The organism is Marinobacter sp. (assembly GCF_041690455.1).
GTDB lineage: Bacteria > Pseudomonadota > Gammaproteobacteria > Pseudomonadales > Oleiphilaceae > Marinobacter.
Window position 1 is genome coordinate 1 of sequence record NZ_JAWLHI010000031.1, and the last position, 48,217, is coordinate 48,217.

Sequence of the window (48,217 nt, forward strand, 5' to 3'; positions counted from 1 at the left end):
CGACTTTGTCGCTTTTTTGGTTTGTCCAATGGCTACTGGTTGCGAGCTCAGGCAGCCTACGACACTGAGATTGCGGAAGATGCCCTTGAGGATCAGTTGAAGAATATTCGTCCGTGGAGTGCTGTATCTGAAATCGGGCCCAGGGCATAACCAACGGCTGCACAGCGACCGCTTTTCCGCCGCTTCGCGGCTCCAAATCGGCGCATGTGCCGGGCGTTAAATGCCAGTGATAGCAAGGTCCAGAGCTCCAACAATCTGGTCTCTAAAATGCGAGAGGGAGCCAACAGGGCTTTTGAGATGCTTTTCCGCCACGGACGAAATTTGAGGAGTCAACAGCAGAAGTTCCTGGTCGGCAAAGCTGATTTCCGGCGTGAGCCCTTGCATGGCTTCGCCACCAAAGGCGGAGCGCTTTCCCAACGGGATGACGATACGAGTTGCCAGTTCGCTCAGCAGGCTGCTCTGAATATCGACAAGGTAAGGGTAGTGTGCTTTGCTAGTTTTGCTTGGGTTGGGGTACACATCGAACTGTGCCATCAATACTCCCTGAATTCGTCGCCGAAGCATCCATGTTGTTCGACAAAATCGTTGTAACTTTTTATCGCAGTTCGATTTTTATCAGCCCATTGATCTGCTTCGCGTTTGGAGAGCTCTTCTCTCAGGGCTCGCTCCAGGGTAGCAGACAGGTTGATGTTCAGTTCACGGGTCTTACGAAGCAGATCGCTATTGATTGAAAGGTTCGCCGCTTTTTTGGGTGCGCCTTCGTCGTAAAGTTCGGCCATTGGAGCCTCCAAGTGGCTGTTTAATGCATGGCCTTAGTTTATGCGCACGGGTATGCGCATTCAAGCATTTAACCAATGGCTGTTGTCGGACACGCCTGCGCTGGCGCTCCGTCACGCCGCAAAGCCAAGGCGTTGATATGACTCCCCCTAGAGTCAAGCAACACCATTTGAAACCGAAGCGGTTTGAGACTGTAATGATCCGAGACAGAAGAAAGGGCAGGTTGCATAGCGAAGTTCCAGAACAGCGCTCACGGTCAGGTGCCTGGATTCAATCTGCCCGACTCATCTGTGCCATGTTCCTGTGTTGCGCCGTCCTTATATCTACCTCTGCTGCTGCCCAGCAGCAGCTAGACAGCAGCCAGAATACACCGGTGTCGGCGAACGCGCCTGACGGCGATACCGATGCTCCGGACAGGGTCGAAATCAACCCCACCGCCACGGATGACGAGATCAGGCAGCGACTCACGGAGATCTTGCAAACGACAAGCTGGTTCGGCGAGCCCGAGGTCACAGTCCAGAAAGGGATCGTTAGACTCAACGGAACGACGGAAAACGATGAGTCCAGGCGATGGGCTGGAGATTTAGCGAAGAATACGGAAGGCGTGGTTGCCGTCGTCAATCAAATCGAGGTAGTACCCACCAAGGTTTGGGATTTCGATCCGGCCTACCAGGAACTGAATCGGCTGGTGCGCGGATTCGTGCAATTGCTGCCCCTGATTGTGGTGGCAGTGATCGTGGTTGTTCTTTCATGGCTCCTCGCCAAGTTGACAACCTACGCACTGCGTCGATGGCTCCTGGCTCGATTCGACAGCCAGTTGTTGCGCGAAGTATCTGCTCGAGCTGGCGGAATCCTTGTAATGCTTGTTGGTTTTTACCTTGTGCTGCGTATCGCAGGACTTACGCAACTCGCACTCACGTTGCTGGGCGGCACAGGTCTGATTGGTTTGGTGCTGGGCATCGCTTTTCGCGACATCACCGAGAATTTTCTCGCCAGTCTTTTTCTGAGCTTGCAGCAACCGTTTCGAGAGGGTGATCTGGTAGAGGTGGCCAGCGCCACGGGCTACGTTCAGCGGCTGACCTCTCGCACCACGGTTCTGATGACACTTGACGGCAATCAACTGCAAGTCCCCAATTCGACTATTTTCAAAAGCACGATCCGCAACTTCACAAGCAATCCCAATCGACGCGATGATTTCATAGTGGGTATCGGCTACGAGGATTCGATTCCTTTCGCCCAGGAAGTTGCTTTGAAGGTGCTTGCTGACCATCCGGCCGTTTTGGCTGAGCCCGAGCCTTTGGTGCTTGTGGAAAATCTTGGGCCGTCCACGGTAAACCTACGTGTTTATTTCTGGCTCGATGGCGGTAAACACAGCTGGTTGAAGGTGAAATCGTCGGTAATTCGCCTTGTTAAACGCGCCTTCCAGGATTCGGAAATTTCGCTGCCGGACGAAGCCCGCGAAGTTACCTTCCCCAATGGAGTGCCTGTGCACATGGTAGAGCGCGAGGAGGCTGAGGAGCCAGCCCACCTGGCCCTTGCAGAGCCGACGGGAGATACTGAAGCAGTCGCGACCAAGGCAGAAGCTGGCTTGCAAAGCGAAGCCGGGGAAATCCGGGAACAGGCTCGCAGATCCTGGACACCCGGGAAAAATCTATTAACTTCATCGTCGTCTGGGGATACCCGTTGAAAGTACGTGGGAATCTCACCAAATCCACGGTGCTGGTTCCGGCGGCTCCCTTATTGCCAATGAGCACGGCGTTCATTTCTATTTCAGACCGGAGAACACCATGTCTTCCCCCCTTGTGACCACCGACTGGCTGCAGGACAGCCTGGATAACGAACGGTTGGTACTGATCGACACGAGTATGGTCAATGTCGTTGGCAAGGAGCCGATCGTTTATGACCGCCCGGTGTTCATCCCGGGTAGCTATAAGATCGATCTGGAAGGAACGCTCTGCGATACCGGATCTTCCCAAATCCATGCCTTCCCGACGGAAGAGCAGTTCACAGAGGAAGCCCGCAGGCTGGGCATTACGCCCGAAAGCCTGGTGGTGCTGTACGACAACCAGGGCATCTACTCGGCACCCCGGGCCTGGTGGATTCTACGGGCTATGGGTCTCAAACAAGTGTTTGTTCTGGATGGTGGCCTGCCGCAGTGGTTGGCCGAAGGCCGGGATACCGTTTCTGCTCCGGTTGCAGAGGCGGCCACGCCTGGCAGCGTGGTGGGCAAGCTCGACCCGAGCCTGGTTCGGGATTCCGCCTACGTTTCCCAACATCTGGAGGACGAGCACGTACTGGTCATCGATGCGCGATCACAGGCGCGTTTTCTGGCACAGGCGTCAGAACCCCGGCCTGGTGTGCGCGGTGGCCACATCCCCAATTCCCTCAACCTGCCGTTTACCGAGGTGCTGGAGGGTTATCGATTCAAGCCTGCCAACCAACTGGCGGAAAGGTTTGCGAACCTCGGTCCCTCGCTTCAACCCGATAACGGGCACCAACTGGTGTTTTCCTGTGGTTCCGGCATCACCGCCTGCATCATTCTGTTGGCGGCTGAGCTGGCGGGGTATGACCGGCTGTCCCTGTACGACGGCTCCTGGGCCGATTGGGGCAGCAATGAGTCGCTGCCGTTGGCGTAGCGCCCTCGGCCTCAGGTCAAAGCGGTGGGGTGGAGTCATCAGACCCATCGCACTGTAAAAATGCGTTGCGGAAACGCCGGATATCGGAGCTTCAGGGGAAGGGCGGCGTCAGCGGCTCGGTACCTTCGATATGCGCCTCGGGATGATGTTTTCTGACCAACTCCTCGATTTCATGCACCCGGCTATGTTTCACGTCCACTAGCACCAGGACTTCTCCTGCATTGATTTTCTCTTCGAATTTCGCGAGCCGTGAATTTGGAAGGCCCACACCTACGAGGCTTGACATCAAGCTGCCAACACCGGCGCCGGCGGCCGTGATAAACAAAACGGCGCCGCCACCAACGATCACCCCGGTGGCTGGCAGGGCCATTGCCACCAATCCACAAATCAAGCCAGTGGCGGCGCCCAGGGTAAGGCCTTTCTCAATCGCCGGGATAAAATCACTCTTTTGCATCAAGTTGGCCTCTGGAAGTTCTTCCATCGGGGTGCCTTCTTTTGCGACAACGTGGATATGATGCTCTTCCACATGTGTGAGCAACAGTTCTTCCACAAGCCCGTGAGTTGTAGCAATGTCAGGCATCAGAAAATATAAGCGTCGCATGTTTGGCTCCTTCCAATTAGTTTTCTGAAGCAGTACCAAGAGACCGGCTGAAAACAGATCTGGACTTTGCCCGCTCAAGTGTCACTCCCGGCCCATGATTAGAGCATAGGAGGAAGTGCCATGAGCGGCCAACGTTGTACGCCAGAATTCAAGATGAACTTTGAAAAAGTGCCAAACTAAATCCGGGCATGCGAAAGAATGTTGGGGACGAGAACCGCTTTTAAGGACGCATAAGTCCACCTGGTGGGCAGCTCTCTACAATTTTTCCACACTAAACTGCCAGTCAAACTTGCTCCGCTTCCACATTAGCGCTGTTAAAGCGAAGTAAAGAGACATGTATAACGCAAAGTGCCACTCGATAACGTTTTCGGCCTGATCGGCCCAGCTAACGCCCGTAGCCTTGATAACAACGTTGGCGATGCCCAGGCACCAATAGAGCACCATTAAGGCGAACTGCAGGTTCAGGTATCGCCGGATCTGTGTATCCAGTTCACCGGCTTTTTGTTGAAGGCTTCGAATACTGATCATTTGAGCCAGAACGGTGAGGGCAAAATAGAACGTCGTACCGTAGCGGCGAAGGAACCGGTAGAAGTCTCCTTCGGTGCCGAGAAAGTCCACATAGAGGATCAGGAAGACAGCGCCGATAGCCCCGAGGATAAAGGTTGCAGGATGCGGCTTCTGCGTGATTTCTTTTAACCAGACGCTTTGTAAATACCAGAATAAAACCAGTAAAGCGGCCACAGGCATCATCATGCCGCGAAACAGAAAGATTGCATTCCCCTCACGAGCCGCACGGCTGATTGACGTACACCCCTCGAAATAAGGCATGCATTCGTTTGCCACACCTTCCCACAACCCGAATAAGAACGACCCATGAGCTGCGATGACAGGTATTAAGCAAACACTCCAGGCAATGTGGCGGGGGTGCATCGGAGGCTCCTGAACCTATCCGTTTCAGTTATCCGAAATTTTATAATAAACACGGGGTGACAAGGCCAGTCACAGGGTTAGCGGCGTCACCCGAACCTCTCCACGCAGCCGATCGACCGTTTTCTTATCGAACAACTCGGTCCCGGGCTGCATCACCGTCGCCGCACTACAGGCAATTCCTTCACGTAATGCATCCTGGTCCGACGCGCCCTGTGCCAATACTCCTGTCATACCGGCCACCATTGAATCACCCGCTCCGACCGTGGAGATTACAGGAACCTGAGGCGCTTCGCCTTTCAGGACCTTTGACGGCGTCACCAACAACGCACCCTCCGCGCCCAGGGAGACACAGACATAGCTAACGCCCCGCGCCTGCAATTGCCGGGCTTCCCGAACAATTTCCTGCTGATTTTCCAGGGGCCGTCCGACCAGGGTTTCCAGTTCGAAGCGGTTGGGCTTGATCAGGAAAGGTTGGGCCTTGATCGCGTGTCGCAGCAGCTCGTCATGGGAATCGACGACTGCACGGCCCCCAGCCGCTTGCACGCGGCGCACCGCTTCGGCGTAGAGGTCCTGGGGCAAACTCTGTTGTAGCGAGCCGGTGATGACTCCCAGCCCCTTACCGCAATGGGTCACAAATCGGTCGAGCAAATGTTGCCATTCAGTGGTCGGCACGGCGGGACCAACACCGCTGACCTCGAACTGGGCACCGGTGACGCTTTCGAGAATGGTACCATTGATCCGGGTTTCGCCATCCACCTCCAGATAACTGGCCTGGTCCAGCTGCGCATCGAGCTGATGGCGCAGGAAGCGACCGATTTCGCCTGCGACAACACAGAAGGTGCAAGCTTGCACTCCAAGTCGTTTTAGACTGCGACCGACATTGATGCCGTTACCGCCGGGATCGTATCGGGAATCCGAGGCATGGACCTTCTGGTCGGGAATCAGCTGGGGGATTTGATAGGTGATATCAACAGCCGGATTCAGGCTCAGAACGGCCACGGGGAGTTGTGTAAATGCGTCGGCCATCAAACACTCCTGTTCAGCGATCGTTACTGGCGGGCGCAGCCCAAGCAGATCTTGATTATCATGATGGCAGAGCAAGAGTCATAATGCTTTGACGGCCGGTTTTATCGCTAATATTAAATTGTCAGCCATCCCAATCCTGAGGTCGATATGAAAATAGCGGTCACGAGTCAGAATCGCAGAACCATTACTCAGCATGCTGGACGATGCAGAAAGTTTTTTGTATTCACCATTGAGAATGGCCAGATACTCAGCAAAGAACTTCTTGAGCTTCCGAAAGAGCAATCGTTCCGAGAAAGCTCCAGGGACGAGTCTCATCCCCTGGATGACATTGATCTGCTGATTGCCGGAGGCATGGGCGAGGGGCTCAGGAAGCGCCTGGACGAGAAGGGCATCGAGTGCATCGTTACCAGCGAGGAAGATCCCGAGAGGGCTGTCGCTCTCTATCTGAGTGGCTCGCTTCCGAGAGAATGACCCGATATCGCCCAGGTTAACCGAGAATGAAGAAACTCCTCGAAAACAATCCGTTTATATTGATGGAAGCCGCCATCGTAGAGCAGTTGCGGCGTTCCGGAGCGGTGCGTCTCCACGAAACGCTCGTAAATGCGCCGTTGATATATGACCCCGGTGCCCGAAAAATTATGAGCGCCATCTACCTGGAGTACATGAGGCTGGCGCAGAGTGCACACTTGCCAATTCTTGTTTGCACACCTACCTGGCGAGCAAATCAGGCCAGGGTGTACGAGTCAGAGGTCAGCATTGCCGTCAATCTGGACGCGGTTTCCTTCATGCGAGAACTTCGCGACTCAGAAGGCTATGGCGACGCGCTTGTGAAGATTGGTGGAATGATCGGATGCAAGAACGATTGCTATCAGCCAGATGAAGGGCTGTCCGCCCCGGAGGCCGAGCAGTTTCATGCATGGCAAATCCAGCAACTCACCAGCGGAGGCGTAGATTTCCTGATTGCGGAAACGCTGCCGAATGTCCAGGAGGCGCTCGGTATAGCAAGGGCCATGGAGGTGACCGGGGTTCCGTACATTATCAGTTTTGTCATTTCCGGAGACGGCCGTGTGCTGGATGGTTCCAGTCTTGAGGCTGCCATTGATCTCATTGATTCCGGTACGAGTCGGCCACCTCTTGGCTACATGGTTAATTGTGCTCATCCGTCTTTCCTGTGCCCGGAACAGCAACCGGGCAATATTTTCAATCGATTGATCGGCTATCAGGCTAATGCTTCATCACTGGATCACTGCGAGCTGGAAAAGGCGGAGGAATTACAGGCTGACGATGTGGTTGAGTGGGGGCAGCTGATGTTAACTCTCAACAAATCCTATGGGGTGAAGATACTAGGGGGATGTTGTGGAACCGGTGTTGAGCATCTGCAATACCTGATAAAAAATATGAAAAACTGCCCATCCACTTAGTCAATTTTCACGGTTTTGAAGTTCAGGTTCCCGGCCGACGGCGACTTGCCGATCCACTACCTATACTCAACTGGAAACAATGGGTAAAGGAGGTTGCATGACGACTGTTTTCGATCTCGCCGATGATCTGGGGCCGGCGAAAGTCCTTCATGTCCATGTCCCGAAAGTGGGGCTTAAGGGCATCCTTGTCGTGGATAATGTGGCGGCGGGGCCATCCATCGGCGGGGTGCGCATGGCACCGGATGTGTCTCTTTTCGAGTGTGCCCGCCTGGCACGCGCCATGACTCTTAAGAATGCCATGGCCGGTTTGGCACATGGGGGCGGCAAATCCGTGATCTTTGCCGATCCGAAAATGCCGGCACCCGAGAAGGAGGAGCTGATTCGGGCGTTTGCCACTGCCATTGGTTCGGAGACCCAGTACATTGCCGGGCCGGATATGGGCACGAACGAACAATGCATGGCCTGGGTCCACGATGAAATTGGCCGCTCCGTCGGCCTGCCGCGAGAGTTGGGTGGTATTCCGCTGGACCAGTTGGGGGCCACCGGCTGGGGACTGGCCCACGCGGTCAAGGCGGCTCTGCCGTTTTGTGACCTGGACCTGAAGGGGGCACGGGTTGCCGTCCAGGGGTTCGGTTCGGTGGGCTATCATGCCGCCCGGTTCCTGGCCGCTGAAGGCGCGGCGATTGTCGCTGCGTCGGATTCACGGGGAACCATTTACCGGCCGAAGGGCCTGGATCTGGATGCGCTCTCCCGGCTGAAAGCCGAGGGCAAATCCGTGAGTGAATATCCTGATGGCGAGGCCAGCGACCCGGACGAAATCATTGATATCGAGTGCGATATCTGGATTCCCGCCGCACGACCGGATGTGGTGACCGAACAGAATGCCGACCGCTTACAAACCCGCCTGGTCGCCGAGGGTGCGAATATCCCGCTGACCAGTGGTGCCGAGGAGCTTCTCCATCAACGTGGTGTGCTTGTGTTGCCTGATTTCGTCGCCAATGCCGGTGGCGTAATCTGTGCCGCCATGGAATACCACGGTGCCACCCAGACCGCCGCCTTCGACGCTATCGCCGAAAAGCTGACCCATAACACAACGCAGGTGTTGCAGGCCGCCACGGAAGACCGGGTGTTGCCTCGTACCGCCGCGGTGAAAATCGCAAAAGAGCGGGTTCGCAAGGCCATGGCCGCACGCCGCTGGGGCGGTATGGTCTAGATAGAGTTCCTGTCGTAAACCTTCACCGTCAAAGTGATTTTCCGGTAAAGTCGGGAAACTCTACTCACGCACCAAACGGAGATGTCCCCAGATGAGCGACCCAACGTACACGCCTCCCAAAGTATGGAAATGGGATCCTGGTAACGGCGGCCGGTTTGCCAGTATCAACCGCCCGATTGCCGGCCCGACCCATGACAAGGAGTTGCCGGTCGGCGAGCATCCGATCCAGCTGTATTCCCTGGCCACGCCGAACGGTGTGAAAGCCACGGTGATGCTCGAAGAGTTGCTGGAGAAGGGGCACAAGGGAGCCGAGTATGATGCCTGGTTGATTAAGATCACCGAAGGCGATCAGTTCGGTAGCGGGTTCGTAAAAGTGAACCCCAACTCCAAGATCCCGGCCATGATGGATCACAGTGTCGATCCGGCCATCCGGGTATTTGAGTCCGGTTCCATCCTGTTGTACCTGGCGGAGAAGTTTGACGAATTCCTGCCGACGGATCTTGCCAAGCGAACCGAGACACTGAACTGGCTGTTCTGGCAGATGGGCAGCGCGCCGTTCCTCGGTGGGGGCTTTGGCCACTTCTACGCCTACGCACCGGAGAAGTATGAATACCCGATCAACCGCTACACCATGGAAGTAAAGCGGCAGCTGGATGTACTGGATCGCCAGCTGGCGAACAACCAGTTCATCGCCGGTGACGAATACACCATTGCCGACATGGCCATCTGGCCCTGGTACGGTGCACTGGTGAAGAACATGGTGTACGAAGCTGCTGAGTTCCTGGAGGCCCATACTTACAAGAACGTGGTGCGCTGGACCGATGAGGTGGCCCAGCGCCCGGCGGTCAAGCGTGGCCGGATGGTCAACAAGACCTGGGGTGATTTGTCATCCCAGTTGTATGAGCGCCATGATGCCAGTGACTTCGAGCTCAGGACCCAGGACAAGCTGGAGGGTGAGGCAGGGCAATAACCCTCGGATTTGAGTAAGGCGGAAATAACAAGGGCAGCCATTTGGCTGCCCTTGTTGGTTGCAGGAAGTGTTATTCCTCGACGGAGCTTTCATCCTCAAGAATCAGCTCTACTTCCTCGGGATCGAGAAGCTGTGCCTCGTAGGTCAGCCCCTGGGCCTCGATCACGCTCACGAATGCCCTGAGATGGCTCTTGGAGCCGTCCAGCAGGTTGGAGTAGGCGATAATGATCGGGCGCTCATCGGTCTGGTTGATGGCGGCCAGGATATCCCGCATGTCCTTCTCTTCGATCAGGGCGCCGACATAAAGGGCGTTAACGAAGGAGGTCTTGCCCTTGGCAACGAGCTCGTTATAAAGGGCCTGTAGCTCTTGGTTGGTGAATACGCCAATGGTGTCGTTTACCACCGGGTCTTCCACGCCAAACTTGTCCAGCAGGTAGTCAACGGTGCTGGTGTGGGTTTCCTCGGACAGTGCAATCTTCGCGAAGACCTGGGTTTGCTGTCCCCAGGACTGATCCAGGGTCAGATAAACATCCCGGGCCAGTTTCTCTTCTTCCCGCATGTATTTGAGATCATCGGTTTCGATCTCGGTCAGACCGCTATCGTCCACAACGACGGTATCGGTTGAAGAGGTATCGGTTGAAGAAGTTTCTGTTGCTTCGGCCAGCATCATGTCCTGCTTGCCGTAGCCGGGCCCTCCGGCAGCCAGGGCAACACTGCTCGCAAACATGGAACCGATAAGGGTGGCGGTGATAAAGGGTTTCGTATTCATAAACAACCTCTCTTGAACAGGTAATAGGAAAACCCGAATTCACTACTTAAGACGTCACCCGCTTGGAAAAGTTCGCTCAATTTCTTAACATTTTTGCAATAATGTGTAGGTAAAAGTATCTATCGTCGGCGAAAAGTGCGTCAAAGTGTCGCACCTTGATATTTTTGACCTGTGCCAGTCCCTTTCTGTTTTCATTCCGATTCCGGTTTCGTCTCCCTGACCAACCTTTTGCCGTGGTCTATCCTTTCAGTCACTCATGATTCCTTATTTGAAAGTGCGATTCGCCTGAAGGAGTAGTTGATGACCGTACCCGCACCGCTGAACATTGATCAGGTTTACCATCGTTGCCCGCCGGAAAAGCTGGATTTCGAGACCACAGAAACCCTCGAGGACCTGGAGCTGCCCTGCGGCCAGGAGCGGGTACTGCGGGCTCTGGAGTTTGGTGCCAGCATGGAAGGCCGGGGGTTCAACCTCTTTGTGCTTGGGCCCTCGGGTGCCGGGAAGCATGAGCTGGTGGAGCGCTTTCTGGGCAAGCACGCCAGCGAGAAGGAGGTGCCACCGGACTGGTGCCATGTCTATAACTTCAAGAACGCCGACCGACCGAAGGCTTTGCGCTTTCCCGCCGCTCAGGGTCGGGAATTCCGCAAGGACATGAGCGATTTTACGGATGAATTACGTACGGCCATCCCGGCCACGTTCGAGAGCGAGGAATATCAGTCCCGGATCCAGGAGCTCCAGGAAGAGATGGCCAAGCGCCAGCACCAGGGACTGTTCGATATTCAGGAAGAGGCCAACCGAAACAACATTGCCATGATCACCACGCCAGCGGGGTTTACCTTTGCCCCCATGCGGGATGGTGAGGTGATCGATCCCGAGGAGTACAAGAAATTCTCGGATGAGGAGAAACAGCTCGTCGAATCGAAGGTGGAGGAGTTGCAGAAAAAACTCCAGCAGACCATCCAGCAGATTCCCAGGCTGCGCAAGGAGGTTCGCGAGCGCGTGCATGCCCTGAATGAGGAGATGGTGCAGATTACGCTGGGTGGCCCGATGGGCGAACTGCGCGAGAAGTGGTCGCACCTGCCCGATGTGGTGGCCCATCTGGACGCCGTCCGTGAGGACGTGGTGGAACATGCAGAAGCCTTCCAGGACGGTGAGAGCGGGCCACCGGCCGGCCTGTTGGTTCGCTACAAGGTCAACCTGCTGGTGGACAACGCCGAGACGCAAGGCGCTCCTGTGATCTATGAAGATCTGCCCAATCACCAGCACCTCACCGGCCAGATCGAACACCGTGCACGCCAGGGTACGCTGTATACGGATTTTACGCTGATCAAGGGCGGTGCCATGCACCGGGCCAGCGGTGGTTACCTGATTATCGATTCCCGGCGTGTGCTGACTCAGCCCATGGCTTGGGAGAGTCTCAAGCGCATCCTGTTCTCGGGTGAAATCCGCATCGAGTCCCTTGAGCGGCTTTATGGCCTGGTGAGTACCACCAGCCTTCAGCCGGAACCGATTCCGGTATCGGTGAAAGTGGTCCTCCTCGGAGACCGGATGCTGTATTACCTCCTGTCCCACTATGACCCGGACTTTCTGGACCTGTTCAAGGTGGAAGCGGATTTTGAGGATGACCTTGATCGGGAAGATGGCTGTTACGTGCTTTACGCCAGGATGATTGCCTCCATGGCGAGAGGGGTTAAAGCGCGACCGTTGACCCGGGATGGAGTGGCTCGTCTGATCGAGCATGCCAGCCGCCTGGCCAGTGACCAGCGCAAGCTCACGGCCCATGACCGGGTCCTGAGGGACCTGCTCAGTGAGGCCGACCACTGGGCCAGGCAGGATGGCGCCGAGCTCATCACCGATGAGTACATCCAGCAGGCGATCGACGAGCGTGAATACCGGGCCAGCCGGATTCGTGAGCGCAGTATGGAGCAGATCACCCGGGGCATCGTGAAGATCGCCACCGGCGGCGAGGAAGTGGGGCAGGTAAATGGCCTGTCTGTGCTCCGGCTGGGCGCCTCCATGTTCGGTCAGCCCTCCCGGATTACCGCGACCGCCCGGCCAGGGAAGGGCCAGGTAGTGGATATCGAGCGGGAAGCCAAGTTGGGTGGTCCGATCCACAGCAAGGCGGTAATGATCCTGTCCAGGTTCCTGGCCAGCCGCTATGCCGGAGACGGAGAGTTGTCGCTCTCGGCCAGTCTGGCGTTCGAGCAATCCTATGGCGGTGTGGAAGGGGATTCGGCTTCGGTGGCCGAAACCTGTGTCCTGCTCTCTGCGATTGCCGGAGTGCCGCTGAAGCAGGCCCTTGCGGTTACCGGGTCCATGAACCAGCACGGCGAGGTTCAGGCCGTGGGTGGGGTTAACGAGAAGATTGAGGGCTTTTTCAATGTTTGCCGGGATTCCGGCGACCTGGGCAGTCAGGGCGTGTTGTTGCCGGAAAGCAACGTGGAGCACCTGATGCTCAGGAAGGATGTCAGGGATGCCATGGGCGAGGGTAGATTCACCATCTATCCGATCTCGGATATCAATGAAGCGATCGAGTTGCTGACCGGCATGGAAGCCGGCGTTGCCGATGAAAACGGCGACTACCCGGAGGGCAGCTTCAACCGGAAAGTACAGGACCGTCTCGCTGCCTTCGCTAAGGTGGGCAAGAAGCGGGACGAGGACAACGACAACGGTGAGGGAGGCAAGAATGACGATGACTGATCAGCCTGAATCCGTTCCTGTCGAAACCGGTTCCGGCCGTGTATTGGTGCTTCTGGATGGCTCCAGGCTCAGTCTCGCAGCACTGGAGGCGGCGGCCGACATTGCCGCGCTGCGGGGGCATGAAATTCTCGGGGTGTTTGTCGAGGAGGTGAACCTCTTGCGTAGCTCGGGGTTCGATTTTGCCCTGGAAATCGGCGCGAGCTCGGGCGCTGCGCGCCCGATGGATTCTGCCATGCTCGAAATGCGTATGCGTTCGCTTGCCGAACAGGCGCGCCGCTCCCTGCAGCGGGCTGTAGCTAGTCGGGGTCTGCGTCAGGCGCTGAAACTGTGCCGGGGGCGTGTCATTGAAGAGGTTCTCAGTCTGGCGGGTCCGGAAGACCTGGTGGTCATGGGGCGCGTCGGTTGGTCGGCAGCGCCTGGATCCCGGCTGGGATCCACTGCTCGGGGGTTGATGCGCCAGGCACCCGGCGATGTGTTGCTCTGGGCAGAACTCCAGCGCCGTCCCGGTCGCGGTGTGGTTGTGCTCCTTAACGATGAACAGGGGGCCAATCACCGCGCGCTGGCAGTGGGCATCGAGCAGGCACGACGCCATCGCCAGCCGCTGACGGTGCTGGTTCGCAGCCGCGGAGAGGACGGTCAGGAAGTGGTCAAGGCGATTGAAGATCAGCTGATCGCCAGGGGTGCCGGAGCACGTGTCCGACTTATTCCCCGGGCCAGTGCGGCCGAAGTGGCCCGGATACTGCGCCAGGAAGGCCCCGCCGAGCTGGTTGTCAGCCGGCAGTGCAGCGTGTTTGATGAACAGGGTGCCGATCAGCTACTGGTTGAACTCAATCTGCCGGTGACCGTGACGCCCTGATTCAACCATTCCTTTCAGATTGATGGTTCCGGATGTTTCTGGATGTTGTCTATATCGTTGTCCTGACCGCAGCGGCGGGCGCCTGTATCCCCGCAGGTGGACTGCTGGCCAGCTTTGAGCGCATCAGGCCGAACTGGCTTGAGCAGGAGTTTCGGCACTTCCTCATCGCCTTCGGTGGCGGGATCCTGCTTGGGGCTGTCGCCGTGGTGCTAGTGCCGGAGGGTCGTACCAGCATGCAGGGTTCGATGTGGAGCATCCCCATCATCCTGCTGGGCGGGCTGCTGTTTTTCGGAGTCGAGCGGGCGCTGGGCCTGAAGCGGAGAGAGGCTCCCCAGTTGACTGGGTTGATGCTTGATTACATCCCGGAAGCGACGGCTCTCGGCGGACTGATTGTGGTCAACCCCGGCATGGCGGCACTTCTGGCGGCACTGATCGCTCTGCAAAATTTGCCGGAAGGCTTCAATGCCTACCGTGAGCTCTGTAACCAGCCGGATTACACCTCACGGAAGACGCTGGGATTCATGAGCTTACTGGTAGTGACCGGCCCCGTGGCCGGCCTGCTCGGTTACTTCGTGCTGTCCGATCACCAGGCCATACTCGGGGCCATTATGCTCTTTGCCTCCGGCGGGATTCTGTATCTGATCTTTCAGGACATTGCTCCCCAGTCCCGCCTGGAACGGCATTGGGGGCCACCCCTTGGAGCCGTACTCGGGTTCTGTCTTGCGCTGTTCAGCGAGATGCTTGTGACGCACGCCTGAGGGTGAACCTCAGGCGATCTTGCGGGCGTTTTCCTTGCTGAGGATGTCCTCGATTTCATCTGATGAGAGGGTTTCTTTCTTCAGCAAGGCCTTGGCCAGGGCCTCCAGGTGGTTCCGATGCTCGGTCAGGAAATCCACTGTGGCTTTTTCCAGTGCCATAAGCTGGGCCTGGATTTCGCCGTCGATCAGCTCGGCCATCTTTTCACTGAATTCCCGTGGCGCGCCCATCTCCCGGCCCAGGAAGACATGCTCCTCACCGATGCTCAGGCCCAGGGGGCCGAGTTTCTCGCTCATGCCCCATTGACCGATCATCTTGCGCAACAGCTTGGTGGCCTCCTTGAGGTCGTTCTGGGCGCCGGTGCTGACTTCGCCATAGATGAGTTTCTCGGCCGAACGACCGCCGAGCATGACCTTGATGCGATCCTTCAGGTAGCTCTCGGTGAAGGTATAGCGGTCTTCCTTGGGTGTTTGCTCAGTCACACCCATGGCCATGCCGTGAGGAATGATAGTGATCTTGGTGAGCGGGTCCGCCTTGGGCATGAAGTAGGCCATGATGGCATGACCGCTTTCGTGGTACGCCACGGCCTGCTTTTCGTCTGGTGTCAGCTGGGCATCCCGTTCCTCACCCAGGATCAGGCGGTCCCGGGCCTCATCAAAACATTGGGCGTCCACCTTATCCTTGTTCTCACGGACCGCGGTCAGGGCTGCCTCGTTCACCAGGTTCTTCAGGTCGGCACCGGAGAATCCGATGGTGCGTGCAGCGACCTGTGCCAGGTCAACGTCGTCGGCCAGCGGAACCTTGCGGACATGAACACTCAGAATGGCTTCCCGGGCGTCCTTGTGGGGGCGGTCGAGGGTAATGGTGCGGTCGAAGCGGCCGGGGCGGAGCAGGGCGCTGTCGAGCACGTCCGGCCGGTTGGTGGCGGCAAGTACCAGGACATTTTCGTGCTCCTCGAAGCCGTCCATTTCGGTCAGGATCTGGTTCAGGGTCTGTTCCCGTTCATCGTGACCACCACCCAGGCCGGTGCCACGTGAGCGGCCGACCGCGTCCAGTTCGTCGATGAAAATCAGCGCCGGCGCTTCTTTGCGGGCAGTCTGGAACATGTCGCGGACCCGGGCCGCGCCCACACCGACAAACATTTCGATGAACTCCGAGGCGCTGATGCTGAAGAATGGTACATCCGCCTCCCCGGCGATGGCCCGTGCCAGCAGGGTCTTGCCGGTGCCCGGCGGGCCGACCAACAGCACACCCTTGGGCATCACCGCGCCCAGCCTGCGGAACCGTTCCGGGGCTTTCAGGAAGTCGATGATTTCGGTGATCTCTCGCTTGGCGGATTCGATCCCGGCGACATCGTCCAGGCTGGTGTGGGAGGTTTCCGGGCGGGCCCGGCGGGCTTTGGATTTGGCGTAATCGAACAGACCACCGCCCTGGGTCATCCGCCGCTGGGCGGCGCCCCAGAACCAGAACATCAGGGCCAGCAGCAGAATCCACGGCAGGAACGCCTGGATCAGCTGTTGCCACCAGGGCAGCTCGGAACTGGTGGCCCGGATGGTGACGTTATTCTGCTCAAGCAGCGGCAGCAGTTCCGGGTCTTCCATGGGTGGTCGCACGGTGTGGAAACCGGTGGTCGGTTGCCGGGCCTGGGTCTGGCTGCTGAAATCCGTCACGCCCTGGTCATTGAACATGCCCAGGATTTCCTCGGATCTCAGCGTTACCTCCGCAACCTGACGTTCAGCCACCGCGGTCTTGAACTCGGAATAGGCGAGCTCCTGCTGGCGCGGCTGGTCCCCGCCCTGCAACCACAGCACCATCAGGAAGATGGCGGCGCTCAACCAGAGAAAGGCAAACTGGTTGGGAATCGCGGGTTGCTGGTTATTGTCCGGTTTCTGCTGGTCCGGTCCTTGCGGTGCTGTCATCTGGGCCTCCGGTCGCCCTCCATGATTTTGGCGACGAATACGGATTTGCCATAGGTCTCGAACGACCACTTCATGGTATCCGAGAGAACCTTCATGACTTCATCGTATTCGCCAAAGATTTCTGTACTCATACGTCCGGAATACACCTCCAGCCCGGATTCTTCAAGTCTGGCAATCAGATCCCAGATCGGCTGTTTGTAGTCATCCTTGAGCGGATAGCAGCTCAGTTGTACTGAAAGATACATGGTACCTCCTTTCGGATCAGTGACCCGGGTCAATCGGATTCGTTCAATACCCCATGGCCGATGAGGTGCTCCGGCGCGGATCGGCGCCTCCGTACAGCGTACCATCGGCACCGATCAGAATGCTCTGGATGGCACCCATGGCGGATTTGGTCACCACCGTGTGGCCCTTGTCCTCTAGCCGTTGAACGGTATCAGGGCTGATGCCCTGTTCAATGCGGATTTCGTCCGGCAGCCATTGATGGTGGATCCGGGGCACGCTTACCGCTGTCTGTATATTCATATTATGGTCAATCACGTTCATTACCACCTGCAATGTGGTGGTAATGATCCTCGAGCCGCCCGGGCTGCCGGTGACCAGGAAGTTCTTGCCGTCCTTGCGGACAATGGTGGGCGACATGGAGCTGAGCATGCGCTTGCCGGGTTCCACCTTGTTGGCTTCTCCGCCGATTAGGCCGTAGGCATTGGGCACGCCGGGCTTGGCGCTGAAGTCGTCCATTTCGTTGTTGAGCAGGAAACCGGCGCCGGCTACGGTGATGCCCGAGCCATAGCTGAAATTGATGGTGTAGGTGTTGGAGACCGCATTGCCCCAGCGATCGACCACGGAAAAATGGGTGGTCTCGGGGCTTTCGTAGGCCGCGGGCTCTCCGGGGCCGATCTCGCTGGCGGGGCGGGCCTGATCCGGCTTGATGGTCTCACGCAGACCCTCGGCGTAGGCCTTGCTGGTAAGGCCGGCGAGCGGTACGTCGACATAATCGGTATCACCCAGGTATTGCGAGCGGTCCGCGTAGGCCAGTTTCATGGCCTCAGCCATATGGTGGATGGTGCTGGCGGAGTTGTGGCCCCAGTCGGAAATGGGGTAACCCTCCAGGATGTTCAGGATCTGGACGATGTGGGTGCCGCCGGAGGAGGGTGGCGACATGGAATAGATGTCGTGGCCGCGATAGGTGCCATGGACCGGTTCGCGGATGGCCGGTTCGTATTCCCTCAGGTCCTGTTCGGTGATCAGGCCACCATTGCGCTGCATTTCCTCGGCAATGAGGCGGGCGGTTTCGCCCTCGTAGAAGCCCTTGACGCCGTTATCGGCAATCCGCTGGAGGGTGGCGGCCAGTTCCGGCTGACGGAAACGCTCACCCGGCTGCCAGGCCGAGCCGTCTTCCTTGTAGAAGGTCTCGAGGGTTGCGGGCCAGCGCTGCAGCCGCTCCTTTGCCTGTTCCAGGCCCTCGGTGAACCGGTGGGGCACGATAAAGCCGTCCCGGGCGAGTGTGATGGCCGGTGCCAGGGCCTCATTGAGGCTGATGGTGCCATGGCGCTCCAGGGCCAGCGCCAGACCAGCGACCGTGCCCGGTACGCCGGCGGCCAGGTGGGTAAACCGGCTGCGGTTGGTGACCGCATTACCATCCTCATCCTGGAACATGGTTTCGCTGGCGGCCGCGGGCGCTTTCTCCCGGTAATCGATGGCTTCGGGAGCACTGCCGTCGCCCGGTGACACCAGCATGAAACCGCCGCCGCCAATATTGCCGGAACGGGGTTGAGTGACGGCCAGCGCAAAGCCTGCCGTGACCGCGGCATCAACGGCATTACCGCCATTTTTGAGCACTTCCAGCGCCACCTCCGTAGCGAGGGTGTGGCTGGTGGCCACCATGCCATGTTTGCCCTGGACCGGGTGGAAGCGTTCACCCTCAAGAATGGCCTGGGCCCATACCGTGGGCAGGCAAGTCATCAGCAGTAAAAGCACGATTATCCGCATGCGTCCATTCCTCGTTTTAGGCGTTCAGATAGGCTATGATAGCCGGTCATTTTTGATGGTGCGTACCGATTGCCCGCCTTGTGTTTTTCCACCGGGGTCCCCGTCGCACCTGCTTTCCCGGATTCAAGTTAAGGAAAGGCTTTCATGGAGCATACCTATCGTCTTGTGATTTCCTGCCCGGATCGGGTCGGAATCGTTGCCAAGGTGAGTAATTTCCTGTCCACCTACAATGGCTGGATTACCGAGGCGAGCCACCATTCGGATACCCAGACCGGCTGGTTCTTCATGCGTCACGAGATCAAGGCCGAGTCCATCCCGTTCGGACTGGACCAGTTCCGTGCCGCGTTCGAGCCCATTGCCCGCGAGTTCAACATGAACTGGCATATTGCCGACTCCGCGCGGCCCAAGCGGGTCATCCTGATGTGCAGCAAGGAATCCCACTGTCTGGCGGATCTCCTGCACCGCTGGCACAGCAAGGAGCTGAATGCCGAGATCGTCGCGGTCATTTCCAACCACGATGATCTGCGCCGCATGGTGGAATGGCATGAAATCCCGTATCACCACGTGCCGGTGAGCAAGGAAAACAAGGCCGAGGCCTTCGCCCACATCGAGGAACTGTTCGGGAAGTACGAGACCGATGTGGTGGTCCTGGCCCGCTACATGCAGATCCTCCCGGCCGAGCTGTGCGAGAAGTACGCCGGCAAGGTGATCAACATCCACCACAGCTTCCTGCCGTCCTTCGCCGGTGCGCGCCCGTACCATCAGGCGTACAGCCGTGGGGTGAAGCTGATCGGGGCCACCTGCCATTACGTGACCCAGGACCTCGATGAAGGCCCGATCATCGAACAGGACGTCATCCGCATCAACCACAGCGATTCCATCGAAGACATGGTTCGTCTGGGCAAGGATGTGGAGAAAAACGTGCTGGCGCGCGGCCTGCGGGCGCACGTTGAAGACCGGGTGATTACCTACGAAAACAAGACCGTGGTGTTTGGTTAAGGCTCAGCCACAAGTGCCCCGGAAAAGGGCGGACTGTGGTATGCTTGGCGGCTTGTTGAAGAATAAATACGGGGCCCGGAAACGGCTCCCGCACGACTTCCAGATAACGCAAAGGAACCTTTCTCGATGGGTGAGTTAGCCAAAGAGATCCTGCCGGTAAACATTGAAGACGAGTTGAAGCAGTCCTACCTCGATTACGCCATGAGCGTTATCGTCGGCCGGGCACTGCCGGATGTGCGCGACGGCCTCAAGCCGGTGCACCGTCGGGTGCTGTTCGCCATGTCCGAACTGGGCAATGACTGGAACAAGGCCTATAAGAAGTCCGCCCGTGTGGTGGGTGATGTTATCGGTAAATACCACCCCCACGGTGACTCTGCGGTATACGACACCATCGTGCGTATGGCCCAGCCGTTCTCCCTGCGCTATCCACTGGTGGATGGTCAGGGTAACTTCGGTTCCATTGATGGCGATAACGCGGCGGCCATGCGTTACACCGAAATCCGCATGGAGAAGATTGCGCACTCCCTGCTGGCGGATCTGGACAAGGAAACCGTTGATTTCGTCGACAACTACGACGGCACAGAGCGGATTCCTGATGTGCTGCCGACCCGGGTTCCGAACCTGCTGGTAAACGGTTCCTCCGGCATCGCCGTGGGCATGGCCACCAATATCCCGCCCCACAACCTGACTGAAGTGGTCAACGGCTGTCTGGCGCTGATTGATAACGGTGACCTGACCGTGGATGAGCTCATGGAGTACATCCCCGGCCCGGATTTCCCGACCCAGGGCATCATCAACGGCCGTGCCGGCATCGTCGAGGCCTACCGCACCGGTCGTGGCCGCATCTATATCCGCGCCCGCCACGAAATCGAGCAGGACAAGAAAACCGGTCGCGAATCCATCATCATCACCGAGCTTCCTTACCAGCTCAACAAGGCCCGTCTGATCGAGAAGATCGCCGAGCTGGTGAAGGAAAAGCGCGTTGAGGGTATTTCCGAACTGCGGGACGAGTCGAACAAGGAAGGTATCCGCGTTGTGATCGAGCTGCGCCGTGGCGAGAACGCCGACGTGGTGATCAACAACCTGTTCGCCCATACCCAGCTGGAAACCGTGTTCGGTATCAACATGGTTGCCCTGATCAACGGCGAGCCCAAGACCCTCAACCTGAAAGAAATGCTGGATGCGTTCCTGCGCCACCGCCGCGAGGTGGTGACCCGCCGGACCATCTACGAACTGCGCAAGGCCCGTGAGCGTGGCCATATTCTCGAAGGTCTTACCGTTGCACTGGCCAACATCGACGAGATCATCGAGCTGATCAAGCAGTCCCCGACTGCGGCCGAGGCCAAAGAAAAGCTGATGGACAAGGGCTGGGCGCCGGGTGATGTGCTGGCCATGCTCGAGCGTGCGGGCGAAGACGCCTGTCGCCCCGATGACCTGCCGGAGATCTATGGTCTGCGCGAAGGCCTGTACCACCTCTCGCCGGAACAGGCCCAGGCCATTCTGGACCTGCGTCTGCACCGCTTGACCGGTCTGGAAACCGAGAAGCTGCAGAACGAGTACAAGGACATCCTCGAGAAGATCGCCGATCTGCTCGACATCCTGGGCGATCCGGAGCGCCTGCTGCAGGTGATCCGTGAAGAGCTGGAAGCGATCGTGAACGACTACGGCGACGACCGCCGTACCGAGATCACCAGCTCCCGCCGTGACCTGACCATTGCTGACCTGATCGACGAAGAGGATCTGGTGGTCACCATCTCCCACGGTGGTTACGCCAAGACCCAGGCGGTCGAAGATTACCAGGCCCAGCGCCGCGGTGGCCGTGGCAAGGCTGCCACCTCCATGAAGGACGAAGACTTCATCGAGAAACTGCTGGTGGCCAATTCCCACGACACGATTCTGTGTTTCTCCAACCGTGGCAAGGTCTATTGGCTGCGGGTGTTCGAGATTCCACGAGGTAGTCGTGGCTCCCGGGGCCGCCCGATGGTCAACATCCTGCCGCTGGACGAGGGTGAGCGTATCACCACCTTCCTGCCGGTGAGGGATTACCCGGAGGACCAGTTCGTGTTGATGGCTACCTCCAACGGTGTGGTCAAGAAGACTCCGCTGCCGAACTTCTCCCGTCCGCGCAGCAACGGCCTGATTGCCCTGAACCTGGACGAAGGCGATACCCTGGTTGGTGCGGCCATCACCAAGGGTGATGCGGAAATCATGCTGTTCTCCAGCGCCGGCAAGGCCGTGCGATTCACCGAAGACCAGGTGCGGCCCATGAGCCGGACTGCCCGCGGTGTGCGTGGTATCCGGATGCCGGAAGGCCAGCATGTGGTGTCACTGATCATTCCGGAAGAGGGTGGTGTGATCCTGACCGCCAGTGAGCATGGCTACGGTAAACGCACGGCTATCGACGAATTCCCCACTTATAGCCGGGGCAGCCAGGGCGTTATCGCCATGCAGTGCTCCGAGCGTAACGGTGATCTGGTCACCGCGCTCCAGCTGTTTGATGGCGATGAAATGATGCTGATTTCGGACAAGGGTACCCTGGTGCGGACCCGCACCGATGAGGTTTCCATCCTGAGCCGTAATACCCAGGGGGTACGCTTGATCCGCCTGTCCCAGGAAGACGAGCGGCTGGTCGGTGTGGAGCGGATTGCAGAATCCGATGATGAAGAGCTAGAAGGCGAGGAAAGCGAAGAATGAGCAGGGCGTTCAACTTTTGCGCGGGTCCGGCTACTTTGCCGGAGCCTGTGCTGAAACAGGCCCGGGATGAAATGCTGGACTGGCGTGGTACCGGCATGTCGGTCATGGAAATGAGTCACCGCAGCGACGAGTTCGTGGCCATTGCCGAAACAGCCGAAAAAGACCTGCGTGAATTGGCCGGAATTTCAGATGATTACGCCGTACTCTTCATGCAGGGTGGAGCTTCCAGCCAGTTCTCCACTATCCCGCTGAACCTGCTCGGCGACAAGACCTCGGCGGATTACATCAACACCGGTATCTGGTCCAAGAAGGCGATTGCCGAGGCCAGGCGCTACGGTGACGTGAATGTGGTGGCCAGTTCCGAAGACAGCGGTTTTACCATAGTACCGGACCAGGCCACCTGGAACACCAATGCTGATGCCGCCTATCTGCATTACACCCCGAACGAAACCATTGGCGGCCTGGAATTCGATTTCACGCCGGACAGTGGTGATGTGCCCATGGTGGCGGACATGTCCTCCACCATGCTGTCCCGGCCGGTGGATGTGTCCCGCTACGGACTGATCTATGCCGGTGCCCAGAAGAACATCGGCCCGTCGGGCCTGGTGGTGGTCATCATCCGCAAGGATCTGCTGGGTAAGGCCCGCAAGGAAACGCCGACGATGATGAACTACCAGGTCATCGCCGATAACGGCTCCATGTACAACACCCCGGCGACCTATTCCTGGTACCTGGCCGGGCTGGTGTTCAAGTGGCTGAAAGCGCAAGGCGGCGTCAAGGCCATGGGCGAGATCAACTATCGAAAGGCGAAGAAGTTGTACGACTTCATCGACGCCAACGACTTCTACGCCAATCCGATTGAACCGCGCTTCCGTTCCTGGATGAACGTTCCGTTCACTCTGGCCGACGACGCCCTGAATGACGACTTCCTCAAGGGTGCGGACGCCCGTGGCTTGCTGAACCTAAAGGGCCACCGCTCCGTGGGCGGGATGCGCGCCAGCATCTATAACGCCATGCCTGAAGCGGGTGTCGACGCGCTGATCCAGTACATGACGGAATTTGCGAAGGAGCGTGGCTGATCATGACGGACGAGAAGACCCGTCTGGGCGAACTTCGGGACGAAATCGACAGTATTGACCAGCAGATCATGGACCTCATCAGCGCCCGGGCCCGCTGCGCCCAGGAGGTGGCCCATGTGAAGATGGCCGCGAATCCGGACGAGGACGTGTTCTTCTACCGTCCCGAGCGTGAGGCCCAGGTGCTGCGTCGTATCAAGGAGCAGAACCCGGGGCCGCTACCCGCCGAGGAGATGGCGCGGCTGTTCCGTGAAATTATGTCGGCCTGCCTGGCGCTGGAAAAGCCAATGCACATCGCCTTCCTCGGGCCGATCGGCACTTTTACCCAGGCGGCGGCCCTGAAGCATTTCGGCCATTCCGTCATCAGTGTTCCGTTGCCGGCCATCGACGCGGTCTTCCGCGAAGTGGAGTCCGGTGCAGCCCACTACGGCGTGGTGCCGGTGGAGAACTCCACTGAAGGCATGATCAACCACACCCTGGACATGTTCATGTCCTCGCCGCTGAAGATCTGCGGTGAGGTCCAGTTGCGGATTCACCACCACCTGCTGGTGTCTCCGAAGCACAAGGACCAGGAGATTACCCGCATTTATTCCCACCAGCAGTCCTTTGCCCAGTGCCGGCAGTGGCTTGATACCCATCGCTATGGCATTGAGCGCATCACCGTGTCCAGTAATGCCGAGGCCGCCCGCCGGGCCGCCGAGGAGCCGGGCACGGCAGCCATTGCCGGGGATATGGCTGCGGAACTGTATGGCCTGGAGAAACTGGCCAACAGCATCGAGGATCGTCCGGACAACACCACCCGGTTCCTGATTATCGGTCGTGAAGAGGTTCCGGCCAGTGGTCACGACAAGTCCTCCATCCTGGTGTCCATGCGCAACAAGCCCGGCGCCCTGTATCAGCTGCTGGAGCCGTTCCACCGCCACGGCATCAGTCTGACCCGGATCGAAACCCGGCCATCACCCAGCGGTACCTGGGCCTATGTGTTCTATATCGACTTCGAGGGGCACATGGAGGACGAGACCATCCGTAAGGCGCTGGCCGAGGTGGACGAAGAGGCAGTGGAGCTCAAGCGGCTCGGTTCCTACCCAATCGGCGTTTTGTAAAGGAGGCCTCGTATGGCAGTCGATTACCAGAGTCTTGCGGTCAAAGGTGTTCAGGCTTTGTCTCCCTACCAGCCGGGCAAGCCGATCGAGGAGTTGGCCCGGGAGCTGGGCCTGAAGCCCGCCGAGATCATCAAGCTGGCCAGTAACGAGAATCCGTTAGGACCCAGCGAAAAAGCACTGGCTGCCGCCCGGGAAGCATTGTCCGAAATGTGCCTGTATCCGGATGGCAACGGCTTTGATCTCAAGCAGGCGTTGTCGGAGCGCTTCGGCGTGGGCATGGATCAGATCACCCTGGGCAACGGTTCGAATGATGTCCTGGAAGTGATTGCCCGTTGCTTCGCCGACGCGGATTCCGAAGTGGTGTTCTCCCAGTATGCCTTTGCGGTTTACCCGCTGGTGACCCAGGCCATCGGCGCCAAAGGGGTATCGGTGCCAGCGAAGGATTGGGGTCATGATCTCGATGCCATGGCCGATGCCGTGACCGAGCGTACCCGCCTGGTATTCGTGGCCAACCCGAACAACCCGACCGGTACCGTGCACACCGCCGATGCCATCGAGGCCTTCCTGGCGAAGATTCCCGAAGACGTGCTGGTGGTTCTGGATGAAGCCTATTGCGAATACCTGACCGGTACCGAGTACCCCGACGGCATTGAGCTGCTCGAGCGTTTCCCCAACCTGATCGTCTGCCGTACCTTCTCCAAGGCTTGGGGGCTGGCGGCATTGCGGGTGGGTTACAGCATCAGTTCGCCTGCGATTGCAGACATCCTCAATCGCGTGCGTCAGCCGTTCAACGTGGATACCGTTGCGCTCGCTGCGGCAACCGCGGTCCTGGGGGACGAGGATTATCTGAACCGTTCCCGCGAAGTGAATGCCGAAGGGCTGAAGCAGCTGGCGGATGGTTTCGACCGCATGGGGCTACCCTACATACCTTCCGCAGGTAACTTTATCGCAGTGGAAGTCGGGCAGCAGGCGCTGGCGATCTATCATGCGCTGTTGGAACACGGCGTCATCGTGCGGCCGATTGCCGGTTACGGCATGCCGGAGCATCTTCGGGTTTCCGTGGGCCTTGCCAAGGAAAACGAACGATTCCTCGACGCCCTTGCCGAGGCCCTGAGTGCCGCCGGGGAGGGTGGCTGAAGTGGGCGACGGCGAGCCACTTTTCAAGCGCGTTGCCATTATCGGTCTGGGATTGATCGGCGGGTCCCTGGCCAGTGCCATCAGACAGCATCAGCTGGCCGGCCAGGTGGTCGGTTATGACCGGCGGGCCGACGAGCTTGCTCTCGGCGAAGAGCTGGGTGTTATTGATGTGGCGGCCGGGTCTCTGGAACAGGCGGTTCGTGGCAGTGATCTGGTGGTGCTGGCGGTTCCGGTGCGCGCGACCCGTGCGGTGCTGGCGGAGCTTAAGCCGTTTCTCGACAAGGACACAGTGCTGTCCGATGTTGGCAGCACCAAATCCAGTTTTGTCGCTGACGTCGAAGCCGTGTTCGGTGAGCTTTCTCCCCACGTCATTCCCGGGCACCCGATTGCCGGTTCCGAAAAAAGCGGCATCCGGGCCGCCAATCCCGAGTTGTTTGCCAGTCACAAGGTTATCCTGACGCCGGCGGATAACGCCCATCAGCCCGACGTCGAGCGGCTCAGGGCGCTTTGGGAGAGGTGTGGTGCCACCGTGTTGACCATGTCCGTGGCCTACCATGATGAAGTACTGGCCGCCACCAGCCACCTGCCGCATCTCATCGCTTTCTCCCTCGTGGACACCCTGGCCGGGGAAGACGAGAATATGGATATCTTCCGGTATGCCGCTGGCGGCTTCCGGGATTTCACCCGGATCGCGGCCAGCGACCCGGTGATGTGGCACGACATCTTTCTGTCGAACCGGGATGCGGTGCTCCGGGTTATCGACCACTTTACCCATGATCTGGACCAGTTGCGGTCTGCCATTGCCTCCGGCGATGGTGCAATGCTGCTCCGGGTCTTCAGTCGCGCCAAGGCGGCGCGGGAACACTTCACCAAGATGCTTTCAGGACAGGCGTACGTGACTAACAACAGCGAAAAGCAGGTAACCTTCCGAGTCCAGCCCGGTGGCTCCATCCGGGGTGATATCCGGGTTCCGGGTGACAAATCCATGTCCCACCGTTCCATCATGCTGGGTGCCCTGGCGGAGGGAATCACCGAGGTAAAAGGCTTCCTCGAGGGTGAAGACAGTCTGGCGACCCTGCAGGCATTCCGTGACATGGGCGTGACCATCGAAGGCCCGGAAGACGGTTTTGTTCGCATCCACGGTGTCGGGATGCACGGCCTGCAGGCGCCGCGAGGCCCGCTCTATCTGGGGAACTCCGGAACGGCCATGCGGCTGTTTGCGGGCCTGCTGGCCGCTCAGCCGTTTGATTCCGAGCTGACCGGTGACGCCAGCCTGTCCAAGCGCCCCATGGGGCGTGTTGCCGATCCGCTCCGGGCCATGGGTGCGGTGATCGACACCGCCGAGGGTGGTCGTCCGCCGCTGAAAATCCGCGGAGGTCATAAACTGACCGGCATTCATTATGAAATGCCGGTGGCCAGTGCCCAGGTCAAATCCTGCTTGTTGCTGGCGGGCCTCTATGCCGAGGGCGTTACCTCGGTAACCGAGCCTGCGCCGACGCGGGACCATACCGAGCGCATGCTGGAGGGCTTCGGCTATCATGTTCACCGTGACGGCGCGACTGCCAGTGTGACCGGCGGCGGCAAGCTGACCGCCTGCGCCATCGACGTACCCGCGGACATTTCTTCCGCCGCCTTCTTCCTGGTGGCCGGGAGCATTGCCCCGGATTCCGAACTGGTGCTGCGCCATGTCGGCATGAACCCGACCCGGGTTGGTGTCATCAATATCCTGCTCCAGATGGGCGCCGATATCGAAGTGCTTGAGGAGCGGGAGATCGGTGGTGAGCCGGTGGCCGACCTTCGTGTGCGCTCTGCCGAGCTCAAGGGTATCGATATTCCGGAAGAGCAGGTGCCCCTGGCCATCGACGAGTTCCCCGTGCTGTTCATCGCCGCCACCTGCGCAAAGGGCCGCACCGTGCTCCGCGGCGCCGAGGAACTGCGGGTGAAGGAAAGCGACCGGATCCAGGTAATGGCAGATGGTCTGGCAGCCCTGGGCGTGGAAACGACCGTTACCCCGGATGGCATCATCATCGATGGTGGCCAGGAAATCGGCGGTGGAACCGTGAACAGTCATGGGGATCACCGGATCGCCATGTCGTTCGCCGTGGCATGCCTGAGGGCAACCGGCCCGATCGAGATCACGGACTGCGCCAACGTTGCCACCTCCTTCCCGAGTTTTGTGGAACTGGCGCAGCAGACCGGTATCCAGATCCGTATAGAAGGTGGTGAGTAATGGCAGACAGCAAGGCACCGGTCATCGCGGTGGATGGCCCCGGCGGTTCGGGAAAGGGCACCATCACCCAGATGTTGGCGCAGAAGCTCGGCTGGCACCTGCTGGACAGCGGCGCCCTGTACCGTCTGACTGCACTGGCGGCCACGCGCCAGGGTGTTTCCTTTGATGATGAAGAGGGGCTGGTCAGGGTGGCGTCTTCTCTGGACGTGACTTTCGAGCCAACCCCCGCGGGTCAGCCCGCGAAGGTATTGCTGGCAGGCGAGGATGTCACCTCCGAGATCCGTACCGAATCCTGCGGTGATAACGCTTCCCGGGTGGCGGTCATGCAACCGGTCCGGGATGCTCTGTTGCAGCGACAGCGGGACTTCCGCCAGGCGCCCGGTCTGGTCGCCGATGGACGCGACATGGGCACGGTGGTGTTCCCGGATGCGCCGGTGAAAATCTTCCTGACGGCCAGCGCCGAGGAACGGGCCCGGCGACGTTTTAACCAGTTGAAGGAAGCAGGTGTCGATGTTAACATTGATGCCCTTTTAGAGGAGATACGGGTTCGTGACGAACGGGATATGAACCGTTCCGCAGCCCCTCTCAGGCCCGCGGATGATGCGCAAGTCATTGATTCTACGGGGTTGAGTATAGAAGAGGTGTTGGACAGGTGTATGGCCGCAGCAGGTCAGGCCTGACTACACCTTTTTGTCGTTGAAATGCCGGAAACAGCGTTATTTGCCAGCCGCTGGCTGATTCCGGAAATCGCTAACAGACCGTGTTGCTGGCGGCACGGAGTACACTTGCGTTGATCACATAGGACACATAATGAGCGAGAGCTTTGCGGATCTTTTTGAAGAAAGCCTGAAAGAAATTGACATGCAACCGGGTTCCATCGTCCAGGGAACCGTAGTTGACGTCGACAACGACTGGGTCACCGTTAACGCCGGACTGAAGTCCGAGGGCGTTATCCCCGCCTCCCAGTTCCTCAACGAAAAAGGCGAGTTGGAAGTAGCTGTCGGCGATGTTGTCGATGTGGCTCTCGATGCTGTTGAAGATGGCTTTGGTGAAACCCGTCTTTCCCGCGAGAAGGCCAAGCGTGCCGAAGCGTGGAAGGTACTGGAGAAGTCCTTCGAGGCTGAAGAAGTTGTTAAAGGCGTGATCAATGGCAAGGTCAAGGGCGGTTTCACCGTCGACCTGTCTGGCATTCGTGCCTTCCTGCCGGGTTCCCTGGTAGACGTTCGTCCGGTTCGCGACACTGCGCACCTGGAGAACAAGGAACTGGAATTCAAGGTTATCAAGCTGGACCAGAAGCGTAACAACGTGGTTGTTTCCCGCCGCGCCGTTCTGGAAGCTGAAAACAGCGAGCAGCGTGAAGCTCTGCTCGAGACCCTGACCGAGGGTATGGAAATCAAGGGTATCGTCAAGAACCTGACCGACTACGGCGCGTTCGTGGATCTGGGTGGCGTTGACGGCCTGCTGCACATCACCGACATGGCCTGGAAGCGCATCAAGCATCCGAGCGAAATCGTGAACGTTGGTGACGAGATCAACGTCAAGGTTCTGAAGTTCGATCGTGAGCGCAACCGTGTTTCCCTGGGTCTGAAGCAGCTGGGCGAAGATCCCTGGGTGGATATCAAGGGCCGTTACCCGGAAGGCTCCAAGGTTACTGCACGCGTAACCAACCTGACCGACTACGGCTGCTTTGCCGAGCTGGAAGAGGGTGTTGAAGGTCTGGTACACGTGTCCGAAATGGACTGGACCAACAAGAACATCCATCCGTCCAAGGTTGTTCAGGTCGGTGACGAAGTAGAAGTCATGATCCTGGATATCGACGAAGAGCGTCGTCGTATCTCCCTGGGTATCAAGCAGTGTGTATCCAACCCGTGGGAAGACTTCTCCAGCAAGTTCAACAAGGGCGACCGCATCTCCGGTAAGATCAAGTCCATCACTGACTTTGGTATCTTCATCGGTCTGGAAGGCGGCATCGACGGACTGGTTCACCTGTCCGACATCAGCTGGAACGAGACTGGCGAAGAAGCCGTTCGCGAGTACAAGAAGGGCGACGAAGTCGAGACCGTTATCCTGTCTGTTGATCCGGAGCGTGAGCGTATCTCCCTGGGCATCAAGCAGCTGGAAAGCGATCCGTTCGCCGAGTTTGTACAGCTGAACGACAAGGGCTCCATCGTCAGGGGTACTGTATCTGCTGTTGACGCCAAAGGCGCAACCGTTGCCCTGAACGACGAGGTTGAAGCGGTACTGAAGGCCTCCGAAATCAGCCGTGACCGTGTGGAAGACGCACGCAACGCGCTGAAGGAAGGCGAAGAAGTCGAAGCGAAGATCATCAGCATCGACCGCAAGAACCGCGTCATTAACCTGTCCATCAAGTCCAAGGACGTTGAAGACGACAAGCAGGCGCTGGAAAGCGTCCGCAGCAAGACCGCTGAAACTTCTGGTGCGACCACCATCGGTGATCTCATCAAGGAGCAGATGCAGCAGCAGAACGCCAACAAGGAATAAATTTCTTTCTGGTATGAAAAAAAACGGGCTCTAAGAGCCCGTTTTTTTTGTGTTTTTTTCTGGTTTGACTAAACTAGGACAAAGAATCGCGGTAATAGACTACCGAATAATAAAGAAGAGGGAAGCGCCTCATGACGAAGTCCGAACTGGTCGAACTGATTGCTTCCAAGCAGACCCAGCTGTCTGTGAAGGATGTCGAACTTGCAGTAAAAACTATCATCGAGCACATGTCCCAGTCGCTCGCGGATGGTCAGAGAATCGAAATTCGGGGGTTTGGCAGCTTTTCCCTCCATCATCGGGCCGCGCGGGTCGGGCGTAACCCGAAAACCGGTGAGGCAGTGAACCTGCCGGCAAAGTATGTACCTCATTTCAAACCCGGGAAGGAGCTCCGGGAGCAGGTCAACGACAGCCTGAAAAAAGGTTTCTAGGGTCTCGGCAGAGAATATGAAGACTTGGGCCTGTTGAGCCCTACGGAGTGCTTACGTTATGGCAGGATTGCAGAAAATCCTCATTATTCTGTTGGTACTGGTCCTGATTTTATTGGCACTCGTGTTTTCGCTGAATAACCAGATGGCGGTCTCCCTCAATTTCCTGCTTTTCGAGACCCAGCCCCACGGTGTGGCAGTCTGGATTATCATGGCGTTTGTCATCGGGGCGCTGTTTGGTGTGCTGATGACGATGTTGGCGACCGTCCGGACATCCGTATCCCGGCGAACCCTCAAGAAACGACTTGATCGTGCCGAGCAGGCATTGGAGAAATCCAGGGCTCAGAACGACCGGACTCTTTAATGGATATCGTGCTTCAATGGCTGCTGCTTACTGTGGCGGTCGCGGCCGGCTGGATGGCTGGTCGGCTTGGCAGCAACAATCGCAGCTCCAAAACCGCCATCTCTGACGAAGACTCTGTCCGCGATCGTCTCCAATTCCTGTTTACCAACTACTCCGATCAGGCGGTCGAAAATTTCGTGCAGTCCCTGGCCGTCAACAAGGACACCGTCAGCCTGCATCTCTCCATCGGCAGTCACTTCCGCAACAAGGGCGAGACAGATCGCGCCATCCTGATTCACCAGAACCTGCTCGCCCGTCCGGAGTTGCCCGGACGTTTTTCGCCACAGGTCACGATGGAGCTTGCCCTGGACTACCTTAATGCTGGCCTGCTTGATCGCGCCGAGGCGCTCCTGCATCAGATCCTGGGGGACCGGGAATACGGCCGCGATGCCGCCCTCCAGCTGATCGAGCTGTACCAGCAGGAACGGGAGTGGGGCAAGGCCGCCGACGTCGCCCGAACACTTGCCAAGGGTGACTCCGATTTGGTGCTGTTCAAGGCCCTTGCCTACATTACCTGCGAACTCGCCGAGCAGGCTCTGAAACATGATGATCGTTGGACAGCCCAGAAACTGGCGAAAGAGGCCCTGGAATACGACCATTCCTGTGTTCGAGCCACGCTGATTCTCATGAGCCTGCAGGTCCGCCAAGGCAGCTTCCGGGAAGCAAGCAAGGAAAGCCTGAAGGTGTTCGACCAGAATCCGGAGTTCGGGCCGGAAGCCATCGACCGCCTGATGAAACTCGAACGCGAGCATGGAGACGTCGGCCGCCTGGTAAAGAAGCTCCGCAAGCTCTATGAAAAATATCCGAGCACGAGTCTGCTGCTGGCTCTGGTAGAATCCGTCGAACGCTCATCCGGGCGACCGGCGGCGATTGATTTGTTGCGGCAGGAACTGGAAAGCCGTCCGTCGGTGCGCGGATTGCTCCGGTTGGTTGAAATGGCCGGTTACGAGAAAGGCATGACCACGGACGAAGGCCGGCTGGTGAGCCGGATTGGTCATCTCCTCCTGTCCAACCGCCCGGTCTATCGCTGCGTAAACTGCGGCTTCTCCGGTCAGCAGTTACACTGGCTCTGCCCGAGTTGTAAGCAGTGGGAAACCATCCGCCCCATCCAGGGCGTGGAAGCCGAATAAACCCGTTACGATCTACCCCAGGAACCGAACCGTGCAAAACCCCTCCGACCCCAAAATCATCGTCGCTCTCGACTTCCCCTCCCAGGACCCGGCACTGGCCCTGGTCGATCAGCTGGATCCGGCCAAATGCCGCCTGAAAGTCGGCAAGGAGCTGTTCACCCGCTCCGGTCCGCAGCTGGTGCAGTCGCTGCAGGGCAGGGGCTTTGATGTGTTCCTGGACCTGAAATTCCATGACATCCCGAATACCACTTCGGCCGCCGTTGCCGCTGCGGCGGATCTGGGCGTCTGGATGGTGAACGTCCACGCCTCGGGCGGCGAAAAAATGATGGTCGCCTGCCGCGAACGCCTGGAATCCTTCGGCGTCGACAAGCCCCTGCTGATCGCTGTCACGGTTCTAACCAGCATGGGAGCCGAAGATCTCGCCGGCATCGGCATCACCGACTCCCCGGAAGCCCAGGTTTCACGCCTGGCAACCCTGACCCGCAACTGCGGCCTCGACGGCGTCGTCTGCTCCGCGCAGGAAGCTCCAAAGCTCAAAGCCGAGCAGGGCGCCGGCTTCAAACTGATCACCCCGGGTATCCGGCCGCTGGCCGCCGACAAAGGCGACCAGCAACGCATCATGACTCCCACGGATGCCCTCAAGGCCGGTTCCGACTACCTCGTTATTGGTCGCCCGATAACTCAGGCTGCGGATCCATTGGCTGCTCTGGAGGCTATTCATTCTGAGGTGATTGGCCTCTAAGATTTTCCTGGTTTCTAATCCTGCCCTAGCCTGCGGTCTTGGCGGGCTGGTGGTGTGGGGCCGCCCTCCCAAAAACCGCTACGAGCACGTCCATGTGCGCTTGTTTCAGGCCATCCTTGGCCTTCAACATTTTTGGGAGGGCGGCCCCACACCACCAGTCTACACATCAAGGATATCGCTACTAATTTCAGAGAGTGAATGTTTGGGAGGGGTGGCTGGCGATTTATTCCGTGTTCTAGCGAAGCCGTATATCTCCTGGGTTCAGGGGGGGCGATGGGTACCTGCTCCCAAAAATGTGCGGAGCCATGGATGGCGGAGCCAAGCGCACATGGACGTGCTCGTAGCGGTTTTTGGGAGCAGGTACCCATTGCCCCTAGCACCAGAACTTGAAGGCTAGGGCAGGACTAAATCCCAAAACCCAAAACTTAATCAGAGCTTCCAGAAAAAAAACGAACAAACACAAAAAAGCCCGCTAACTCAGAGAATTAGCGGGCTTTCGAAATATTGGCTCCCCGAGCTGGGCTCGAACCAGCGACAAACGGATTAACAGTCCGTTGCTCTACCAACTGAGCTATCGGGGAACGTCGTCATGTGACGAGGCGCGTATATTAAGGTGGCTATACCGCCTCGTCAACCCCTGACAAAAACTTTTTAGCCAAGCGCCTTCTGCAAACGCTCAACCGCCTTCTGCAGGTTCTCCATGCTGGTCGCGAAGCTCAGGCGCATGTGGCCCGGGGCACCAAATGCGGAACCCGGAACGATCGCCACGCCGGCCTCGGTCAGCAGCTTCTCGGCGAACTCCACGTCCGAGCTGACGCTGTCATCGGCGTCAATGGCGCCCTGGAAGCTCGGGAACACGTAGAAGGTGCCGTCACCGGTCAGGCACTCAACGCCCGGCAGCTTGTTCAGGGCCTCTACCAGCCAGTCGTGGCGTTCCTTGAATGCCTTGACCATCTCGCCCACACATGCCTGATCCCCGTCCAGGGCTGCGGTCGCGGCGGCCTGGGAGATGGAGCAGGGGTTGGAGGTACTCTGGGACTGGATCTTCTTCATGGCGCCGATGATTTTGGCCGGGCCTGCGGCATAGCCGATACGCCAGCCGGTCATGGAATAGGCTTTGGAGACACCGTTGAGGACGAAGGTGCGCTCGTACAGTTCCGGGCAGGCGTTCACGATGTTGCAGAACGGCTGGCCGGTCCACAGGATCGGCTCGTACATGTCGTCGGTGGCGATCATGATGTTCGGGTGCTTCTTCAGCACTTCACCGATCGCCTTCAGCTCTTCCATGGAGTAGGCCATGCCACTCGGGTTGGACGGACTGTTGATCACGAACAGGCGGGTACGCTCGGTGATGGCGTTTTCCAGCTGCTCCGGGGTGATTTTGAAGCGGGTGTCGGCGCTGGTCTCGATGATGACCGGCTTGCCCTCGGCGACCAGCACCATGTCCGGGTAGGAGACCCAGTAGGGGGCCGGGATGATGGCTTCGTCACCCTTGTTCAGTGTGGCAAGTGCCAGGTTGAAAAAGCTCTGTTTGCCACCACTGCTTACCAGTATCTGGTTGGCTTCGTATTCCAGGCCGTTGTCCCGTTTGAACTTCGCAATAATCGCTTTCTTCAGGGCCGGCGTACCATCCACGGCGGTGTATTTGGTCTGGCCGTTGTGGATGGCTTCAATGGCTGCCTGTTTGATGTGCTCGGGGGTGTCGAAGTCCGGCTCGCCTGCACCCAGGCCAATGATGTCCTGGCCGGCTGCGCGGAGTTCCGCGGCCTTGTTGGTGACTGCGAGGGTGGGAGAGGGCTTGATAGCCTGTACTCGGCTGGAAAGTTGAAGGTCCAAACTTGAGCTCCTTAAAGCTGCGTCCTATTGGGCTGCGATCGGCCGGGGGAGCCATTGCTGGCTGATTTTCGCCCAGCCGTCGATCGCACTGATGGTATCATGAAGCCAGCGTAACGCTAAATTTCTCGATGGTATAAGTCCGCCCACGGCGGGCACCGCGCAAATCCGGAGGTTATCCGCCAGTTATGGCAAAGCAAGAAACCAGTACCGCACAGAGCGGGGTGTTCCGAGTCGATTCCCCCTACCAGCCGGCCGGTGATCAGCCCAAGGCGATCGAGGGCCTGGTGGATGGCATCCAGTCCGGCCTGGCGCACCAGACGCTGCTCGGGGTGACCGGCTCGGGGAAAACCTTCACCGTCGCCAATGTGATCGAGCAGGTGCAGCGGCCCACCATCATCATGGCCCACAACAAGACCCTGGCGGCGCAGCTGTATGGCGAGTTCCGCGAGTTCTTTCCGGACAACGCGGTGGAGTACTTCGTCTCCTACTACGACTATTACCAGCCAGAAGCCTATGTGCCGTCGTCGGATACCTTCATCGAGAAAGACGCCTCCATCAACGAGCACATCGAACAGATGCGGCTGTCCGCCACCAAGGCGCTGCTGGAGCGGCCGGATGCCATCATCGTGGCCACGGTATCGTCTATCTACGGTCTGGGTGACCCCCAGTCCTACCTGAAGATGATGCTGCACCTGGACCGGGGCGACCAGATTGACCAGCGTTTCATCCTGCGTCGGCTGGCCGAGCTTCAGTACACCCGCAATGACGTGGAATTCCACCGGGCCAATTACCGGGTCCGGGGCGATGTCATCGACGTGTTCCCGGCGGAATCGGAGAAGGAAGCCATCCGGATCGAGCTGTTCGATGATGAGGTGGAGAATCTCAGTTATTTCGATCCGCTGACCGGCGAGGTGTTGCGCCGGGTGCCCCGGGTCACCATCTATCCGAAGTCCCACTATGTCACCCCGCGCCAGACGGTTCTGGATGCGGTGGAGCACATCAAGGTGGAGCTGGATGAACGCCTGCAGCAGTTGCGGGACAACAACCGGCTGGTGGAAGCCCAGCGCCTGGAAGAGCGCACCCGGTATGACATCGAGATGATGCTGGAGCTCGGCTACTGCAACGGCATCGAGAACTACTCCCGCTACCTGTCCGGGCGCCGGCCGGGGGAGGCGCCACCGACCCTGTTTGACTACCTGCCACCCAACGCCTTGCTGGTGGTGGACGAATCCCACGTGACCATTCCCCAGATCGGCGCCATGTACAAGGGCGACCGGTCCCGCAAGGAGACCCTGGTGGAATACGGGTTCCGGTTGCCGTCGGCGCTGGATAACCGGCCGATGCGGTTCGAGGAATGGGAGCGCATTGCGCCGCAGATGATTTTTGTCTCGGCGACCCCGGGCAACTACGAAGCTGAGCACGCCGGCCAGGTGGTGGAGCAGGTGGTCCGTCCCACCGGCCTGCTCGATCCGGAAATTGAGGTGCGGCCGGCCTCCACCCAGGTGGATGACCTGCTGTCCGAGATTCACGCCCGGGTGAAGGTGCAGGAGCGGGTTCTGGTGACCACGCTGACCAAGCGCATGGCCGAGGACCTGACCGACTTCCTGATGGAACATGACATCAAGGTCCGGTACCTGCACTCGGATATCGACACCGTGGAGCGGGTAGAGATTATCCGGGACCTGCGCCGGGGCGAGTTCGATGTGCTGGTGGGGATCAACCTGCTGCGGGAAGGCCTGGACATGCCGGAGGTCTCGCTGGTAGCGATTCTGGATGCGGACAAGGAAGGCTTTCTGCGCAGTGAACGTTCTCTCATTCAGACCATCGGCCGGGCCGCCCGTAACGTGCACGGCAAGGCGATCCTCTACGGCGATAAGATCACCGGCTCCATGCAGCGGGCCATCGATGAGACCCAGCGCCGCCGGGAGAAACAGACCGCCTTCAACGAAGAGCATTGCATCACGCCCACCGGTCTGAACAAGAAGATCGCTGACATCATGGAAGGTGCGGCGGGTGGCGGCGGCCGGGGTCGCCGCAGGGCAGAGCGCCCCGGTCAGAAAGCGGCCGAGGAAGCCGAACAATATCGGGCGAAGGCCGGCAACCGGTCGCCGGAGGAGGTGCTCAAGGAGGTGGCTCGCCTGGAGGACGAGATGTACAAGGCGGCTTCGGACCTGGATTTCGAAACCGCGGCGCGTCTGCGGGACGAGATTTCCGAACTCAAGGAGGCGGCGCTGCGAACCGGCTGATTACCCGTTTTTCTTCGGCCCCACGATCACCGCCGCCTGCAAGGGCTGGTTGCGGCCGTAGCTGGACATGCGGGTGAAGACCCGTTTGTCCACCGGCAGATACTGTTTGTCCGCCACGGTTTCACCGGCTTGTACGTCGATTTCCGGGTCATGCAGGTAGACGAATTCCTCGTCGATGGCACAGACGGTGACCCAGTGCGGCACGCGGCTCCGGTTCAGTTGCCAGGTGCTGATCAGGATGACCGGGATGCGCCCCTCGTGCAGGGCATTTTCCATGCCCTCGAGGGTCAGCGGATCATGGTGAAGCTGGATGCCGGTGCGGCCGATGTCGTGCAGGAAGCCCTCGTGCACCAGTTCCAGCACCCGCTTTTTGTCTTCATTCCGTACCGTGTCCTTGAACAGCGCACCTTCCTGGCTGATCCAGGCGCTGGCTTCGAAGCCCCGGTTCCAGCTGGCCAGGGCCAGGCCGTGGGGGCCACAGCCGCCGTGGCCGGCGAGCATGAAAATGGTGGTGGCCTCGCGCCAGATCTTCAGCTCTTCCAGGGTGGTGACCGTCTGGTTCTCGTCCAGCGCTGCCATGGCCATGATCAGGGCTGATGGGCCGCAGGTGAACTCGGTGGTTTGCGGGTAATAGGGAACCGGCAGAAACTCACGGCTTGGTTCGTAGTAAAGGATTCGGCGCTCGAATCTGAGCGCGTTGCCGTGGTCCTCATAATAATCGCGGTAGGTGCCAAACTGCCGGTAGCCCAGGCGCTTGTAGAGATTGATGGCACCGGGATTATCCTCGCGCACTTCCAGTCGCATGATGATGCGGTCGGCCTCGGCCGCTTCTTTCTCCGCCTCCCGGATAAGTTGTTCACCAATGCCCCGGCCCCGGGCCTCGGGAGCGACCGCAATGGAGTAGATCCGCGCCAGACGGGTGGCGGCATTCATCAGCACCAGGCAATAACCGACCAGTTCGCCGTCCTGCTCGGCCACGATCAGGCGATCCCGGGGTACTTCCAGGAATCGGCGGAAACTCCGCCGGGAAAGCCGGTCGTCGCTGAAACAGCGGTGCTCCAGCTGTACCAGGTTGTCCAGGTCCGTATTGACGGCGTGGCGAAGCGTTACATCAGACATGGTTTTACTGGTCCTGGTCGGTGGGAAGCGCTTGCTCGCGGGCTTCCCTATCGCGGCTATTATGGTAGAGAGTGGCCGGTACGCAAGCCCCGCCGGCATGCGTAAAAGCACGCACGCCGAGGTGATTGTGCAACTTCGGGGCTGGGCGTATTGTTGCGAACAGCCAGGCGGCTGAACCTTCAGGGAGGAATGCCATAGATGTCCCGTTTGCTCATTGTTGTCGATCGCGCCAAAGACTGGGCACCGTATTACCCCAGTGACGATGTGCTGACCTTTGACCAGTATCTGCAGTATTCCTCGCCTTCAACCGGGCGGGTACGGGTTATTAATCTCTGCCAGAGTGCGAAATACCAGAGCCAGGGCTACTACTGCTCACTGCTGGCGGAAGCCCGTGGGCACCACGTGGTGCCTTCGGTGATGACTCTGAATGACCTGAGCCGCAAGGGCCTGTTCTCGCTGGAGCTGGAAGAGCTGGACCCCAGCGTACTTAAATGGCTGGACGCGGCAGGCTCGAAAATTGAGCCCGCTAGCCACGAGAAGGACGCAACCCATGAGGTCAGGATCCGCACCTACTTTGGCCAGGCCGAGCACCCGGACCTGAAGCCGGTTGCCAGGGCGCTGTTCGAGAGTTTTCCGTGCCCCATCCTGGAAATCGTCTTCAAGCGCCGTAAGAAATGGCAGATTGCGTCCATGCGGCCCGCGGCGCCGGCGGACCTGTCCGAGCGGGAGCAGGATCTGTTTGCGGCCGCTCTGGACCGTTTCAGCACCATGGTCTGGCGCAAGCCCCGGACCCGCCGTCGCTACCGCTTTGACCTGGCCATGCTGGTGAACCCGGAAGAGCCGATGCCGCCGAGTGATGAGGATGCGCTCAAGCGTTTCGAGAAAGCAGGCCGGAAACTAGGCATCAATGTCGAGCGGATCACCCGTCGGGACTACATGCGTCTGCCGGAGTACGATGGTCTGTTCATCCGTGAAACCACAGCCATTGACCATCACACCTATCGCTTTGCCCGAAAAGCGGAGGCCGAGGGGATGGTGGTCATCGATGACCCCGTTTCCATCCTTCGCTGCACCAACAAAGTGTTCCTGGCGGATCTGCTCAGGAACAACAAGGTGCCGACACCCAAGACCCTGATTCTGTCCCGGGACCAGAAAGATGCAGTTGAGCAGGTAGTCAATGCCCTGGGCTTTCCGGTAGTCATCAAGATTCCGGATGGAGCTTTCTCGCGAGGGGTGACCAAGGCACGGGATGAAAAGGAACTACGGGCGGGTCTTCGGGAGCTGTTCCGGCAGTCAGCCCTGGTGTTGGCACAGGAATATCTGTACACGGACTATGACTGGCGCATCGGAGTGTTGGGGGGGCGTGCGATCTATGCCTGCAAGTATATGATGGTCAAGGGCCATTGGCAGATCTACCAGCACGGTGACTCCAAGGTGGAGAGTGGTGGCTTTGAGACCATGCCCACCTATGAAGTACCCAGAGGCGTGATCCAGGCGGCACTGAATTCCACCCGGCTGATTGGTAACGGCCTCTATGGGGTCGATATCAAGCAGTCGGGCAACCGGGTGGCTGTTATCGAGGTGAACGACAACCCCAGTGTCGATTCCGGTGTCGAGGACAAATTCCTCGGTGGCGAGCTCTACACCCTGATCATGCAGGAATTCCTGTCCCGGATGGAGGCCAAGCGCCGGGGCTGATCGGGCAGGGCGGCTGTTACGGTTCGCCCAGCCAGATCCTCACGCTGCCGAACCATGGGTAGTGCTCCAGGGCCTGGTGGACCTGCTCGCTGGTGATGTCGCCGGACTTGTCCGGGGCATCAAAGAAGAGTTCCAGGTGTACCTTGTTCTTCAGGTAGTGGAGTCGGAGCCTGCTGTGGGTCGGGAGTTCCCCAATGGTTTCATACAGCATCTGGCGAATTTCCTTTCGAGAAGGCAGGCGCTCCGAGGTCGGCGTCTGCTCCTCGTCGTTCTCTGCGTCGATGTGGAAATTGATATCGCGGATATTGTCGAGTTCCTCACGCATACCGGACACCACCTGCATGCCGATCTGGTGGCCCTCTGAGACGCTGATATCCGGCCGGACTACCAGGTGAACATCCAGTAGGATGTCGTGCCCCATGCGGCGGCTGCGCAGTTCGTGGACATTGCGCACGCCATCGGTTTCGCGGGCGATGGCTTTCAGCTTTTGGGTATCCTCCTGGGAAAGCCCGGTGTCCACCAATTCCTTGACGCTGTCCCAGGTGAACTTCCAGCCGATGTGGATGATGATCAGCGCGATGATCACCGCAGCCAGCACATCCAGCCACTCCCAGCCCATCATGGCACCCACGGTGGAGAGCAGCACCACGACAGAGGAGAAGGCATCAGTGCGACTGTGCCAGGCGTTGGCAATGATCAGGTCCGACCGGATCGCCTGGCCGACCCGGCGGGTATAGTGATAAATCCACTCCTTGCCCGCGACCGAGAAGGCAGCCGCAACCAAAACCGGCCAGCCGGGCACCTGGCTGATACCGCCCTCGATGAGACGCAGGATGTTTTCCCAGGCCAGGGCGGCGCCCACGGCTATGAGAATGCTGCCGAGCAGCAGTGTGCCGAAGGTTTCAATGCGCTGGTGGCCGTAGGGGTGATTCTCGTCCGGTTCCTGCCGGGATATGCGCATTACCGCCAGTACGACGAAGTCAGATGCGACATCGGTAAAAGAGTGGATGCCGTCAACAAACAGGGCCTGAGAGTTGAAAAGTGTACCACCAATGACTTTTATGACACCGAGTATGGCATCAAGAATCATTCCGATTATGGTGACTCTCGAGGCCGCCTTCATTTCCTTATTCAGGGCATCCTGGGTACTGGACGTTGTGGAAACGGGGTCTTGCATTCGGGCTGGCTCCGGCGGTTGAGTGTCCCGGAAAGTATAACGCTAAACCCCGCGCCTGTGGGGACGGGCGTTACACGCCGGGTCGTGCGATTTATGCACATAATTGCATTTTGGTGACGGTGTAAAGAACCTTGACTATGTGTAGCCCTTCGAGCTGTGCGCGATATAAGTAATTGAAAAATAAGATAAAATAAACTGGTTAAAAAATGATCAATTTGTAGGCTGGCGCAGTTATCAAGGGGTCTGAAAGTTTGCCCCGTGATTTTCAACAGGGTTATCCACAGATTCCGTGGAAAAACTTACGAGGTGTTACAAAGACAAGTAGTTACGGGTGATTACGCAGGCAGACAGGATGCTGTGGAAAACTTCCGGTATACTCCCGCCCACTGACATTCAGGGAGTTATCTGATGTACGGCGTTATCCGCAACCTGTTATTCCGTTTTCCACCCGAGCAAGCCCATAACATGGCGCTTGGCAGCCTTGATGTTGCCCAGAAACTGAGATTATTGAGCGCTTTTTCGCCAAAAATAGATGCATTGCCAGTCAATGTTATGGGTCTGGATTTCCCCAACCCCGTGGGGCTGGCGGCGGGCCTGGACAAAAATGCCGATCATCTGGACGCCCTCGGCGCTCTGGGCTTTGGATTCATCGAGGTGGGAACGGTCACACCGCGGGCTCAGCCGGGTAACCCCAGGCCCCGTATTTTCCGTCTGTCGGAACACCAGGCCATCATCAACCGCATGGGCTTCAACAATGAGGGCCTGGAACACCTGCTCGACCGGGTGGATCACCGGCATTACCGGGGCATTCTCGGGATCAACGTCGGCAAGAACAAGGATACTCCGAATGAGGAGTCCGAGACTGACTATCGCAAGGGCATCGCGGCGGTTTATTCCCGGGCCGATTACATCACGGTGAATGTTTCCTCGCCCAATACTCCGGGGCTGCGTGACCTGCAGTTCGGGGATTCCCTGAAAGGCCTGCTGGATGCCATCAAGGACGAGCAGCGCCGCTGTGAACAGGAGACCGGAAAGTACGTTCCAATTGCGGTAAAGATCGCGCCGGATATGGACGACACCGGCATCCGGTTTGTTGCCAACGCGCTGCTGGACACCGGTCTGGACGGCGTCATTGCCACCAACACCACCATCAGCCGCGACGCCGTGGCCGGCCACCGCCACGCGGACGAGGCCGGTGGCCTGAGTGGTGCTCCGGTCCGTGAAGCATCCCTGAGGGTTATCCAGGGGCTGTATGCAGAACTTGGTGAACGTTTGCCCATTATCGGCGTGGGTGGCATTACCGACGGCGAGAGTGCCGCAGAGAAGGTCAGGGCGGGTGCAAAACTGGTACAGATCTACACGGGCTTCATCTATAAGGGGCCGGCGTTGATTAAAGAGGCGGTGGAGGCCATTCGGCGGGAAACGTCAGGAGGCTGAAAAAAGATGGGCCCGCTTAGCGGGCCCGTGCGGGGAATAAACCCCGTTGCGCTTCTTCGCATGGTACGGGGCGGGAGGCCCCGTTTTGGTTGCTCTTGGTACTGCGTCAAATTGTGTAGAAAAAGATCAGATCAAGATTCGGGGTTGCTGGTGAATGTCCGTCACGCTGATGTGACATTGGCAAGTTTGTGAATACCGGAGACGCCGGTCATGCCCTCCCAGTTATCTGTGCGACCTTCGCGCCACCCGTTCAACCATTCCTGTCGGACTTCCGGTTGTTCGATCGGGCAGCTGTCTTTCGGTTTTCCGGACACTCCGGCGAGATAACCCCTTTTAAATGCACGGGCGTACATGTCTCTTTTCTGTCTTTTCATGCCGTTCCTCACTAATGGATTAACAGAACAAGCGTGTACACATCTGCAGTGGTCGTGGCGATCCGGGTTTCCCTCCGGGACAACCCCCTATTGCCAGCTTTGACCAGAGCAGTCAGGATCCTGTTAACGGAGGCTTTTCAGACCTCCGGAACGACGCGTCAAGTACAAGGTAGAACGAACCTTGAGCGCGTGTACACTAATTATTTCATCTATGTGACCGTTTGCTTATAGTTTTATGAACTAAAAATGACGCAGTAAAGTTGGAATTACCGCGAAAAACGGAAACTTACCCGGATTGTTTTTCTACCCAGGAGCTCGCTTTGTCTAAATGTGTCTTTTTCGTAACCTGCCCGAAAGGTGTCGAGTACCTGCTTGGCGATGAGCTTCGGACGTTCGGCCTGGAGACGGTCCGTAACGCGCCGGCCGGGGTCTGGGTTGAAGGCGAGCTGGAAGCGGGGTATCGGGCCTGCCTGTGGTCGCGCCTGGCCAACCGCGTGATCCTCAACATCGCCGAGGTGGATGCGGGTAACGGGGACGCCATGTACGAAGGCGTGCTTGGTGTGGACTGGACGCAGCACATTCCAGATCAGGGCAGCTTCCGGGTAACTTTCCTTGGTCAGAACCAGGCGATCCGCAATACTCAGTTTGGCGCCCAGCGGGTCAAGGACGGCATTGTCGATGGTTTCCGGGCCAAGGGCGCCGCGCGGCCGGCGGTGGACGCCAAGAACCCGGATGTGACGATCTCCGCCCGCCTCAACCGCAACCGGCTTTCCATCGGTGTGGATCTGAGCGGTCACAGCCTGCACATGCGCGGCTACCGTACTGACAAGGGCATCGCACCGCTGAAGGAAAACCTGGCGGCCGCGCTGCTGATGCGGTCCGGCTGGCCGGAGATTGCGGGGCAGGGCGGTGATTTTGTGGACCCCATGTGCGGCTCCGGGACTCTGCTGATCGAGGCTGCGATGATGGCCCTGGATATCGCGCCCGGGCGCCGGCAGGAACGATTTGGCTTCGAGAAGTGGCCGGGTCACCAGCCTGAGGTCTGGCTCGCGCTGCGGCAGGAAGCGGAACGCCGGGCCCATGAGGGCAAGCAGGGCAGGATCCCCAGATTTGCCGGATTTGACCAGGATTCGCGGGTGATCGCTACAGCCTGGAGGAACATCGAGCGAGCGGGCCTTGACGGTGTGGTGCATGTGGAAGCCCGGCCGGTGCAGGAATTCATCCTGGAAGGGCAGTGGTCGGAGCGTGGCCTGGTGCTGACCAACCCTCCGTACGGCGAGCGACTGAGCGAACGCAAGGAACTGGCGGGGCTGTATAAGGCCCTCGGTGATGCCATGAAACAGGCTGTTCCTGGCTGGCGCCTTGGCGTCTTTACCGGCGCGCCGGAGTTCGGCAAGGCCGTCGGTCTGCGCAGCTTCAAGCAGTACAAGCTATTCAACGGCAAGCTCCCGGCCCAGCTGCTGCTGTTCGAAGTGGCCGAAGAAAACGCCATGACCCCGAGAGAGCCAGATGTTCCCGGGGAAATTCGCCCGCGCATTGCCAACGAAGAACGCGCGGCCATGCTACGAAACCGCCTGAAAAAGAACCTGAAAACCATCGGCCAGTGGGCCCGGAAACAGGGCATTGGGTGTTACCGCCTGTACGATGCGGATATGCCGGAGTATGCCCTGGCTATCGATATCTATGAGGGGCGAGTGCATGTGCAGGAATATGCCGCGCCCAAGTCTGTGGACGAGCGGGCGGCTCGGGAGCGGCTGGCCGAAGCTCTGGCGGTGATCCCGGAGGTGCTCGGGATCGAGCGCTCGGACCTGGTGTGCAAACAGCGCCAGCGCCAGGCCGGCACCCAGCAGTACGAGAAGCAGGCGGCCAGCGGCGAGTTCTTCACGGTGCACGAGCACGGCTGTCTGATTCGGGTGAACCTGAAGGACTACCTGGACACCGGCCTGTTCCTCGATCACCGCCCGGTACGGCACTGGATCCAGGAGAACGCCCGGGGCAAACGCTTCCTGAACCTGTTCTGTTACACCGGCGCAGCCTCGGTGCATGCTGTGGTGGGTGGCGCCAGCCGCTCCCTGAGCCTGGATATGTCGAAGACCTACGTGAACTGGGCCCGGGAAAACCTGGCGATCAACGATGCCGATCCGAAAAAGCACATGGTGGAGCAGGCCGATTGCCTGGCCTGGCTGGCGGAGAAGCCGGCGGCAGACCAGCGCTTTGACCTGATCTTCATGGACCCGCCGACCTTCTCCAACTCCGCCCGCATGGCCGGTGTACTGGATATCCAGCGCGATCACGCCACCCTGATCCGCCAGGCGATGGCACGGCTGACCTCGGACGGCTTGCTGATCTTTTCCAACAACTTCCGCCGGTTCCGGCTGGACGAGGCGCTGGAGGAGGAGTTTGCGGTAGAAGAAGTCTCACGCAACACCCTGGACAAGGACTTCCAACGCAACCCGAGGATTCACCGTTGCTGGCACATCCGGCACAAGGTCTAGAATTCGTAACGGAAACCGCCTGAGAACTGGAAGCTGTTCACTTCACTACCGGTGTCTTCGAACAGCTTCCCACCCTCGAACACCAGGAAGGTGTCATCCACCACCTCGATATCAAAGCCGGCCAGCCAGCTGGTGCTGAAGCTGCTGTCCGGGAATTCCTCGCCAAAGCTGCGGTAGAAGACGTTACGGTCGGCATCCGGGTTCTCGAGGGTGGCTTCGCCGTGGATGTAGGAAAAACCGAACTGGCCGTAGATATTGGCGTACTCGCCGAGGGGGTAGTGCATCCCGATGTACCAGCTGGCGAAATAATCCACCGCCAGGGTGAAGTCGCTGTCCGGGACCTCGGCATCCTTGTAGCCGCCACCGGCGCGCAACTCCGCGTGGAACAGGTCGGTGATGTGACCGCCAACCACCAGGGTAGCGGCGCTGCCCCAGGCGCGCTCGGCGGTGGGGCCGATGGTGCGGTGGTTGATGGCGGTAGCCAGCAGGCCGATGTAGTGTTTGTCGGCCCGCGGGGTGGTTTCCTGGGCGAGTGCCTGTTGCGAGGCCAGAAGGGCAAAGAGGTAGATCGGTGCCAGGGCGGATCGAAGGGCAGTGGGTACAACCTTGTTCATTATTGTCGGGCTTCCTGACGGGTGAGCGATTGGCCCGATTCTGCCTTGTGTAACGGTTTGTTACGTCGACCCGTGTCACAGTTCCCTGTGTTCAAAACGGGGAGGGGAGGTCTAAAAAGGGGTCAGAAGAAGGCTTTCTTCAGACCCCGACTCCAACTCCGGGGTCAGATGAAAGCCTTCATCTGACCCCATCTTCACTTTCCAGCCCTCAGTCTTCGTCCAGGTAGCCTTCTTCCCGCGCCAGCAGCAGCAACGCATACACCCCGTTCTCGGGCAACAGCGGCTCAAGCCCTTCCTCGATCAGCAGCTGATGGCGACGATCCTCCAGGCTTTCAACATCCAGGCCGGTGATCAGATCACTGATCGGCGCAATCTCGAAAGGCGGCTCGTGGCCGACAGCACTGAAGATCAGGTCCACCAGGATCTCGTCCGGATCCAGGCTGTCGACGTACACGGTCTGGTCAGGCAAGTCCTCATGTAACTCCCGGACCAGCTCGATGAGCGGAACCCCTTGTTCCATGAGGTAAAGGATGTCGGTGTCGCCCAGATCGCCGTCGTCGGGCAACCAGCTCTCGTCCGGGGCAATGACCACGGCCTTCATCTGCCCGTCACCAAGGGACCAGGCGATCGCCGTGGGAAACAGGGCATCGTCGGTCTGGCAGTATTCGATATCGAGAAATCTGGGTAGAGGCAAAGTGGTCTCCGCTGGGACGTATGGGTCGATATAAGGAATGTCACTATGGTCTGTAGGAGCTGTTATCGCTTCATGCCATACTGTTACAACGCAATTATCAATCAATCAGGGATATCATGGAACACGTTGAATTTAACAAAGATTTGATTGAATTTCTGAATAGCTCACCGACCCCCTGGCATGCGGTTTCGACCATGAAAAGTCGCCTTGATGCCGCAGGTTTCGAGCAGCTGGACGAGCGCGATGACTGGTCACTGGACCGTAACCGGGGATATTACGTCATTCGCAACGGCTCCTCTATCGTGGCCTTCCGAACCGGCAACAAAGATGTTTCCACCAGCGGTATCCGCATGGTTGGTGCCCACACGGACAGCCCGTGCCTGAAGGTCAAACCCAACCCGGAACTGCGCCGCAAGGGCTACTTCCAGCTTGGCGTCGAGGTCTACGGGGGCGTGTTGCTGAACCCGTGGTTTGACCGGGACCTGTCCCTGGCCGGTCGTGTCACCCTGCTGGACGAAGCAGGTGAGGTGCAGGACGTCCTGGTGGATTTCCGCAAGCCCGTTGGGTTCATTCCGAGCCTGGCGATCCATCTCGACCGGGAAGCCAACAACAACCGGTCGATCAATGCCCAGACCGATCTTCCGCCCGTGCTCATGCAGGTGTCGGAGGACGACACTACCAGCTTCGCTGATCTGCTAAGCCAGCAGGTGGCTGCGGAAAGTGGTATCAAGGCCCGCAAGGTTCTGGGCTACGAGCTTAGTTTTTACGAGGCGCAACGTGCGGAATTCGTCGGACTGCGGAATGAGTTTGTCGCGTCCGCGCGGATGGATAATCTGCTGAGCTGCTACATCGGCTTGCAGTCCCTGATCCACACCTCCGGTGACGAGGCTGCGCTGCTGGTCTGCAACGATCACGAGGAAGTGGGCAGCATGTCCGCCGAGGGCGCGCAGGGGCCGTTCCTGACCGCGGTTCTGGATCGCTGGTGCGGAGCGGGCAAGGCCCGGGCCATTGCCCATTCCATGATGATCTCCGCGGACAATGCCCACGGGGTGCACCCGAACTACCTGGACAAACACGACGAGAATCACGGGCCGATCCTGAACCAGGGGCCGGTGATCAAGGTCAACCACAACCAGCGCTATGCGACCAACAGCCGGTCTGCGGCGCTGTACCGCCACATCAGCGATGAGCTGGGGCTACCGCACCAGACCTTCGTAGTTCGCAGCGATATGGGCTGTGGCAGCACCATCGGCCCGCTGACCGCCGGAAACCTGGGCGTGACTACGCTGGATATCGGGGTGCCGCAGTTCGGCATGCACTCGATCCGTGAGCTGATCGGGGCAGAGGACGGCTTTACCCTGTTCCGCGTGCTGGCGGAGTTCATGCAACGGGAAAAAGTATTCTAGGATAGATATGAAAAGGCCGCTGATCGGAAATCAGCGGCCTTTCGGAATAAGTGGCTCCCCGAGCTGGGCTCGAACCAGCGACAAACGGATTAACAGTCCGTTGCTCTACCAACT

41 protein-coding genes and 1 tRNA gene are annotated in these 48,217 nt (G+C 58.8%); 26 read left to right on the forward strand and 16 right to left on the reverse strand.

Annotated features, from left to right (window positions below; genetic code table 11):
* Positions 1–216 precede the first annotated feature (216 nt).
* Together ACESMW_RS09265 and ACESMW_RS09270 are read right to left on the reverse strand one after the other, a co-directional pair.
* Positions 217–534: a CcdB family protein gene (locus ACESMW_RS09265; RefSeq protein WP_372986755.1), complete on the reverse strand. Its 318-nt coding sequence runs from the start codon at positions 532–534 to the stop codon at positions 217–219.
* Positions 534–779, reverse strand: coding sequence for a type II toxin-antitoxin system CcdA family antitoxin (locus ACESMW_RS09270; protein WP_372986756.1), 246 nt, complete (start codon positions 777–779; stop codon positions 534–536). Before ACESMW_RS09270 ends, ACESMW_RS09265 begins: the two co-directional genes overlap by 1 nt.
* Before the next feature lie 371 nt (positions 780–1,150).
* On the opposite strand from ACESMW_RS09270, the gene ACESMW_RS09275 reads away from it, so the two are divergent.
* Positions 1,151–2,464 carry a mechanosensitive ion channel domain-containing protein gene (locus ACESMW_RS09275; protein WP_372986757.1) on the forward strand — a complete coding sequence of 438 codons (1,314 nt, stop codon included), beginning with the start codon at positions 1,151–1,153 and terminating at the stop codon, positions 2,462–2,464.
* Positions 2,465–2,564: 100 nt separating this feature from the next.
* On the forward strand, positions 2,565–3,413 hold the full coding sequence (locus ACESMW_RS09280; RefSeq protein ID WP_372986758.1) for a sulfurtransferase: 849 nt from the start codon (positions 2,565–2,567) through the stop codon (positions 3,411–3,413).
* Between the two features lie 91 nt (positions 3,414–3,504).
* Here the strand turns inward: ACESMW_RS09280 and ACESMW_RS09285 are convergent, their stop codons facing one another.
* The 3 genes from ACESMW_RS09285 to ACESMW_RS09295 form a co-directional block, all read right to left on the reverse strand.
* The gene (locus tag ACESMW_RS09285) at positions 3,505–4,014 is read right to left on the reverse strand and encodes a hypothetical protein (protein ID WP_372986759.1); all 510 of its coding nucleotides are present in this window, start codon (positions 4,012–4,014) and stop codon (positions 3,505–3,507) included.
* Positions 4,015–4,269: 255 nt separating this feature from the next.
* Positions 4,270–4,944, reverse strand: a complete 675-nt coding sequence (locus ACESMW_RS09290; protein WP_372986760.1) for a hypothetical protein — start codon at positions 4,942–4,944, stop codon at positions 4,270–4,272.
* A gap of 69 nt (positions 4,945–5,013) precedes the next feature.
* The gene (locus ACESMW_RS09295) at positions 5,014–5,970 is read right to left on the reverse strand and encodes a 1-phosphofructokinase family hexose kinase (RefSeq protein ID WP_372986761.1); all 957 of its coding nucleotides are present in this window, start codon (positions 5,968–5,970) and stop codon (positions 5,014–5,016) included.
* 147 nt (positions 5,971–6,117) lie between these two features.
* Between ACESMW_RS09295 and ACESMW_RS09300 the strand changes: the two genes are divergently transcribed.
* The 4 genes from ACESMW_RS09300 to yghU all read left to right on the forward strand — a co-directional run bounded on the left by ACESMW_RS09300 (position 6,118) and on the right by yghU (position 9,574).
* Positions 6,118–6,441: a NifB/NifX family molybdenum-iron cluster-binding protein gene (locus ACESMW_RS09300; protein ID WP_372986762.1), complete on the forward strand. Its 324-nt coding sequence runs from the start codon at positions 6,118–6,120 to the stop codon at positions 6,439–6,441.
* A 26-nt stretch (positions 6,442–6,467) separates the two neighbouring features.
* Positions 6,468–7,391 carry a homocysteine S-methyltransferase family protein gene (locus tag ACESMW_RS09305; RefSeq protein ID WP_372986763.1) on the forward strand — a complete coding sequence of 308 codons (924 nt, stop codon included), beginning with the start codon at positions 6,468–6,470 and terminating at the stop codon, positions 7,389–7,391.
* A gap of 97 nt (positions 7,392–7,488) precedes the next feature.
* Positions 7,489–8,604, forward strand: coding sequence for a Glu/Leu/Phe/Val family dehydrogenase (locus ACESMW_RS09310; protein WP_372986764.1), 1,116 nt, complete (start codon positions 7,489–7,491; stop codon positions 8,602–8,604).
* Between the two features lie 91 nt (positions 8,605–8,695).
* Entirely contained in the window at positions 8,696–9,574 is an 879-nt protein-coding gene (gene yghU, locus ACESMW_RS09315; protein ID WP_372986765.1) for a glutathione-dependent disulfide-bond oxidoreductase, read from the forward strand.
* Positions 9,575–9,644: 70 nt separating this feature from the next.
* Here the strand turns inward: yghU and ACESMW_RS09320 are convergent, their stop codons facing one another.
* Positions 9,645–10,343, reverse strand: a complete 699-nt coding sequence (locus tag ACESMW_RS09320; RefSeq protein ID WP_372986766.1) for a DUF2202 domain-containing protein — start codon at positions 10,341–10,343, stop codon at positions 9,645–9,647.
* A gap of 300 nt (positions 10,344–10,643) precedes the next feature.
* Between ACESMW_RS09320 and ACESMW_RS09325 the strand changes: the two genes are divergently transcribed.
* From ACESMW_RS09325 to ACESMW_RS09335, 3 genes are read left to right on the forward strand one after another with little or no spacing between them, the layout of a single operon-like run.
* Positions 10,644–13,043 carry a Lon protease family protein gene (locus tag ACESMW_RS09325; protein ID WP_372986767.1) on the forward strand — a complete coding sequence of 800 codons (2,400 nt, stop codon included), beginning with the start codon at positions 10,644–10,646 and terminating at the stop codon, positions 13,041–13,043.
* Positions 13,030–13,899, forward strand: a complete 870-nt coding sequence (locus tag ACESMW_RS09330; protein WP_372986768.1) for a universal stress protein — start codon at positions 13,030–13,032, stop codon at positions 13,897–13,899. Before ACESMW_RS09325 ends, ACESMW_RS09330 begins: the two co-directional genes overlap by 14 nt.
* 32 nt (positions 13,900–13,931) lie before the next feature.
* Positions 13,932–14,657 (forward strand): ZIP family metal transporter, encoded by a 726-nt coding sequence (locus tag ACESMW_RS09335; RefSeq protein WP_372986769.1) that lies wholly within the window; start codon positions 13,932–13,934, stop codon positions 14,655–14,657.
* Positions 14,658–14,666: 9 nt separating this feature from the next.
* On the opposite strand, the gene ftsH is transcribed toward ACESMW_RS09335, so the two are convergent.
* Genes ftsH through ggt form a run of 3 tightly spaced genes read right to left on the reverse strand, consistent with a single transcriptional unit; the run spans position 14,667 to position 18,566 of the window.
* Positions 14,667–16,574: an ATP-dependent zinc metalloprotease FtsH gene (gene ftsH / locus ACESMW_RS09340; RefSeq protein ID WP_372986770.1), complete on the reverse strand. Its 1,908-nt coding sequence runs from the start codon at positions 16,572–16,574 to the stop codon at positions 14,667–14,669.
* Positions 16,571–16,819, reverse strand: a complete 249-nt coding sequence (locus ACESMW_RS09345) for a YkoF family thiamine/hydroxymethylpyrimidine-binding protein (protein WP_372986771.1) — start codon at positions 16,817–16,819, stop codon at positions 16,571–16,573. Before ACESMW_RS09345 ends, ftsH begins: the two co-directional genes overlap by 4 nt.
* Before the next feature lie 43 nt (positions 16,820–16,862).
* A complete protein-coding gene (gene ggt / locus ACESMW_RS09350; RefSeq protein ID WP_372986772.1) occupies positions 16,863–18,566 on the reverse strand; it encodes a gamma-glutamyltransferase in 1,704 nt (567 codons plus the stop codon).
* A gap of 144 nt (positions 18,567–18,710) precedes the next feature.
* Between ggt and purU the strand changes: the two genes are divergently transcribed.
* The 12 genes from purU to pyrF all read left to right on the forward strand — a co-directional run bounded on the left by purU (position 18,711) and on the right by pyrF (position 33,007).
* Positions 18,711–19,565 carry a formyltetrahydrofolate deformylase gene (purU, locus tag ACESMW_RS09355; RefSeq protein WP_113862287.1) on the forward strand — a complete coding sequence of 285 codons (855 nt, stop codon included), beginning with the start codon at positions 18,711–18,713 and terminating at the stop codon, positions 19,563–19,565.
* 126 nt (positions 19,566–19,691) lie between these two features.
* Entirely contained in the window at positions 19,692–22,259 is a 2,568-nt protein-coding gene (gene gyrA / locus ACESMW_RS09360) for a DNA gyrase subunit A (RefSeq protein ID WP_372986773.1), read from the forward strand.
* Positions 22,256–23,338: a 3-phosphoserine/phosphohydroxythreonine transaminase gene (gene serC / locus ACESMW_RS09365; RefSeq protein WP_372986774.1), complete on the forward strand. Its 1,083-nt coding sequence runs from the start codon at positions 22,256–22,258 to the stop codon at positions 23,336–23,338. Before gyrA ends, serC begins: the two co-directional genes overlap by 4 nt.
* Before the next feature lie 2 nt (positions 23,339–23,340).
* Positions 23,341–24,438, forward strand: a complete 1,098-nt coding sequence (gene pheA, locus ACESMW_RS09370; protein WP_372986775.1) for a prephenate dehydratase — start codon at positions 23,341–23,343, stop codon at positions 24,436–24,438.
* Positions 24,439–24,450: 12 nt separating this feature from the next.
* Positions 24,451–25,575: a histidinol-phosphate transaminase gene (gene hisC, locus ACESMW_RS09375; protein ID WP_372986776.1), complete on the forward strand. Its 1,125-nt coding sequence runs from the start codon at positions 24,451–24,453 to the stop codon at positions 25,573–25,575.
* 1 nt (position 25,576) lies between these two features.
* Entirely contained in the window at positions 25,577–27,805 is a 2,229-nt protein-coding gene (locus ACESMW_RS09380) for a bifunctional prephenate dehydrogenase/3-phosphoshikimate 1-carboxyvinyltransferase (protein WP_372986793.1), read from the forward strand.
* The gene (gene cmk / locus ACESMW_RS09385) at positions 27,805–28,485 is read left to right on the forward strand and encodes a (d)CMP kinase (RefSeq protein WP_372986777.1); all 681 of its coding nucleotides are present in this window, start codon (positions 27,805–27,807) and stop codon (positions 28,483–28,485) included. Before ACESMW_RS09380 ends, cmk begins: the two co-directional genes overlap by 1 nt.
* 130 nt (positions 28,486–28,615) lie before the next feature.
* Positions 28,616–30,307 (forward strand): 30S ribosomal protein S1, encoded by a 1,692-nt coding sequence (gene rpsA, locus ACESMW_RS09390; RefSeq protein WP_372986778.1) that lies wholly within the window; start codon positions 28,616–28,618, stop codon positions 30,305–30,307.
* 131 nt (positions 30,308–30,438) lie between these two features.
* Entirely contained in the window at positions 30,439–30,735 is a 297-nt protein-coding gene (locus ACESMW_RS09395) for an integration host factor subunit beta (RefSeq protein WP_008938050.1), read from the forward strand.
* 58 nt (positions 30,736–30,793) lie between these two features.
* Positions 30,794–31,096, forward strand: a complete 303-nt coding sequence (locus tag ACESMW_RS09400; protein WP_372986779.1) for a LapA family protein — start codon at positions 30,794–30,796, stop codon at positions 31,094–31,096.
* A complete protein-coding gene (gene lapB, locus ACESMW_RS09405; protein WP_372986780.1) occupies positions 31,096–32,265 on the forward strand; it encodes a lipopolysaccharide assembly protein LapB in 1,170 nt (389 codons plus the stop codon). Before ACESMW_RS09400 ends, lapB begins: the two co-directional genes overlap by 1 nt.
* Positions 32,266–32,296: 31 nt before the next feature.
* Positions 32,297–33,007: an orotidine-5'-phosphate decarboxylase gene (gene pyrF, locus ACESMW_RS09410; protein ID WP_372986781.1), complete on the forward strand. Its 711-nt coding sequence runs from the start codon at positions 32,297–32,299 to the stop codon at positions 33,005–33,007.
* A 505-nt stretch (positions 33,008–33,512) separates the two neighbouring features.
* On the opposite strand, the gene ACESMW_RS09415 is transcribed toward pyrF, so the two are convergent.
* A tRNA-Asn gene (locus ACESMW_RS09415) sits at positions 33,513–33,588 on the reverse strand.
* A 70-nt stretch (positions 33,589–33,658) separates the two neighbouring features.
* Positions 33,659–34,843: a pyridoxal phosphate-dependent aminotransferase gene (locus ACESMW_RS09420; RefSeq protein WP_372986782.1), complete on the reverse strand. Its 1,185-nt coding sequence runs from the start codon at positions 34,841–34,843 to the stop codon at positions 33,659–33,661.
* A 185-nt stretch (positions 34,844–35,028) separates the two neighbouring features.
* On the opposite strand from ACESMW_RS09420, the gene uvrB reads away from it, so the two are divergent.
* Complete coding sequence (gene uvrB / locus ACESMW_RS09425; protein WP_372986783.1) at positions 35,029–37,089, forward strand: excinuclease ABC subunit UvrB; 2,061 nt, start codon at positions 35,029–35,031, stop codon at positions 37,087–37,089.
* Here uvrB and rimI read toward each other — a convergent pair whose 3' ends face one another.
* Positions 37,090–38,208, reverse strand: a complete 1,119-nt coding sequence (gene rimI, locus ACESMW_RS09430; RefSeq protein ID WP_372986784.1) for a ribosomal protein S18-alanine N-acetyltransferase — start codon at positions 38,206–38,208, stop codon at positions 37,090–37,092.
* A 198-nt stretch (positions 38,209–38,406) separates the two neighbouring features.
* On the opposite strand from rimI, the gene ACESMW_RS09435 reads away from it, so the two are divergent.
* Positions 38,407–39,906, forward strand: a complete 1,500-nt coding sequence (locus ACESMW_RS09435) for a RimK family protein (RefSeq protein WP_372986785.1) — start codon at positions 38,407–38,409, stop codon at positions 39,904–39,906.
* 16 nt (positions 39,907–39,922) lie between these two features.
* Here the strand turns inward: ACESMW_RS09435 and ACESMW_RS09440 are convergent, their stop codons facing one another.
* Positions 39,923–41,083 carry a cation diffusion facilitator family transporter gene (locus ACESMW_RS09440; protein ID WP_372986786.1) on the reverse strand — a complete coding sequence of 387 codons (1,161 nt, stop codon included), beginning with the start codon at positions 41,081–41,083 and terminating at the stop codon, positions 39,923–39,925.
* Positions 41,084–41,491: 408 nt separating this feature from the next.
* Here ACESMW_RS09440 and ACESMW_RS09445 point away from each other — a divergent pair, with 408 nt between their 5' ends.
* Entirely contained in the window at positions 41,492–42,520 is a 1,029-nt protein-coding gene (locus tag ACESMW_RS09445) for a quinone-dependent dihydroorotate dehydrogenase (RefSeq protein ID WP_372986787.1), read from the forward strand.
* A gap of 161 nt (positions 42,521–42,681) precedes the next feature.
* On the opposite strand, the gene rmf is transcribed toward ACESMW_RS09445, so the two are convergent.
* On the reverse strand, positions 42,682–42,894 hold the full coding sequence (gene rmf, locus ACESMW_RS09450; protein ID WP_372986788.1) for a ribosome modulation factor: 213 nt from the start codon (positions 42,892–42,894) through the stop codon (positions 42,682–42,684).
* A 320-nt stretch (positions 42,895–43,214) separates the two neighbouring features.
* Between rmf and rlmKL the strand changes: the two genes are divergently transcribed.
* The gene (rlmKL, locus tag ACESMW_RS09455; protein WP_372986789.1) at positions 43,215–45,389 is read left to right on the forward strand and encodes a bifunctional 23S rRNA (guanine(2069)-N(7))-methyltransferase RlmK/23S rRNA (guanine(2445)-N(2))-methyltransferase RlmL; all 2,175 of its coding nucleotides are present in this window, start codon (positions 43,215–43,217) and stop codon (positions 45,387–45,389) included.
* Here the strand turns inward: rlmKL and ACESMW_RS09460 are convergent.
* Entirely contained in the window at positions 45,386–46,003 is a 618-nt protein-coding gene (locus ACESMW_RS09460) for an outer membrane beta-barrel protein (RefSeq protein WP_372986790.1), read from the reverse strand. The genes rlmKL and ACESMW_RS09460 overlap by 4 nt on opposite strands.
* Positions 46,004–46,211: 208 nt before the next feature.
* Positions 46,212–46,697 carry a hypothetical protein gene (locus tag ACESMW_RS09465; RefSeq protein ID WP_372986791.1) on the reverse strand — a complete coding sequence of 162 codons (486 nt, stop codon included), beginning with the start codon at positions 46,695–46,697 and terminating at the stop codon, positions 46,212–46,214.
* A 116-nt stretch (positions 46,698–46,813) separates the two neighbouring features.
* On the opposite strand from ACESMW_RS09465, the gene ACESMW_RS09470 reads away from it, so the two are divergent.
* On the forward strand, positions 46,814–48,103 hold the full coding sequence (locus ACESMW_RS09470; RefSeq protein ID WP_372986792.1) for a M18 family aminopeptidase: 1,290 nt from the start codon (positions 46,814–46,816) through the stop codon (positions 48,101–48,103).
* The last annotated feature ends 114 nt before the right edge of the window (positions 48,104–48,217 follow it).

What these genes read in the sequence shown, in the direction of transcription:
- hisC (WP_372986776.1), top strand. Translation starts at nt 24,451, where the DNA reads ATGGCAGTCGATTACCAGAGTCTTGCGGTCAAAGGTGTTCAGGCTTTG.
- gyrA (WP_372986773.1), top strand. Translation starts at nt 19,692, where the DNA reads ATGGGTGAGTTAGCCAAAGAGATCCTGCCGGTAAACATTGAAGACGAG.
- ACESMW_RS09325 (WP_372986767.1), top strand. Translation starts at nt 10,644, where the DNA reads ATGACCGTACCCGCACCGCTGAACATTGATCAGGTTTACCATCGTTGC.
- ACESMW_RS09310 (WP_372986764.1), top strand. Translation starts at nt 7,489, where the DNA reads ATGACGACTGTTTTCGATCTCGCCGATGATCTGGGGCCGGCGAAAGTC.
- ACESMW_RS09395 (WP_008938050.1), top strand. Translation starts at nt 30,439, where the DNA reads ATGACGAAGTCCGAACTGGTCGAACTGATTGCTTCCAAGCAGACCCAG.
- ACESMW_RS09470 (WP_372986792.1), top strand. Translation starts at nt 46,814, where the DNA reads ATGGAACACGTTGAATTTAACAAAGATTTGATTGAATTTCTGAATAGC.
- ACESMW_RS09270 (WP_372986756.1), bottom strand. Translation starts at nt 779, where the DNA reads ATGGCCGAACTTTACGACGAAGGCGCACCCAAAAAAGCGGCGAACCTT.
- rmf (WP_372986788.1), bottom strand. Translation starts at nt 42,894, where the DNA reads ATGAAAAGACAGAAAAGAGACATGTACGCCCGTGCATTTAAAAGGGGT.
- ACESMW_RS09265 (WP_372986755.1), bottom strand. Translation starts at nt 534, where the DNA reads ATGGCACAGTTCGATGTGTACCCCAACCCAAGCAAAACTAGCAAAGCA.
- ACESMW_RS09285 (WP_372986759.1), bottom strand. Translation starts at nt 4,014, where the DNA reads ATGCGACGCTTATATTTTCTGATGCCTGACATTGCTACAACTCACGGG.
- yghU (WP_372986765.1), top strand. Translation starts at nt 8,696, where the DNA reads ATGAGCGACCCAACGTACACGCCTCCCAAAGTATGGAAATGGGATCCT.
- rimI (WP_372986784.1), bottom strand. Translation starts at nt 38,208, where the DNA reads ATGTCTGATGTAACGCTTCGCCACGCCGTCAATACGGACCTGGACAAC.
- ACESMW_RS09335 (WP_372986769.1), top strand. Translation starts at nt 13,932, where the DNA reads ATGTTTCTGGATGTTGTCTATATCGTTGTCCTGACCGCAGCGGCGGGC.
- lapB (WP_372986780.1), top strand. Translation starts at nt 31,096, where the DNA reads ATGGATATCGTGCTTCAATGGCTGCTGCTTACTGTGGCGGTCGCGGCC.
- serC (WP_372986774.1), top strand. Translation starts at nt 22,256, where the DNA reads ATGAGCAGGGCGTTCAACTTTTGCGCGGGTCCGGCTACTTTGCCGGAG.
- purU (WP_113862287.1), top strand. Translation starts at nt 18,711, where the DNA reads ATGGAGCATACCTATCGTCTTGTGATTTCCTGCCCGGATCGGGTCGGA.
- ACESMW_RS09295 (WP_372986761.1), bottom strand. Translation starts at nt 5,970, where the DNA reads ATGGCCGACGCATTTACACAACTCCCCGTGGCCGTTCTGAGCCTGAAT.
- ACESMW_RS09305 (WP_372986763.1), top strand. Translation starts at nt 6,468, where the DNA reads ATGAAGAAACTCCTCGAAAACAATCCGTTTATATTGATGGAAGCCGCC.
- cmk (WP_372986777.1), top strand. Translation starts at nt 27,805, where the DNA reads ATGGCAGACAGCAAGGCACCGGTCATCGCGGTGGATGGCCCCGGCGGT.
- rpsA (WP_372986778.1), top strand. Translation starts at nt 28,616, where the DNA reads ATGAGCGAGAGCTTTGCGGATCTTTTTGAAGAAAGCCTGAAAGAAATT.
- ACESMW_RS09445 (WP_372986787.1), top strand. Translation starts at nt 41,492, where the DNA reads ATGTACGGCGTTATCCGCAACCTGTTATTCCGTTTTCCACCCGAGCAA.
- ggt (WP_372986772.1), bottom strand. Translation starts at nt 18,566, where the DNA reads ATGCGGATAATCGTGCTTTTACTGCTGATGACTTGCCTGCCCACGGTA.
- ftsH (WP_372986770.1), bottom strand. Translation starts at nt 16,574, where the DNA reads ATGACAGCACCGCAAGGACCGGACCAGCAGAAACCGGACAATAACCAG.
- ACESMW_RS09290 (WP_372986760.1), bottom strand. Translation starts at nt 4,944, where the DNA reads ATGCACCCCCGCCACATTGCCTGGAGTGTTTGCTTAATACCTGTCATC.
- ACESMW_RS09345 (WP_372986771.1), bottom strand. Translation starts at nt 16,819, where the DNA reads ATGTATCTTTCAGTACAACTGAGCTGCTATCCGCTCAAGGATGACTAC.
- ACESMW_RS09400 (WP_372986779.1), top strand. Translation starts at nt 30,794, where the DNA reads ATGGCAGGATTGCAGAAAATCCTCATTATTCTGTTGGTACTGGTCCTG.
- ACESMW_RS09435 (WP_372986785.1), top strand. Translation starts at nt 38,407, where the DNA reads ATGTCCCGTTTGCTCATTGTTGTCGATCGCGCCAAAGACTGGGCACCG.
- uvrB (WP_372986783.1), top strand. Translation starts at nt 35,029, where the DNA reads ATGGCAAAGCAAGAAACCAGTACCGCACAGAGCGGGGTGTTCCGAGTC.
- ACESMW_RS09320 (WP_372986766.1), bottom strand. Translation starts at nt 10,343, where the DNA reads ATGAATACGAAACCCTTTATCACCGCCACCCTTATCGGTTCCATGTTT.
- ACESMW_RS09440 (WP_372986786.1), bottom strand. Translation starts at nt 41,083, where the DNA reads ATGCAAGACCCCGTTTCCACAACGTCCAGTACCCAGGATGCCCTGAAT.
- ACESMW_RS09280 (WP_372986758.1), top strand. Translation starts at nt 2,565, where the DNA reads ATGTCTTCCCCCCTTGTGACCACCGACTGGCTGCAGGACAGCCTGGAT.
- ACESMW_RS09330 (WP_372986768.1), top strand. Translation starts at nt 13,030, where the DNA reads ATGACGATGACTGATCAGCCTGAATCCGTTCCTGTCGAAACCGGTTCC.
- ACESMW_RS09460 (WP_372986790.1), bottom strand. Translation starts at nt 46,003, where the DNA reads ATGAACAAGGTTGTACCCACTGCCCTTCGATCCGCCCTGGCACCGATC.
- ACESMW_RS09300 (WP_372986762.1), top strand. Translation starts at nt 6,118, where the DNA reads ATGAAAATAGCGGTCACGAGTCAGAATCGCAGAACCATTACTCAGCAT.
- pheA (WP_372986775.1), top strand. Translation starts at nt 23,341, where the DNA reads ATGACGGACGAGAAGACCCGTCTGGGCGAACTTCGGGACGAAATCGAC.